The organism is Streptomyces sp. WI03-4A, from assembly GCF_033792105.1.
GTDB classification, from domain to species: domain Bacteria; phylum Actinomycetota; class Actinomycetes; order Streptomycetales; family Streptomycetaceae; genus Streptomyces; species Streptomyces collinus_A.
This window is the reverse complement of sequence record NZ_JARAUO010000039.1, coordinates 1-54,762: the sequence shown is the minus strand read 5'-3', so window position 1 is coordinate 54,762 and position 54,762 is coordinate 1. Positions and strand designations below refer to the sequence as shown.

At 71.5% G+C, this 54,762-nt stretch carries 55 protein-coding genes and 4 pseudogenes (1 of these 59 only partly in view); 27 read left to right on the top strand and 32 right to left on the bottom strand.

Features of this window, described 5'->3' with window-relative positions; genetic code table 11:
- Positions 1–318, bottom strand: the 5' portion of a protein-coding gene (locus PV343_RS30865; RefSeq protein ID WP_319150336.1) for a TetR/AcrR family transcriptional regulator. It extends 294 nt beyond the left edge of the window; 318 of the gene's 612 nt are visible here — the first part of the coding sequence; the start codon lies at positions 316–318; the stop codon falls past the left edge of the window.
- A 123-nt stretch (positions 319–441) separates the two neighbouring features.
- Between PV343_RS30865 and PV343_RS30860 the strand changes: the two genes are divergently transcribed.
- The 3 genes from PV343_RS30860 (at position 442) to PV343_RS30850 (ending at position 3,550) form a co-directional block, all read left to right on the top strand.
- Complete coding sequence (locus tag PV343_RS30860; RefSeq protein WP_319150335.1) at positions 442–1,350, top strand: carbon-nitrogen hydrolase family protein; 909 nt, start codon at positions 442–444, stop codon at positions 1,348–1,350.
- Positions 1,347–2,732 carry an APC family permease gene (locus PV343_RS30855; protein WP_319150334.1) on the top strand — a complete coding sequence of 462 codons (1,386 nt, stop codon included), beginning with the start codon at positions 1,347–1,349 and terminating at the stop codon, positions 2,730–2,732. The genes PV343_RS30860 and PV343_RS30855 overlap by 4 nt, the downstream gene beginning before the upstream one ends.
- A 473-nt stretch (positions 2,733–3,205) precedes the next feature.
- Entirely contained in the window at positions 3,206–3,550 is a 345-nt protein-coding gene (locus PV343_RS30850) for a hypothetical protein (RefSeq protein WP_319150333.1), read from the top strand.
- A 90-nt stretch (positions 3,551–3,640) separates the two neighbouring features.
- Here PV343_RS30850 and PV343_RS30845 read toward each other — a convergent pair whose 3' ends face one another.
- The 3 genes from PV343_RS30845 to PV343_RS30835 all read right to left on the bottom strand — a co-directional run bounded on the left by PV343_RS30845 (position 3,641) and on the right by PV343_RS30835 (position 6,701).
- Positions 3,641–4,528 carry an AraC family transcriptional regulator gene (locus tag PV343_RS30845; RefSeq protein ID WP_319150332.1) on the bottom strand — a complete coding sequence of 296 codons (888 nt, stop codon included), beginning with the start codon at positions 4,526–4,528 and terminating at the stop codon, positions 3,641–3,643.
- A gap of 162 nt (positions 4,529–4,690) precedes the next feature.
- The gene (locus PV343_RS30840) at positions 4,691–5,485 is read right to left on the bottom strand and encodes an alpha/beta hydrolase (RefSeq protein WP_319150331.1); all 795 of its coding nucleotides are present in this window, start codon (positions 5,483–5,485) and stop codon (positions 4,691–4,693) included.
- Between the two features lie 205 nt (positions 5,486–5,690).
- Positions 5,691–6,701, bottom strand: coding sequence for an NADP-dependent oxidoreductase (locus PV343_RS30835; RefSeq protein ID WP_319150330.1), 1,011 nt, complete (start codon positions 6,699–6,701; stop codon positions 5,691–5,693).
- 111 nt (positions 6,702–6,812) lie between these two features.
- On the opposite strand from PV343_RS30835, the gene PV343_RS30830 reads away from it, so the two are divergent.
- Positions 6,813–7,382, top strand: coding sequence for a TetR/AcrR family transcriptional regulator (locus tag PV343_RS30830; RefSeq protein ID WP_319150329.1), 570 nt, complete (start codon positions 6,813–6,815; stop codon positions 7,380–7,382).
- Positions 7,383–7,467: 85 nt separating this feature from the next.
- Here PV343_RS30830 and PV343_RS30825 read toward each other — a convergent pair whose 3' ends face one another.
- The gene (locus tag PV343_RS30825) at positions 7,468–7,752 is read right to left on the bottom strand and encodes a cupin domain-containing protein (RefSeq protein WP_319150328.1); all 285 of its coding nucleotides are present in this window, start codon (positions 7,750–7,752) and stop codon (positions 7,468–7,470) included.
- Between the two features lie 117 nt (positions 7,753–7,869).
- On the bottom strand, positions 7,870–8,769 hold the full coding sequence (locus PV343_RS30820; RefSeq protein ID WP_319150327.1) for an aminoglycoside phosphotransferase family protein: 900 nt from the start codon (positions 8,767–8,769) through the stop codon (positions 7,870–7,872).
- A 187-nt stretch (positions 8,770–8,956) separates the two neighbouring features.
- Here PV343_RS30820 and PV343_RS30815 point away from each other — a divergent pair, with 187 nt between their 5' ends.
- A complete protein-coding gene (locus PV343_RS30815; protein WP_319150326.1) occupies positions 8,957–10,936 on the top strand; it encodes a lamin tail domain-containing protein in 1,980 nt (659 codons plus the stop codon).
- 493 nt (positions 10,937–11,429) lie between these two features.
- Here PV343_RS30815 and PV343_RS30810 read toward each other — a convergent pair whose 3' ends face one another.
- The 3 genes from PV343_RS30810 to PV343_RS30800 form a co-directional block, all read right to left on the bottom strand.
- The gene (locus tag PV343_RS30810; RefSeq protein WP_415923529.1) at positions 11,430–13,961 is read right to left on the bottom strand and encodes a prolyl oligopeptidase family serine peptidase; all 2,532 of its coding nucleotides are present in this window, start codon (positions 13,959–13,961) and stop codon (positions 11,430–11,432) included.
- Entirely contained in the window at positions 13,937–15,718 is a 1,782-nt protein-coding gene (locus PV343_RS30805; RefSeq protein ID WP_319150324.1) for an N-acetylglutaminylglutamine amidotransferase, read from the bottom strand. Before PV343_RS30805 ends, PV343_RS30810 begins: the two co-directional genes overlap by 25 nt.
- A 182-nt stretch (positions 15,719–15,900) precedes the next feature.
- The gene (locus PV343_RS30800) at positions 15,901–17,094 is read right to left on the bottom strand and encodes a glutamate--cysteine ligase (protein WP_319150323.1); all 1,194 of its coding nucleotides are present in this window, start codon (positions 17,092–17,094) and stop codon (positions 15,901–15,903) included.
- Between the two features lie 292 nt (positions 17,095–17,386).
- Between PV343_RS30800 and PV343_RS30795 the strand changes: the two genes are divergently transcribed.
- Positions 17,387–17,734, top strand: coding sequence for a UBP-type zinc finger domain-containing protein (locus tag PV343_RS30795; protein ID WP_415923528.1), 348 nt, complete (start codon positions 17,387–17,389; stop codon positions 17,732–17,734).
- A gap of 333 nt (positions 17,735–18,067) precedes the next feature.
- On the opposite strand, the gene PV343_RS30790 is transcribed toward PV343_RS30795, so the two are convergent.
- Both PV343_RS30790 and PV343_RS30785 read right to left on the bottom strand, forming a co-directional pair.
- On the bottom strand, positions 18,068–18,709 hold the full coding sequence (locus tag PV343_RS30790) for a glyoxalase (RefSeq protein WP_319150322.1): 642 nt from the start codon (positions 18,707–18,709) through the stop codon (positions 18,068–18,070).
- Between the two features lie 145 nt (positions 18,710–18,854).
- A complete protein-coding gene (locus PV343_RS30785; protein ID WP_319150321.1) occupies positions 18,855–19,268 on the bottom strand; it encodes a DUF4345 domain-containing protein in 414 nt (137 codons plus the stop codon).
- A 96-nt stretch (positions 19,269–19,364) separates the two neighbouring features.
- Between PV343_RS30785 and PV343_RS30780 the strand changes: the two genes are divergently transcribed.
- On the top strand, positions 19,365–19,991 hold the full coding sequence (locus tag PV343_RS30780; protein ID WP_319150320.1) for a TetR/AcrR family transcriptional regulator: 627 nt from the start codon (positions 19,365–19,367) through the stop codon (positions 19,989–19,991).
- Positions 19,992–20,062: 71 nt separating this feature from the next.
- Positions 20,063–20,704 carry a carbonic anhydrase gene (locus tag PV343_RS30775; RefSeq protein WP_319150319.1) on the top strand — a complete coding sequence of 214 codons (642 nt, stop codon included), beginning with the start codon at positions 20,063–20,065 and terminating at the stop codon, positions 20,702–20,704.
- Positions 20,705–20,926: 222 nt separating this feature from the next.
- On the opposite strand, the gene PV343_RS30770 is transcribed toward PV343_RS30775, so the two are convergent.
- The gene (locus tag PV343_RS30770) at positions 20,927–21,421 is read right to left on the bottom strand and encodes an FBP domain-containing protein (protein WP_319150318.1); all 495 of its coding nucleotides are present in this window, start codon (positions 21,419–21,421) and stop codon (positions 20,927–20,929) included.
- 71 nt (positions 21,422–21,492) lie between these two features.
- Between PV343_RS30770 and PV343_RS30765 the strand changes: the two genes are divergently transcribed.
- Both PV343_RS30765 and PV343_RS30760 read left to right on the top strand, forming a co-directional pair.
- Positions 21,493–22,062: a TetR/AcrR family transcriptional regulator gene (locus PV343_RS30765; protein WP_319150366.1), complete on the top strand. Its 570-nt coding sequence runs from the start codon at positions 21,493–21,495 to the stop codon at positions 22,060–22,062.
- Positions 22,063–22,123: 61 nt separating this feature from the next.
- Positions 22,124–23,302, top strand: a complete 1,179-nt coding sequence (locus PV343_RS30760) for a GDSL-type esterase/lipase family protein (RefSeq protein ID WP_319150317.1) — start codon at positions 22,124–22,126, stop codon at positions 23,300–23,302.
- Positions 23,303–23,369: 67 nt separating this feature from the next.
- On the opposite strand, the gene PV343_RS30755 is transcribed toward PV343_RS30760, so the two are convergent.
- Positions 23,370–23,906, bottom strand: a complete 537-nt coding sequence (locus PV343_RS30755; RefSeq protein ID WP_319150316.1) for a GNAT family protein — start codon at positions 23,904–23,906, stop codon at positions 23,370–23,372.
- A gap of 246 nt (positions 23,907–24,152) precedes the next feature.
- On the opposite strand from PV343_RS30755, the gene PV343_RS30750 reads away from it, so the two are divergent.
- Positions 24,153–24,326, top strand: coding sequence for a CsbD family protein (locus PV343_RS30750; RefSeq protein WP_133924763.1), 174 nt, complete (start codon positions 24,153–24,155; stop codon positions 24,324–24,326).
- Positions 24,327–24,414: 88 nt separating this feature from the next.
- On the opposite strand, the gene PV343_RS30745 is transcribed toward PV343_RS30750, so the two are convergent.
- Positions 24,415–24,891 carry an ATP-binding protein gene (locus PV343_RS30745; protein ID WP_319150315.1) on the bottom strand — a complete coding sequence of 159 codons (477 nt, stop codon included), beginning with the start codon at positions 24,889–24,891 and terminating at the stop codon, positions 24,415–24,417.
- Between the two features lie 142 nt (positions 24,892–25,033).
- On the opposite strand from PV343_RS30745, the gene PV343_RS30740 reads away from it, so the two are divergent.
- Positions 25,034–25,396 carry an STAS domain-containing protein gene (locus PV343_RS30740; protein ID WP_319150314.1) on the top strand — a complete coding sequence of 121 codons (363 nt, stop codon included), beginning with the start codon at positions 25,034–25,036 and terminating at the stop codon, positions 25,394–25,396.
- Positions 25,397–25,489: 93 nt separating this feature from the next.
- On the opposite strand, the gene PV343_RS30735 is transcribed toward PV343_RS30740, so the two are convergent.
- Positions 25,490–26,335, bottom strand: coding sequence for an RNA polymerase sigma factor SigF (locus tag PV343_RS30735; protein ID WP_319150313.1), 846 nt, complete (start codon positions 26,333–26,335; stop codon positions 25,490–25,492).
- Positions 26,336–26,714: 379 nt separating this feature from the next.
- Here PV343_RS30735 and PV343_RS30730 point away from each other — a divergent pair, with 379 nt between their 5' ends.
- Complete coding sequence (locus PV343_RS30730) at positions 26,715–27,110, top strand: STAS domain-containing protein (protein ID WP_319150312.1); 396 nt, start codon at positions 26,715–26,717, stop codon at positions 27,108–27,110.
- Between the two features lie 13 nt (positions 27,111–27,123).
- Positions 27,124–29,346 carry a SpoIIE family protein phosphatase gene (locus PV343_RS30725; protein ID WP_319150311.1) on the top strand — a complete coding sequence of 741 codons (2,223 nt, stop codon included), beginning with the start codon at positions 27,124–27,126 and terminating at the stop codon, positions 29,344–29,346.
- Between the two features lie 55 nt (positions 29,347–29,401).
- On the opposite strand, the pseudogene PV343_RS30720 reads toward PV343_RS30725, so the two are convergent.
- Together PV343_RS30720 and PV343_RS30715 are read right to left on the bottom strand one after the other, a co-directional pair.
- A pseudogene (locus PV343_RS30720) lies at positions 29,402–29,542 on the bottom strand (GNAT family N-acetyltransferase); the annotation flags it as partial.
- A 105-nt stretch (positions 29,543–29,647) separates the two neighbouring features.
- Positions 29,648–30,211 (bottom strand): GNAT family N-acetyltransferase, encoded by a 564-nt coding sequence (locus PV343_RS30715; RefSeq protein WP_319150310.1) that lies wholly within the window; start codon positions 30,209–30,211, stop codon positions 29,648–29,650.
- Positions 30,212–30,295: 84 nt separating this feature from the next.
- Here PV343_RS30715 and PV343_RS30710 point away from each other — a divergent pair, with 84 nt between their 5' ends.
- Positions 30,296–30,895 carry a YdcF family protein gene (locus tag PV343_RS30710; protein ID WP_319150309.1) on the top strand — a complete coding sequence of 200 codons (600 nt, stop codon included), beginning with the start codon at positions 30,296–30,298 and terminating at the stop codon, positions 30,893–30,895.
- An 18-nt stretch (positions 30,896–30,913) separates the two neighbouring features.
- Here the strand turns inward: PV343_RS30710 and PV343_RS30705 are convergent, their stop codons facing one another.
- From PV343_RS30705 to PV343_RS30695, 3 genes and pseudogenes are all read right to left on the bottom strand, one after another.
- A complete protein-coding gene (locus PV343_RS30705; protein WP_319150308.1) occupies positions 30,914–31,456 on the bottom strand; it encodes a hypothetical protein in 543 nt (180 codons plus the stop codon).
- Positions 31,457–31,504: 48 nt separating this feature from the next.
- A pseudogene (locus tag PV343_RS30700) lies at positions 31,505–32,263 on the bottom strand (peptidase dimerization domain-containing protein); the annotation flags it as partial.
- The gene (locus PV343_RS30695; RefSeq protein WP_319150365.1) at positions 32,188–32,406 is read right to left on the bottom strand and encodes a trimeric intracellular cation channel family protein; all 219 of its coding nucleotides are present in this window, start codon (positions 32,404–32,406) and stop codon (positions 32,188–32,190) included. The gene PV343_RS30695 and the pseudogene PV343_RS30700, both read right to left, overlap by 76 nt.
- A 445-nt stretch (positions 32,407–32,851) precedes the next feature.
- Here PV343_RS30695 and PV343_RS30690 point away from each other — a divergent pair, with 445 nt between their 5' ends.
- Entirely contained in the window at positions 32,852–33,307 is a 456-nt protein-coding gene (locus PV343_RS30690) for a hypothetical protein (RefSeq protein ID WP_319150307.1), read from the top strand.
- Positions 33,308–33,529: 222 nt separating this feature from the next.
- Positions 33,530–33,847, top strand: coding sequence for a WhiB family transcriptional regulator (locus PV343_RS30685; protein WP_319150305.1), 318 nt, complete (start codon positions 33,530–33,532; stop codon positions 33,845–33,847).
- 31 nt (positions 33,848–33,878) lie between these two features.
- Here PV343_RS30685 and PV343_RS30680 read toward each other — a convergent pair whose 3' ends face one another.
- Positions 33,879–34,886, bottom strand: a complete 1,008-nt coding sequence (locus PV343_RS30680) for a YihY/virulence factor BrkB family protein (protein ID WP_319150304.1) — start codon at positions 34,884–34,886, stop codon at positions 33,879–33,881.
- 404 nt (positions 34,887–35,290) lie between these two features.
- Here PV343_RS30680 and PV343_RS30675 point away from each other — a divergent pair, with 404 nt between their 5' ends.
- From PV343_RS30675 to PV343_RS30660, 4 genes and pseudogenes are all read left to right on the top strand, one after another.
- Positions 35,291–35,836 (top strand): hypothetical protein, encoded by a 546-nt coding sequence (locus PV343_RS30675; RefSeq protein WP_319150303.1) that lies wholly within the window; start codon positions 35,291–35,293, stop codon positions 35,834–35,836.
- 26 nt (positions 35,837–35,862) lie between these two features.
- Positions 35,863–36,418, top strand: a pseudogene (locus tag PV343_RS30670) (transposase).
- Positions 36,419–36,696: 278 nt separating this feature from the next.
- Complete coding sequence (locus PV343_RS30665; RefSeq protein ID WP_133924777.1) at positions 36,697–37,071, top strand: hypothetical protein; 375 nt, start codon at positions 36,697–36,699, stop codon at positions 37,069–37,071.
- Positions 37,072–37,261: 190 nt separating this feature from the next.
- The gene (locus PV343_RS30660) at positions 37,262–37,648 is read left to right on the top strand and encodes an ArsR/SmtB family transcription factor (protein WP_319150302.1); all 387 of its coding nucleotides are present in this window, start codon (positions 37,262–37,264) and stop codon (positions 37,646–37,648) included.
- A gap of 336 nt (positions 37,649–37,984) precedes the next feature.
- On the opposite strand, the gene PV343_RS30655 is transcribed toward PV343_RS30660, so the two are convergent.
- The 4 genes from PV343_RS30655 to PV343_RS30640 form a co-directional block, all read right to left on the bottom strand.
- Positions 37,985–38,419 (bottom strand): VOC family protein, encoded by a 435-nt coding sequence (locus PV343_RS30655; RefSeq protein ID WP_319150301.1) that lies wholly within the window; start codon positions 38,417–38,419, stop codon positions 37,985–37,987.
- Between the two features lie 138 nt (positions 38,420–38,557).
- The gene (locus PV343_RS30650) at positions 38,558–38,836 is read right to left on the bottom strand and encodes a DUF5133 domain-containing protein (protein ID WP_319150300.1); all 279 of its coding nucleotides are present in this window, start codon (positions 38,834–38,836) and stop codon (positions 38,558–38,560) included.
- 34 nt (positions 38,837–38,870) lie between these two features.
- On the bottom strand, positions 38,871–39,725 hold the full coding sequence (locus PV343_RS30645; RefSeq protein WP_319150299.1) for a SigB/SigF/SigG family RNA polymerase sigma factor: 855 nt from the start codon (positions 39,723–39,725) through the stop codon (positions 38,871–38,873).
- A 281-nt stretch (positions 39,726–40,006) separates the two neighbouring features.
- Positions 40,007–40,981, bottom strand: a complete 975-nt coding sequence (locus PV343_RS30640; RefSeq protein ID WP_319150364.1) for a hypothetical protein — start codon at positions 40,979–40,981, stop codon at positions 40,007–40,009.
- A 494-nt stretch (positions 40,982–41,475) separates the two neighbouring features.
- On the opposite strand from PV343_RS30640, the gene PV343_RS30635 reads away from it, so the two are divergent.
- Positions 41,476–42,675: a cysteine desulfurase-like protein gene (locus tag PV343_RS30635; protein WP_319150298.1), complete on the top strand. Its 1,200-nt coding sequence runs from the start codon at positions 41,476–41,478 to the stop codon at positions 42,673–42,675.
- 72 nt (positions 42,676–42,747) lie between these two features.
- Here PV343_RS30635 and PV343_RS30630 read toward each other — a convergent pair whose 3' ends face one another.
- From PV343_RS30630 to PV343_RS30620, 3 genes and pseudogenes are all read right to left on the bottom strand, one after another.
- Positions 42,748–43,998, bottom strand: coding sequence for a cytochrome P450 (locus PV343_RS30630; protein WP_319150297.1), 1,251 nt, complete (start codon positions 43,996–43,998; stop codon positions 42,748–42,750).
- A 91-nt stretch (positions 43,999–44,089) separates the two neighbouring features.
- Complete coding sequence (locus PV343_RS30625; RefSeq protein WP_319150296.1) at positions 44,090–44,836, bottom strand: endonuclease/exonuclease/phosphatase family protein; 747 nt, start codon at positions 44,834–44,836, stop codon at positions 44,090–44,092.
- 88 nt (positions 44,837–44,924) lie between these two features.
- Positions 44,925–45,167 (bottom strand): annotated as a pseudogene (locus PV343_RS30620) (phosphogluconate dehydrogenase C-terminal domain-containing protein); the annotation flags it as partial.
- A gap of 167 nt (positions 45,168–45,334) precedes the next feature.
- On the opposite strand from PV343_RS30620, the gene PV343_RS30615 reads away from it, so the two are divergent.
- Both PV343_RS30615 and PV343_RS30610 read left to right on the top strand, forming a co-directional pair.
- Complete coding sequence (locus PV343_RS30615) at positions 45,335–47,392, top strand: tetratricopeptide repeat protein (RefSeq protein ID WP_319150295.1); 2,058 nt, start codon at positions 45,335–45,337, stop codon at positions 47,390–47,392.
- Position 47,393: 1 nt separating this feature from the next.
- A complete protein-coding gene (locus PV343_RS30610; protein ID WP_319150294.1) occupies positions 47,394–47,795 on the top strand; it encodes a substrate-binding domain-containing protein in 402 nt (133 codons plus the stop codon).
- Between the two features lie 20 nt (positions 47,796–47,815).
- Here PV343_RS30610 and PV343_RS30605 read toward each other — a convergent pair whose 3' ends face one another.
- Complete coding sequence (locus tag PV343_RS30605) at positions 47,816–48,115, bottom strand: hypothetical protein (RefSeq protein WP_319150293.1); 300 nt, start codon at positions 48,113–48,115, stop codon at positions 47,816–47,818.
- Between the two features lie 353 nt (positions 48,116–48,468).
- Between PV343_RS30605 and PV343_RS30600 the strand changes: the two genes are divergently transcribed.
- Complete coding sequence (locus tag PV343_RS30600; protein ID WP_319150292.1) at positions 48,469–49,650, top strand: CapA family protein; 1,182 nt, start codon at positions 48,469–48,471, stop codon at positions 49,648–49,650.
- A 16-nt stretch (positions 49,651–49,666) separates the two neighbouring features.
- On the opposite strand, the gene PV343_RS30595 is transcribed toward PV343_RS30600, so the two are convergent.
- Positions 49,667–50,458, bottom strand: a complete 792-nt coding sequence (locus tag PV343_RS30595) for a DUF4239 domain-containing protein (RefSeq protein ID WP_319150291.1) — start codon at positions 50,456–50,458, stop codon at positions 49,667–49,669.
- 211 nt (positions 50,459–50,669) lie between these two features.
- Between PV343_RS30595 and PV343_RS30590 the strand changes: the two genes are divergently transcribed.
- On the top strand, positions 50,670–52,673 hold the full coding sequence (locus tag PV343_RS30590) for a hypothetical protein (RefSeq protein WP_319150290.1): 2,004 nt from the start codon (positions 50,670–50,672) through the stop codon (positions 52,671–52,673).
- 25 nt (positions 52,674–52,698) lie between these two features.
- Here the strand turns inward: PV343_RS30590 and PV343_RS30585 are convergent, their stop codons facing one another.
- Positions 52,699–53,037: an STAS domain-containing protein gene (locus PV343_RS30585; protein ID WP_319150289.1), complete on the bottom strand. Its 339-nt coding sequence runs from the start codon at positions 53,035–53,037 to the stop codon at positions 52,699–52,701.
- A 368-nt stretch (positions 53,038–53,405) separates the two neighbouring features.
- Positions 53,406–54,185: a VOC family protein gene (locus tag PV343_RS30580; RefSeq protein ID WP_319150288.1), complete on the bottom strand. Its 780-nt coding sequence runs from the start codon at positions 54,183–54,185 to the stop codon at positions 53,406–53,408.
- A gap of 177 nt (positions 54,186–54,362) precedes the next feature.
- Here PV343_RS30580 and PV343_RS30575 point away from each other — a divergent pair, with 177 nt between their 5' ends.
- Entirely contained in the window at positions 54,363–54,650 is a 288-nt protein-coding gene (locus tag PV343_RS30575) for a hypothetical protein (RefSeq protein WP_319150287.1), read from the top strand.
- Positions 54,651–54,762 lie beyond the last annotated feature (112 nt).

Here is a 54,762-nt window from a genome sequence, read left to right as displayed (position 1 = left end):
CAGCCGGGTGCTCTCCTCGCCTTCTCCGGGCCAGGGCACGCCGGAGCGGATACAGGCACGCAGCCGTGACACCGGGCCGTCCGCCGCGGCGATGGCTTCCTCACGGCTGACGAAGTACGTCGCGGCGCTGCGCTCGAACACGGCGGCGAACAGTTCCTGGATGTCGGCGTAGTAGTAGAGCACCGACGCGGGGGTGACGCCGGCGGCCCTGGCGACGTCCCGCAGCTTGGTGGCCGTGGCCCCGAGCTCCACCACGGTCCTGGCGGTCGCGTCGATGAGCTGGGCGCGGCGTTCCGCCTGGTTCCTGGGTCGAGCCATGGTCGACATGCTCGCACACCGTCGAACGCCGCCCGTATCTCACCTGTGGCAATCCATTGACCTCACCCCGTTCGTTAACTAAATTTCGTTTAACTAATTCCCCCGAGTCAGACCTGGTGACCCATGTCCCGTCCCCTCCCCTTGGTCCTGGCCCAGGCCGCCCAGCGTGCCGCCGACGATATGGACGGCCTGGCCGCCGACGTGCGAAGGCGCACGGCGGGCCTGCCCTCCGCCCCGTTGGTCGTATATCCCGAGCTGCATCTCGGCGGCCCCGTGGGCGATGCCGCGCTCACCCCCGCCGAGCTTGCCGAAGCCCTTGCCGAACCCCTGGACGGCCCGCGCGACCGCGCCCTCGCTCAGCTCGCCGGTGACCTCGGTGTCTGGCTCGCCCCGGGCAGCGTCTACGAGCGCGGCGCCGACGGACGCGTCTACAACACGGCCCCCGTCTACTCCCCGCGGGGCGAACGGGTCGCGGCCTACCGCAAGATCTTCCCGTGGCGGCCCTACGAGACCGTCGTCCCCGGCGCCGAGTTCACCGTCTTCGACCTCGACGGCGTCGGCCGGGTGGGGCTGTCGATCTGCTACGACGCGTGGTTCCCCGAGACCACCCGCCACCTGGCCTGGATGGGCGCCGAGCTGGTGCTGAACTTCGTCCTGACCTCCGGCAGCGACCGGGCCCAGGAGACCGTGCTGGCCCGCGCCAACGCCATCGTCAACCAGGTGTTCGTCGCCAGCGTCAACTGCGCCGCGCCCGCCGGCACCGGCCGCAGCCTGCTCGTGGACCCGCAGGGGACCGTGCGCTCGGAGGCGGCGGCCGACAGCGACACCACCCTCAGCGACGTGATCGACCTGGACGAGGTCACCAACGTCCGCCGCCTCGGCACCGCCGCGCTCAACCGGCCCTGGCAGCAGTTCCGCCCCGACGACCAGCCGCTCGCCCTGCCGCTCTACCAGGGCCGGATCGACCCCGCCACCTGGGCCGGCGCGCCCACCGAGACCCGTCGTACCTTCGGGGAAGTGAGAAACCCGTGACCGACCAGCCCACCCGCATGCGTGGAGACCTCGGACTCCTGTCCGTGGTCGCCTTCGGCGTCGCCTACATGGCCCCCGCCGTCGTCACCTCGATCTTCGGCGTCATCGCCGCCACCAGCAAGGGCGCCGCGCCCACCGCCTACGTGATCGCCACCGGCGCCATGCTGCTGACCGGCCTCAGCTACGCCAAGATGGCCAAGGTCCACCCCAGCTCCGGCTCCGTGTACACCTACGCCCGCAAGGAACTCGACTCCCGGGTCGGCTTCCTGGCCGGATGGGCCCTGCTGCTCGACTACCTCTTCCTTCCGATGGTCGCCTGGCTGCTCCAGGCCATCTACCTGCACGCCCAGTTCCCGGCCGTGCCGGAGTGGGCCTGGCTGGTCATCAACGTGGCCCTCGCCACCGTCATCAACGTCGTCGGACTCAAGGTCGCCGACCGGATCAACCGGGTGCTGCTGCTCGGCGTCACCGCCGTCCTGGTCGTCCTGGCGGTGCTCTGCGTCCACTACGGCCTCGGGCACGGCGGCACCTCCTCGGCCGGTCACGCCTTCTGGAGCCACGCCACCAGCTTCTCCGCCGTCACCGCTGCCGCCGCCGTCGCCGCCTACGCCTTCCTCGGCTTCGACGCGGTGAGCACCCTCAGCGAAGAGGTGCGCGACCCTCGGCGCACCATCCCGCGCAGCATCATCCTGACCGTGCTGACCGGCGGCGGCATCTTCATCGTGATCTCCTTCCTGATGCAGTGGGCGCACCCGGGCGGCTCCTTCCCCGACCAGGACTCCGCCGGATACCTGCTGTCCACCACCGTCGGCGGGAAGACCTTCGCGGACGTCGCCAACATCGTCGGCATGCTCGGCGGTTTCGCCTCCTGCGTCGCCATCCAGGCCAGCACCAGCCGCCTGATGTTCGTCATGGGCCGCGACGGCGCCCTGCCCCGGCAGGTCTTCGGGCGCCTGCACCGCAAGCTGCTCACCCCGGTCGTCAACGTGCTGATCATCGGCGCCGTCGGCCTGCTGGCCATGAACCTCTCGCTCGCCGACGCCACTTCCTTCATCAACTTCGGCGCGTTCCTCGGCTTCACGCTCGTCAACCTCTGTGTGATCGCCTACGCCGTGCGGCAGTGGCGCTCCGGGACCCGCCACTCGCCCGTGCGGTACCTCCTCCTGCCCGCCGTCGGCGCGGTGGTCGACGTCTACCTGATCACCCAGCTCGGCGGCACGGCCGTCAGGCTCGGTCTCGGCTGGCTGGTCGTCGGCATCGTCTGGCTCGCGGTGATCACCAAGGGCTTCCGCCGCGCGGCCCCCGAGATGCGCCTCGGCTCCGACGAGACCTCCGGCCCCACGGAGCCCGAGGCGTCCGGTCCCCTCCTGCCGACGGGATGACCCCGCCCGTGGGTGCGCACGGCCCCCGGCGGCACGCCTGGCGGAGCTTGCGATGTGCCGTCCGCCGCGTCCGATGCGGGAGCGACGGACGGCACACCCACGCACCTCTGCTACGACCCGCGGTCCCGCTACCACCTGCCGTACCGCGGGGGCGAACGCTTGTGCGGTCATCCGAAGAGGAGCTCGACGTCCTTGTCCAAGCAGCACTTGGTGACGGTGACCAGTCGGCGGGAGTCGTCGACGCGTCGCTGGTGAACGGGGTCGCCGGCGTCGTGTTGGAACTGACCGGTGATCGCCTCCGGCCTGGGCGGTATGGCCGCACATTGAGCAGGCGTGAGGGAGCCGTCGGCCCGGGCCGGCCACTGCCGGAACATGTGAGCTGAGCACCGGGCAAGCGAGTGCGGGGGCGCATGACGGCAACTGAGATGATCTGCCGCACGGCAGCGGCACGTCACAAGCGGAGGGGACGTCTGATGCACGAGGGAAAGACGCCGGCGCAGCGGGCTCTGGAGGGGTCCTGGGTCACCGTTGACCGCGTCGGCTTCACCGTCACGGGGTTGTCGATCGAGCACCATCCCGATCGCACGGTGACGCTGGCGTACGGCCTCAGGGTGGAACGTCCGGGCCATCCGGACGAGCGGTGGGCGGTTGCTCTGCCCTGGGACGACAAGTCCTTTATGGACGTGCTCAGTTCGCCCGCTCCGGACGAGGTGCGATTGCGGGAGCTCGTTCACATCGTGCGCGCCCTGGTGGAGGAGTGGTGGGACACCAAGGCCGGCAGCAGGCGGTCGGCGTGGATGGGCCGGCGGATCACCTGAGCCGGCGTCGTCGGTGCCGGTGACCCGGTGGCGCCGGTGACGGCGTCGGTGCCGGTGATGGTCCCCCCTCCGAGCGGCCCCTTGATACGGCTACGCCGACTCGCGGGTGCGTGTGCGGGTCACCGGGATCCACAGCTGCGCGTCGGACTCCGCCGGGGCGTCCCGCGACGGGCGGGTGCGCAGGATCTCCGGTCCCGGGCGGTACTCGTACGGGTTGGACGGGATCCACTGGGCGGCCACGTCGCCCCACAACCGCTGCAGCGCCCGCGGGAACGGGCCGGAGTTCTCGAAGACGGCCCAGGTGCCCGCCGGGCATTCCAGCACGTCGAGGTCCCCGGGCAGTTCGGTGGCTGCGCCGGCCAGAACTGCGTGGTAGTAGTCGAGTTCACTGCCTTCGTCGAAGCCGTCCGTAAGGCGCACGGTGGCCGACACCACGCCCTGCGGGTCCTGGTCGGCGAGGCCGGCGATCCGCAGCATCGTCTCCGGCGAGATGCTCCGGATGTGCTCGGCGATGTGCGGGTTGACGCCCTGGTGGATCAGCGGGACGCGGGCCTTCTTCCCGACGACCCGGAATGCTTCCTTCTCCACGATGCGGTACCGCATGGTGCTGCTCCCTTCGACGGTGAGGCGGAAGGACAACCGGGGCTGGGAGTTCAGAGCCGCGCCGGTACGCCTGGCCTCGCCGGGACCGACGCCGTGCACGGCGCGGAACGCCCGGGCGAAGGCCTCCCCCGAGGTGTAGCCGTAGCGGATCGCGATCTCCAGCAGGGTCGGCTCCCCGGCCAGTACCTCGGCCCCCGCGACGGTGAGCCGCCGACGCCGGACGTACTCCGACAGCGGCATCCCCGCCAGGGACGAGAACAGCCGTCGGAAGTGGTATTCCGACGTGGCCGTGATCCGGGCCAGCGCGGACACCTCGATGTGCTGGTCGAGATGGTCCTCGATGTGTTCCATCGCCTGGTTCAGCCGATCCAGCAACCCCGGCCTCCTTCCTTTCCGATCACCCACGCTAGGAACGACCGGGCCTGCCGCACCCGATATCCTGTGCCCGTTCCGGTCGGGTACGGCAGGCCCCCCTGGCCCGTGCCGCTTCGTCTCGACGGCGCCTGGTCCGGCGGCCCGACGCCGCGAACGGGCAGGTCAGGCCCGCGAGGTGACCGGCCGGCGGAGGTGCCGGGTGAAGAAGCGGGCCGCGCTGTCGGCCTCGAAGCGGGGCAGCTCCTTGTGCCGGCCCGAGTTCACGTGCAACGACTTCTCCTTCGAGGCGAAGGCGTCGAACAGCGCGAGCCCCTCCTCGCGCGAGATGTGCTCGTCGTCCCACTGCATGTCGTACTCGATCGGAACGGTGATCCGCTTCGCCTTCTCGGCCAGGGCGTGCGGCCAGTGCTGGCCGAAGACGGCGGCCGTGACTCTGGGTTCGGTCGCCACGAACGGTACGCCGATCGCGGTGCCCATGTTGATGCCCCAGAAGCCGACCGGCCCTTCGGTGCCGATCTCGGGGAGTTCCTGGAGTGCGTCCAGGGTCGCCCGGTACTCGGGTACGGCGAGCTCTGCCAGGTGGTCGTTGTAGCGCACGACGATCGGGCCTTCCGGTTCGCCCTCCGCCCGCGCCCGGAACAACTCGGCGATCTCCGCCTCGTCGTGCGCCGTGCGCGGCCGGTCGCCGTGACCGGGCGCGTCGATGACGGCGGCGTGGAAGCCGCAGCCGGTCACGAGGAGGCGCGCGCGGCCGGACATCGCCGGGTGCTTCTTGTGGAGACCGCCGCCGTGCGCCATCAGCACCAGGGGCGCGGGCTCGACCGTGTCGGAGATCGGCGACCAGAGGACACCTGGGACGTCGCCCAAGGTGAAGTCGCGTTCGAGCATGCCGTTCGTCGACGACTCGGCGGTGAACCGCAGGGAGTGCGGAGAGTGCATGGACTGCGAGGAGTGCATGGGTGTAGCCCTTCGGGAGTGCCTCGTTGGCGGGGCGCTCCCGGCGACACCTACATCAGTCACCGGCCGTGACGGCAAGGGGGAGCACCCACAGCGATACCACGTTCATGGGTCTCACCTCCTCGACTGGCGTCACGGTCGACCGAAAGCTAGCAGCCTGGTGATCAGCCCCTCAACTCGTTTTCGCCACCCGATACGGCGGTGCCTAGGCGACCGTCAGCACGATCTTGCCCTGGATGTGGCCACGTGCGGCGCGCTCGTGTGCCGCACGGGCGTCCGCGAGGGCGAAGGTGCTGTCGATCGCGACGCGGAGCGTGCCCGCGTCGAGCAGGCTCCCCAGCTCGGCGAGCTGCGCGCCGTTGGAGCGGACCTGGGCGCTCGAGACCGTGACGCCCAGTTTCGCGATCTCCTTCTCGTCGAACTCTCCGGGGAGCACCGGGAACTGGCACCCGCCGGGCTTGAGGGTGCGCAGGAAGCGCCTGCTGGTGGGGCCACCGACGGTGTCGAGCACGAGGTCGACACCGTGTACGAGTTCCTCGGGACGGTCCTTGGTGTAGTCGATGAACCGGTCGGCGCCGAGCTCACGCAGGAAGGATTCGTGTGCGCCGGACGCCACCGCGATGACGTGCGCGCCCTTCCACTTCGCCAGTTGCAGCGCGAAGTGCCCCACACCGCCCGCGGCCCCGTTGACGAGCACCGTCGTGTCGGCGTCGAGAGCCGTCGGGCGGTGCCGGAAGTCCTGGAAGGGCGAGGGATGTTCGTGTCCGGCCTCGATCAGGAACTGCCATGCGGTGAGCCCGGCCATGGGTGTGGCGGCGGCGTGCACATGGTCGACGCCGGCGGGCTTGCGCGCGAGGTGCGACGCGGGCGCGGCCACGTACTCGGCGTACGCACTGCCGCGGAAGCTGGGGAAACGCAGCAGGCCGAAGACTTCGTCCCCGACCGAGAGGCCGGCCACGTCCGCGGCGACGGCCTCGACGACCCCCGACACGTCCGTACCCGGGATCACCGGCAGCCGGACCGACGATTCCGTCTCCCCCGGCATGGTGGTCAGCCCGCCGCGCAGGTACCAGTCCGGAGGATTGACGCCGACCGCGTGCACGCGGACGAGCACCTCGCCCGGGCCCGGCTCGGGAATCGGCGCCACCTCGTAGCGCAGGACCTCCGGGCCGCCGTGCTCATGGAGCCGGACCGCCCTCATCGTGTGTGTGGACATCGTTCTCTCCTGCTCGCGCCGCGGGATACGCTGATTCGGATCAGCGATCCATATAAATGGACCACTGATCCGAATATATGGACCACTGATCCGGATAGTCAAGAGGGACCGATGCGGGCCGACGCCAGGAAGAACCGCGACCACCTGCTCGCCGTAGCGGGCGCCGCCATCACCGAGCAGGGCGTCGACGTGTCGATGCGCGACATCGCGCGCAGGGCCGACGTCGGGCTCGCGACGCTGCTGCGGCACTTCCCGACCCGCGAGGCGCTGCTGGAGGCCCTGCTCCACAGCAGCTTCGGGGAACTGACGGAAAAGGCGCGCGAGTTCGAGACGTCCGGCTCGCCCGAGGACGCGCTCGTCTCGTGGCTGCGCGACTGCGTCGGATGGACCACCGAGTACCGGGGTGTGACGGTGCTGATGGCGGCCGCCATCGACGACACCGAATCGGCGCTCCACGCCTCGTGCGTGACCCTGCGCGCGGCGGGTGCGCGGCTCCTCACCCGTGCCCAGGCCGCGGGCGTGGCGCGGAGTGATGTCGACGGCGCCGATCTGTTCGCCCTGATCGCCATGCTCGCCTGGCTCGGCGACCAGCCCTCGCTCGCGCCCCGCGCCGATCACCTCTTCGACGTCGTCGCGGACGCGATTCTGGTGCGCGGGGCCGTCGGTCACACGGAGGGGTGACACCGCCCGGAGGGCCGTGGGCGGGCATGCCGAGGGCGGCGTCGATACGGGCGAGGCTCTCGGCGAGCAGCCCCACGCCCCTGTGCTACTTGAGCTCGATCTCGACGAAGGCCAGGGCCGAGGTGCCGGCGTTGACGACTTCGTGCTCACCGCCGGCCGGCCGGGCGTAGGACTCGCCGGCCCTCAGCTCCGAGGGGGTGACCGTGCCGTCGGGGCCGATCACGTCGGTGCGTCCGTCGACGACGGGAACGACCACGTAGTCGTACGCGTGCACGTGACGGCCGGTACTCTGCCCGGGCTCGAAGTCCCAGCGGGTCACGCGCACCCGTTCGTCCTCGTGCTGCACGCTCGCGCGAGCCGTCGTGGTCATGATCACTCTCCTTGCTCTCGGTCAGGCGCGGGTACTACGCGTACTGCGAGCAGGCAGCACCACAGGAGGGCAGGCTAGGCGGTGTTCCGCACATTCTCGGATCATGGATCCGGTGTGTCATCGCTCCCGCAGCACGGTGCGGATCACGTGCCGGGCGTTGCGCGCCATCGCCGGGTTCGTTTCGCGGTAGTAGGGCAGGGCGACCAGCGCCTGGGAGAGCGTTCGTCCTCGGCCGCGCGTCCAGGTCGCGTCGTCCACGTTCAGAGCGGCGCGGAAGACTTCCCTGGCCTTGGCCGGCAGCAGGTTCCACGCCGGGAACAGGTCGCAGGCCGGATCGCCCGTTCCGAGGCACCCGAAGTCGATGACCGAGGTCAGCCTGCCCCCGTCCACCAGGAGGTTGCCCGGCATCAGGTCGGCGTGCAGCCACACCGGCGGTCCGTCGTGGCCGGGGGCCAGCAGTGCTTCCTCCCACACGGCTGCGACTGCGTCACAGTCGACGCCCTCCTGGGGGATCCGGCGCAGTTCCTCGATCGCCGCCCGGGTCTCCGCGTCGAGCGAGGCGAGTGGACCTCCGCGGTGGGCCCGCGGGGCGCCGGTCAGGGTGATGCTCCGCATAGCCGCGACGAAGGCGGCCAGATCCTCGGCGAGCAGCACCGGCTCGCTCAGGAGTCCCACCTCGGGATTCGCCCCCGCCAGCCACCGGTACACCGACCACGGCCACGGATATCCGTGCGCCGGCCCACCCTCGCCGAGAAGCTCGGGAACGGCCGTGGGCAGACGAGGCGCGAGCCTGGGCAACCACGTCCGCTCCCTCATCACGTCGTCGGCCCCACCCCGCACGAGCGGCAGGCGTACGACCATGTCGTCGCCCAGCCGGTACATGGCGTTCACGGTGCCGCCGGACGCCAACCGCTCGACGGTCAGGTGCGCCCATCGCGGGAACTGCCCGGCGACCAGCCGCCGTACGAGGCCGGCGTCGATGGGGTGCATACCTGGGTGCATCTGCCCTGTGCTCATGGCCAGTCATCCGACCGCCGGACACCGTCCAGCGTCAATCGCTTTTGCGACGGGCACCGGTCGCCCGCGACTGCGGAAACTCCGCCGCTCCGCTGCGCCTCTGCGAGCCTGTCGTTCCGGCGCCCAGCAGGTGCCATTCAGCCGCCGTACACGCTGAATCCTCTTTCTGTCAGCAGAGTTCCGCCTCGTGCCTACCTCACACTCGCGTGCCGGCGTCGCCTCCGTATGCGCCGCTGCTCTGACGTTCTCGGGACTGCTGGTCACGGGGGTGGTCGCGGCGCAGCCCGCGGCCGCCGCCGACCCGGCCGGCTACCAGAACGTCCGTATCAACGAAGTCACCTCGTCGGGCAACGACACGGTGGAGCTGTACAACCCCGGCTCTACCGCGGTCAGCATCAGCGGCTGGAAGATGTCCGACGACAGCTTCTCGCAGCAGTCGTTCAGCCCGTCGTCCACCACGATCGCGGCGGGCGGCTTCGTCACCTTCAACTCGCCCAAGGGGTTGGGTGATTCGGACAAGGTGGTGATCTACACGTCCGGCGGCACGGTGGTCGACCGTGTCGATTGGGCCACCGACAACGCGAAGCCGGCGATGGCGCGTTGCGGTGGCGACGGTACCGGCGCGTGGGTGACCACCACCACCGCGGCCACCTTCGGTGCCGCGAACGCGGGCGGCTGCCCGTCGACGATCCCGGCGGCGAGCAAGGTGCGAGTCAACGAGGTCACCTCCGCCGGCGCGGACACCGTGGAGCTGTACAACGGCGGCACCAGCGCGGTCAGCGTCGGGGCGTGGAAGTACGTCGACAACGACACCACCCACTCGGCGGCCACGGTCTCGTCCTCCTCGCCGAGCGCGACCAGCATCCCGGCCGGCGGCCGCGTCACCTTCAACTCCACCCTCGGCCTGGGCGACAACGACTCGCTGCTCCTCCTCGACGGCAACGGCGACACGGTCGACTCGGTGACCTGGGCGTCCACCGGCGCCACGCCGTCGGACGAGCGTTGCGCCGACGGCACCGGCTGGTTCCAGGCCTCCGCGACCGCGACGCTCGGCAGCGCCAACTCCTGCTCCGGCAGCGGCGGTGGCGGTGGCGGTGGCGGCCAGACGGGACAGCTGCTCGGTGGCGGCGGCTCGCTCACCAGCGGCTGCGCGCCCGAGGCGCCCAGCGGTACGGGTTCCACCCCCTCGGGCACCCAGGCATGGCCCGGCGGCCTCGACGTCACCATCGTTGACAACGTCTGCGCGTTCACGACGTCCACCGGCCCCGAGGGCCGCGATGTGAGCGGTCTGGCGTTCGACCCGACGAACCCGTCGGTGCTGTGGGCGGCCAAGAACAAGAACTGGCTGTTCAAGCTGGTCAAGAGCAACGGCAAGTGGATCCCGGACGCGTCGTGGAGCGCGACCGGCAAGCAGATCCGCTTCGCGAGCGGCTCCGGCGAGCCGGACTCCGAGGGCCTGACCGTCGGCGCCAACGGCCACGTCTACGTGACCTCCGAGCGCGACAACACCAACAGCACGGTGCCCAAGGACACGATCATGGAGTTCGACCCGGCCGCGACCGGCTCGACCCTCACGCCGGTTCACCAGTGGGACATGACCTCGCAGTTCCCGCAGCTGAACACCGGCAGCAAGGACGACGCCAACCTCGGCTTCGAGGGCGTCGGCTACGTCCCGGACAGCTGGCTGACCGCCAACAACTGGGTGGACCCGCGCACCGGTGCCGCCTACAACCCGGCGAACTACCCTCTGCACGGCTCGGGCCTGTTCTTCGCCGGCCTGGAGTGGGACGGCTCGCTGCACGTCTACGGCCTCAACTCCGACGGCACGTTCACCACGTTCACCACCATCGCGACCGGCAAAGCCTCCGTGATGGACGTGATGTTCGACGCAGGCACCCAGCGCCTCGTCGCGACCTGCGACAACACCTGCGGCGAGACGCACACCTTCATGAAGGTCGACGCGAGCGGCGCGATCGTCCCGGACGTGACCTACACCAACCCGGCGGTCATGCCCGTCGACAACCTGGAGGGCTTCGCGATCGCGCCGACCTCGACCTGCGTCAACGGCTCGCGCGAAGCGGTCTGGTCCGACGACGGCATCCACGGCTTCGGCTCGGGGACTTCCTCCAACGGGCACGCCCTGTACAGCGGCGCCTTCCCCTGCTGAACACCGCCGGCGGAAGTGAGGTCCCCTGAGGGACAGACTGCGAAGAAGCTCCCGGCGAGCGGGGTGGCGAGCAAGCCACCCGGGCCTGCCGGGAGCTTCAGCGGTCTTGTCCGGCTCCGGTGAGGACGTGGCCTGGGCTCCGGGCTGAATGGTGCGGGGGTGGAGCGGGGGCGCTGCCGTGGTCGCGGCCTGCTGGGCCAGGAGGCCGGTGACCAGGGTGAGCGGGGGCCAGGACAGGCGGCCGTGCCGGGCGACGGCGTAGGCGCGCATGGTCACCGGCCACGCGTGCGTACCAGCCGCTGCACACCGGACTGCTCCCGGCTCGGACGCGCGACTACACCGACACCAGGGCCGCGCGCGGGGCCACGTACTTCTACACGCTGGAGGCGGTGCGCGCCGACGGCAGCGTCGCGGGCACGTACGGGTGGAGCTGCGTCTTCCAGGACCGCCTGTAGGGCGACGGAGCCCCGTCCGAGCCGGGTCGGCCGGCCAGTCAGCCGGTCAGGTGCCGTTCCAGCCAGTCGGCGGCGGCGCGGCGGAAGAGCCGGCGGTTGTCGGCCCGCAGGAAGTCGTGGCCCTCGTCGCGCAACGTGAGGAGTTCGGCGTTCAGGCCGCGTTCGCGTGCCGCTCGTACGAACTGCTCGGACTCCCCCGGCGGCACGTTGGTGTCGTGTTCCCCGTGCACGGCGAGCAGCGGCGCCCGCAGCGCGTCGATGCGGCTCATGGGTGAGAGCCGGCGCAGGAGTTCACGGTCGCGTTCGGGGTGGCCGTACTTGTGGGCCGCCGACTGGGCGATCCAGGGTTCGGTGCCCTGGAAGAACGTCGCGAAGTCCGACATGCCGCACACCGCGACGCCGGTGCGGAACAGCTCCGGGTGCCGGACCAGGGAGGCGAAGGTGAGGTAGCCGCCGTAGGAGCGGCCCATGACCGCGAGCCTGGAGGGGTCGGCCGATCCGCTCAGCACCGCGTGGGCGGCGCAGTCCGCCACGTCGTCGATCGCGGCGAAACGCCCCTCGCCCAGGTCCGAGTCGACGAACGACCTGCCGTATCCGGACGATCCGCGTACGTCCGGGGCGAAGACGTCCACTCCCCGGCCCAGGATCTCGTGGTAGAGCGGTTCGAGGACGGGGCGCTCCTGGTCCTCGGGGCCGCCGTGCAGGTGGATGACGCAGGGCGCGGGCTCCCCGGGGTTGCGGCCCGGTGCGCGGTAGTACCAGCCGTTCAGCGGCACCCCGTCCCGCGCCGTGAGGCGGCGGTGGACGGGGCGTACCGGCGGGCGGCCCGGCGGGACGGCGTCCTCGTCCGCCGACGACCAGGGGGTGCGCACCGTGGTGACTCCCTCGGGGAGCCACCAGATCCCGGGGCGGCGCTGGGATCCCGAGAGTGCCAGGAGCAGTCGTCCCGGTCCGGCATCGGCGATACGGGTGACCACTTCGTGCGGCAACTCCAGTAGTAGGCGCGACCGTTCGGACGGGGTTTCCGTCGTTCCCGCCGTGGCCCGCGACGCACCGGGCGAAGGCCCCGAAGCCCCCGCAGCGCCCGAAGCCCCCGTGGCGCCCGTCGGGGCGACGTCGAAGATCTCGACCTCGCTGGTGCCCCGGACGTTCCAGGCGAGGACGGCGGCGCTGCCGTCGTGGGCGCAGCGCAGCAGTTCGAGGTCGCTGTCGTCCCGTGCCGCGCCGACGGACCAGCCGCACGGCTGTCCGTCCGGGTCGAGTTCGGCGGCGAGGAGCACCGCGAACTCGCGGTAGGCGTCGCTTCGCAGCCAGAGGGTGTCCGCGCCGGGCGAGAACGCGCCGATCCACGGGTCGCCGTCGGCCACCGGCGTCACGCAGGTCGTCACACGGTCGGTGATGCGCAGGACGACGGCCTCGCGCCGCCCGCGGGGGCCCCGGCGCAGCAGTGCCAGTGTGCCGTCGCGGCTGAGGTCGCACACGCGCAGCGTCGCCGCGTCCTGCTCGGTGGCGAGCAGGGCGGGGGCGGTCACGCCGTCGGGGTCGACGAGGTAGGCCGACAGTCCGTCGCCGAAGCCGGCCGTCGGGGCGGCGTGCCGGACGCCGAGAGCGTCGGTCGTCAGCGTCTCGACGGTCGTGTGGGGTGACGCGATGCCGGGTTCGCGGTCCGTGGGGGCCGAGGGCAGCGCGAGTCCGTGGTCGGCGTGCGGCGCCGTGTCGAGGCGTACGGCGTCGAAGAGTACGGCGTCGCCCATGGGGCCGTGGCCGTGCTCGGACAGACGGTCGGCGGCCCGGCCGAGGCCGGCGCCGGCGAGGGCGGGCTCCGCCGTGGCGTCGGGGGCCGGCTCGGTGGGGACCGCGACGGTGACGGCGACCGCCGATCCGTCGTGTGCCCAGCAGCCCAGGTGGGCGGAGCTGCCCGGCTCGGCGCCGGCCATGATGTGCCGGTCGCTGCCGTCGGGGCGTACGCACAGCACCCGTTTCTGTTCGCCGCCCCCGGGGGCGGTGGTGTAGGCGATCCAGCGGCCGTCGGGCGACCAGGACACCTCCCGCACGGGGTCGGGTCCGTCGTCGAGCAGCCGCGGCGCGTCACCGTCGACGGGGCCCACCCAGAGCTGGGGTACGCCGCCCCGGTCGCAGATGAAGGCGACCTGTGCGCCGGCCGGGTCGGCCGAGGGGTACCAGCAGCCGTGGGCGATGAGCCGCGTCGTCGCGTCGCGCGGCCCGGATGCGTCCGGGAGCGGGACGCGGGCCGGCGCGGCGAAGGCGGGGCCGCGGCCGTCGGGGGCCGGCGGCGCCGCACTGCCGTTGGCGCTCGGGCGGCCGCCCGCGTTCGACGGCGCCGAGCCGGAGGTCCGCCTCGGGTCGGCGGTCAGGTGATGCCCGGCGGCAGCAGGTCCGGCGAGAGCGTTCCCCTCAGGGACGCTCCGGGAAGGGGCGTTCCCCTCAGCGGCGCCGCGCGCAGGGACGCTCCCCGCAGGGCCGGTCCCGGCAGAGGTCCCGCCCCTGCCGAGTGCGCCCTCCGTGACGGCTTCCGGTGCTCCGGTCAGATTCCGTGCGTCTGCAGCCATATCTCCAGCAAAGCCAGTTGCCACAGCGCGTTCGCTCCGCGCCTGGTGCGGTGTCGGTCGGGTGCCGCCAGCAGTTCGGCGACGTACGTGTCCTGGAAGAGGCCGCGCCGCCTGGCCTCGGGGGCGTCGAGCGCCTCCCGCACCCGCTCCAGGACGGGTCCGGCCATGTGGGTGATCGCCGGGACCGGGAAGTAGCCCTTCGGTCGGTCGACCACGTCGTGGGGCAGCAGTTTGCGGCCGGCCTCCTTCAGGACGCCTTTGCCGCCGTCGGCCAGCTTCAGCTCCGGCGGGCAGGCGGCGGCCAGCTCCACCAGTTCGTGGTCGAGGAACGGCACGCGGGCCTCCAGGCCCCAGTCCATCGTCATGTTGTCGACCCTCTTGACCGGGTCGTCCACCAGCATGACGTGGGTGTCGAGCCGCAGGGCCGCGTCGAGCGCGGTCTCGGCTCCCGGCACCGCCATGTGCGCGCGGACGAAACGGCCGGAGACGTCGTCCTGGGGCAGCATGTGCGGTTGCAGGATCGCGGCGAGGTCGGCGTGGGACCGGTCGAAGTACGTCTCCATGTACGTCTCCGGCTCGTCCTCGCGGGCCGCGTCGGCCAGTCGCGGGTACCAGTGGTAGCCGGCGAACACCTCGTCCGCGCCCTGGCCGCTCTGGACGACCTTGACGTTCCTGGCCACCTCTTCGGAGAGCAGGTGGAAGGCGACCGCGTCGTGGCTCATCATCGGCTCGCTCATCGCCGCGATCGTCGCGTCCAGGGCGGTCGACACGCGGTGCGAGGGGATGACCAGTTGGTGGTGGTCGGTGGCGAACTCCCGCGCGATCAGGTCGGAGTACCGGAACTCGTCTCCGTCCGTGCCGCCCTCCGACTCGAAGCCCACGCTGTACGTCGCGAGGTCGCGCTGTCCTTCGTCGGCCAGCAGGGCGACGATCAGGCTGGAGTCCAGACCTCCGGAGAGCAGGACGCCGACCGGCACGTCCGCGACCATCCGGCGGCGTACGGCGGTGCGCAGCGCGTCCAGCACCGCGTCCCGCCACTCGGTGGCGCTCATGCCCGCGTGCTCGGGACGGCGGGTGTACGACGGCTGCCAGTAGCAGTGCTCCCGGTACGTACCGTCCGGCTCGACGATCCGCACGGTGGCCGGGGGCAGCTTCCGCACCCCGGTCAGGACGGTGCGGGGCGCGGCCACGGTCGCGTGCCAGCTGAAGTACTGGTGCAGGGCGGCGGGGTCGAGCGAGGTGTCGACGTCACCGGCGGCGAGCAGCGCGGGCAGCGAGGAGGCGAAGCGCAGCCGTTCGGGGGTCTGTGCGAGGTAGAGGGGCTTGATGCCCAGCCGGTCGCGTACGAGGACCAGCCGGCCGGTGCGGTGTTCGACGAGGGCGAAGGCGAACATGCCGCGGAACCGGTCGACGCAGTCGGTGCCCCACTGCTGGTACGCCTTGAGGACGACCTCGGTGTCGGACGTGGAGCGGAACCGGTGGCCCAGGGCCTTGAGTTCGGCGCGCAGCTCCTCGTAGTTGTAGATGCAGCCGTTGAAGACGCCGGTGAGGTGCAGCTGGGGGTCGGTCATCGGCTGGTCCCCGCGTTCGGAGAGGTCGATGATCTTCAGCCGGCGGTGTCCCAGGGCCACGGCGTCCCGCGACCAGATGCCGTGTCCGTCGGGGCCGCGGGCGGCGAGACGGTCACTCATGCGTTCGACGGCCGCCACGTCGGGCCGCGAGCCGTCGAAGCGCATCTCTCCGCTCAGGCCGCACACCCGGAACCACCTCCCCACTGCGCGTACGGGGCGCGCGGGGCGTACAGCGATGCGCTGTACGCCGGCGCGCCCTTCGTCATGTGGCAGGGACTGGTCGACACGGTGCTGTCTCTCCTCAGGGGCAGGAGTGGGTACGGCGTGGCGGGTCGGTCGATGGAAGGTCTCAACGGTTCGTGTTCACCTCAAAGGCCGGCGGCCCATACCGGGCGCACAGGGTGGGTGGGCGCGGCGAACCGCTCCGGGGGCGTGATGCGCCCGGGGTCGGCGGTGACGGGCCGGGGGCGCGGGTGGTCGTCGCCCCGGGTCTCCGCGATCGTCATGTCGGTGCAGGCCAGCAGGCCCTCCCCCGCGGCCGTGCGGCGCATGCGGTGGGCGGCGCTGCCGGTCGCGAGCGCCCGTTCGGCGAGGTCGCGGACCGTGTGCCGGTCTCCGGCGGCCTCGAGCGCCGGTGCCACCCGTCGCAGCAGGCTGTGGACGACTTCGGCCGCGGGCGCCTCGTGCCGCGTGCCGGGGTCGATCAGGTTTCCTTCCAGGCCCGATCGCGCGGCCCGCCAGGCAGCGGCGCGCAGCCACTCGTGCCGGCCGGCGCAGGCCGGGACGCCGCCCGCCGCGATCCGCTCGCGGGCTTCGGTCACCAGCGCACGGAAGAGGCCGGCGATGAGCACGACCGTCTCCGCGCGCGGGCAGGCGTCGCAGATGCGCAGTTCGAGGGTCGGCTGGTGGGCGGAGGGCCGGATGTCGTAATAGATCATTCCCGCGTCGCTGATGACACCGGAGTCCACGAGGCACCGCACGGCCGCGTCGTACTCGGCGGCGTCGGCGAAGCAGCCGGGCGGGCCCGCGGTGGGCCAGCGCTGCCACAGCATGGTCCGCCAGCTGGCGTATCCGGTGTCGGCGCCCTCCCAGAACGGCGAGCTGGCGGACAGCGCCAGCAGCACGTGCAGCCACGGCGACACCTCGCACATGACGCGTACGGCGAGGTCGCGGTCGGGGACGTCGACGTGGACGTGTGTTCCGCAGATCAGCTGCTCGTCGGCGATCATGCGGTACTCGTCGACCATGTGCCGGTAACGGTCGCCCGCGGTGGGGCGTATGTCCGCGGTGCGCGCCAGCGGGACCGTGCCGGCGGCCACCACGGCCAGACCGTGCGCGCTCGCGGCGGTGTCGAGCCGGCCCCTGGTGACGATGACGTCGCTGTACAGACCGTCCAGGGACGAGTGCACACCGCTGTTCGACTCGACGGTCGACTGCTGCAGCTCGGTGGTGAACGTCTGCTCGGGAAGTCCTTCCAGCACCGCCGCGGCACGGGGCACGAGCAGGCCCGTCCCCACCTCGACGACGTGGAACTCTTCCTCCACTCCGATACGAACGGTCATGACACTCCAGAGAGGGCGGGCGGACATTCGACTGCCTCGCCCGGGACCAGTTCCACCCCGCCGGTACGCCGACGCCCGGGCTGTGTACCTCTGGGTTCCCAGATGACTCATTACCAACCATAGGCCGCTCCCCCGAGACCCGCGCTTCACAGATGAGCGGCGGCAGCGTGCCGCATCCGAAGGGCCGGGAACGTACGAAGGACGGTGGACGGCAGTCGGGAAGCCGGCCCGCCGGTGGAGACTCGCCAGTGGGGACGCGCCGATGGAGACCCGCCAAGGGAGAGGTGACGCCATGACGAGGTGGGAGGAGCGACCGGACGGAGGCCGGCCGGAGGGTCGTAACTGCGCCCACGCCGGTACGGCTCCCTTCCCGGAACCCGCACCGCTGAGCGACGCGTGCCTCGGCTGCGCCGTCCGGGGCCGCCAGGGGACGACGGGCGGCCTGCGGCTCTGTCTGACCTGCGGCCACGTCGGATGCAGCGACAGTTCGCCGGGCGCCCACGCGACCGCTCACCACGAGGCGACCGGGCACCCCCTCGTACGCTCCGCGGAACCCGGCGAGTCGTGGGCCTGGTGCTACGTGGACGAGGTGTTCCTGCGGCCGCGGGGCGGCGCGTCGCCGGGGTGTTCGCCCGGATGAGTGGTCCGCCGTCGCGCACCGGGGGGCTCAGCGATCGGCCGGCCGGCCACGGCGTGACCGCCGCCATGCTGTTGGCGTGGCCGCCGGTCCCGAGGTGGGGCCGCACGGTGGCAGGCCGCCGGTCCCGCCCACGCCGGTGAGCCCGTGCAGTCGGTCGAGAGCCGCGGCCATGTCGGCTGCCGCCGCGGGCGCGAGCGGCCGGCGCACGATGTACGACTTGGGCGCGAAGGCGACTCCGGCCCCCGGAGGCCGCCGCCCCCGGCCGGTACGCCGACGCCCACGCACCTGGCCGACGTGCGCCCCGCGCCCCTGAGCCGCTGGTGACGGCTGCGCTCAGGCCGTCGTCGCGGCCGCCCGGGCGCTGACACCGGCCTCCCATACGAACCCGTCCAGGTCCGTGCAGGGGCCGGCGGCGCCGGACAGGACGAGCCGGTGGGATCCGGTGCCCTCGGGGGACACGCCCGCGTCCTTGGCCAGGGCGCGGCGCTTGTACAGCGCGAGCTTGACCTCGCCCGGGCCGGCGGCGAACTCGACGTACTTGCCGCCGAAGCTCTTCCCCACGCTCAGGCCCCGCTCGGCGTAGAACTGCTTGGTGGCCTTCACGTCCTCGACGCCGAGCAGGAGCACGAGCTCGTCGAAGGCGCGGGTGACCGGGCCACTGTCCTTCTTCGCCGAGGTCGCGATCTTCACGATCGTGCCGTCCGGGGCCTGGACGACACCGCCGTAGCCCCACAGCGACTTCGAGGCCGCCTTGAGGGTGGTGGCACCGGCGTCGACGGCGGCGGCGACGAGGGCGTCGACGTCGCCCGGCTGGGACACCACCAGCGACAGCGTGAACCCCCGGAAGCCGGACGTGGCGGTCGAGGAGGCCCGCAGACGCAGGTGCGGGGAGTCGGGGCCGAGGACGGCGGAGTAGAAGCGGGTGGCGGCCGCGAGGTCGGCCACTTCCAGGGTGACGGCGTCGATGGAGTTCATGCCTACGACGGTAGGAGCAGCGGGGCGACCGGCGCTTCTCGAAAACTGACCGGTTCGGGCGGCCGCCCCGACCGGCCGGTACGGCGGTCGGTTCGGCCGGTCTCGCCGGACATCTTCGCCGTCGGCTGGTTGACGTGATCCTCGTTCACCGGCCGGCGGCCGCGGCTTCCGGGCGGCCGCTCAGGGCCCGCTCCTCCGCGTCGGCCAGCCAGAAGAAGACCGGCGGCAAGGTCAGCTCGATCACCGCCAGCGCGATCTGGAACCACTGCGGCCGGCCGTGCACGGCGAGTGAGAGCAGTCGGCCCACGCCGCCCAGCAGGAAGACGGCCGCCAGCCACCGCACGGCCCGAGCCGGGACGGGACGCTGCCGGGCGGCCCAGACCCAGGCCAGCCCGTAGCCGACAAAGGAGGCGCCCATGAACCGGCCCCAACTGTCGACCGTCGCACCGGCGGAGCCGGCTCCCGGGATCGCCGCGTTGCCGAGTGCCACGTGGAACAGGCCGATCGCCACACAGGACCAGCCCATGAGCAGTGTCAGTACGCGCAGGGTCCTGGCCATGCTTCCCCCAGAGTCGCGGTGCCGAACGAAGACCAGTTGACATGTGTCTACTACAGTGGAGCGCCTTAGTAGACGCATGTCAACTAGACTCCATGCGTGCCATCTCGCCAGCGACTCACCCCCGACGCCCGCCGCGCCCAGCTCCTCGCCGTCGGCGCGCGGCTCTTCGCCGCGCACCCGTACGCCGACGTCCTGATGGAGCACGTCGCCGAAGAGGCGGGCGTCTCCCGGGCGCTGCTCTACCGCCACTTCCCCAGCAAGCACGCCCTCTTCGCGGCCGTCTACCAGCAGGCGGCGGACCAGCTGCTCGCCGAGACACGGCTCGACCCAGCCGACTCCCTGGTGGACCAGTTGATCCAGGGCATGGACGTCCACCTCGACTACTTCGTGGCGAACCGCAACGCCGTCCTGGCCGCGAACCGTGTCCTCGCGGGCGACCCGGTGATCCAGACGATCATGACGAACGAGCTGGACGCCCTCCGCGCGCGACTGCTGACCGTGCTGCCACTCGCCGACGAGACGGCCCGCGAAGCCGTGTCGGGCGTCCTCAAGAGCTGGCTGGTCTTCGTCCAGGTCCTCGTCGTGGACTGGCTCAGTGAAAAGACCTGCACCCGCACCCAGTTGCGCGATGTCTGCGTGGGCGCGGTTCTCGGCGCCCTGCGTCCCCTGCTGGCCGACGACCCCGCCCCGGACTGGCCGCGGCACGGGCCCGCGCAGCGGTGACGCGCACATGCCGCCCCGCGTGGCAGGGGGGCGCTCTCGCGGCGCGCGGCGACAGGACGTAGTCTGCGGCCATGATCGACGCCCCTATTTCGACACCTCAGGCCGCGCTCGACACGCTGCTGGCCGGCAACCAGCGATTCGTCGCCGGTGCGACGGAGCACCCGAACCAGGACGCGGCCCGCCGCGCCGAGACCGCTCCGTCCCAGAGCCCCTTCGCGGTGCTGTTCGGATGTTCCGACTCCCGCCTGGCCGCCGAGATCATCTTCGACCGGGGGCTGGGCGACCTGTTCGTCGTCCGCACCGCCGGGCACGTCGCGGGACCGGAGGTGCTCGGCAGCATCGAGTACGGCGTCAGCGTGCTCGACTGCCCCCTGGTCGTGGTGCTCGGCCACGACGCCTGCGGCGCGGTCGCGGCGACCCGCGCCGCCGTCCAGGACGGCACCGCCGCCGGCGGTTACGTGCGCGACGTGGTCGAGAAGGTGACCCCCAGCGTGCTGGCCTCCCGCGCCGCCGGCCACACCGAGGACAGCGAGTTCATCGACGAGCACATAAGGCGCACCGTCGACCTGCTGCTGGAGCGCTCGCGCGCCCTCGCCGACGCGGTCGAAGCCGGCCGGGTCGCGGTCGCCGGTATGTCCTACCGGCTCGCCGACGGCACCGCCCACCTGGTCACCGTCCGCGGCCTCGCCCTCCCCGCGGACGCGGCGAGCTGACCCCCGACGGTTCGACCAACGGCGCTCAGGCCGGGGCTCCCGGCTCGGGCCTGGGTGCCGGCGCGGCGCTGTGGCCGCCGAGTGCCCGCCTTCCTCGCTCCGCGTACGTACCTTCGGCGCCCGGCGCGGTGGAGCGAGCGGTTCGCTGAGCCGTGCGAGCCGTGCGAGCCGTGCGAGCCGTGCGAGCCGTGCGAGCCGTGCGACATGTAACCGGTGCGCGCTTCAGGCCGCGGTGACCCGGGCGATGAACGCCGCGAGGTTCGCGACGGTCCGCTGGACCTTCTCCTCCAGGGTGAGCGACTCGGGCAGGCGCGCGCCGACGCCCGCGTCCTTCCTGCCCCGCACGTACAGCGGGCAGGCCAGGTCGCCGCACATGTAGACACCCACGGAGTTCCCCTGCTGCCCGGCCCGGCCCGCCTTCGCGGCGACCATGAGGGTCACGCCACCGGTGTGGGTGGTCAGGCAGAGCGAGCACATACTGCGCCGCGTCTGCCACGAGGACGCCCCGGAGGTACGCAGCGTGAGCGCGACGGGACGGCCGTCCAGTTCGGTCGCGAGGTAGGCGCGGTCGGGGGCCTGGGGGTCCCGCCAGCCGAGGAAGTCCAGGGCGTCCCAAGGTTGTTCGGCCAGGTCACGCGGGACGGACAGACGCTTCGCCTCGCCCTTGGTGCAGTTCACGAAGGCGGCGCGGATCTCCCGCTCGGTCAAGGGTCTCATGAGTCGCAGGCTAATTTGCCTAAAGGCTTTAGGCAAATGGCTTATAGTTATCGCCGAACAGGAGGATGACTATGGTGAGAGTGGGCCTGACCCCTGAGCGCCTGACCCTGGCGGGGGCCGAGCTGGCCGACGAGGTGGGCTTCGACCAGGTGACCGTCTCGGCGCTCGCCCGGCGCTTCGACGTCAAGGTCGCGAGTCTGTACTCGCACCTGAAGAACTCGCAGGAGCTGAAGACGAGGATCGCCCTGTTCGCTCTGGAGGAACTCGCCGACCGCGTCGCCGACGCCCTGGCCGGGCGGGCCGGCAAGGACGCCCTGGCCGCCTTCGCGGACGCCTACCGCGACTACGCCCGCGAGCATCCCGGCCGGTACGACGCGGCACGGCTGCGGCTCGACCCCGAGACGGCGGCCGCCAGCGCCGGCGTACGGCACGCGCAGATGACCCGGGCGATCCTGCGCGGCTACCACCTGAGCGAGCCGGACCAGACGCACGCGGTGCGGATGCTCGGCAGCGTCTTCCACGGCTACGTCAGCCTGGAGCTGGCCGGGGGCTTCGAGCACAGCGCCCCCGACGCGCAGGAGTCGTGGGCCTGGGTGGTGGACTCCCTGGACGCGCTCCTGCACAGCAAGGGCACGTCCTGACGCCGGCCCCATCGATCACCTTGCGCCTGTCCCCCTGCCGAAGAACAGACTGAGGCTTGCCATGAGCACCGCACAGGACTGGATCACCACCCCCGTCACCACGGCCATCCTGCGCGGCCACCTCGACGCCGAGACCACCGCGCACGGCCTGCTGCCGCACCGGCTGCCCGCACGGGCGCGCCGGCAGATCCCCGACAGCCAGCTCGCCATGGCGGAGGCCCAGCCGTCCGGGGTACGGCTGGTCTTCCGCACCCGGGCCACCGTCATCGAGCTGGACACGCTGCCGACCAAGCGCGCCTACCGGGGGTTCCCGGGTCCGGCGGACGGCACGTACGACCTCGTGGTCGACGGCCGTCTCACCGCACAGGCCACGGTGGCGGGCGGCAACGTACTCACGGTCACCGACATGTTCACCCAGTCCTTCGAGCTGACCGAGGGGCCCGCCGGCACGGCCCGGTTCGCCGGTCTCCCCGCCGGTGACAAGGACGTGGAGATCTGGCTCCCGCACACGGAGATCACCGAGCTGATCGCCCTGCGCACCGACGCGCCCGTCGAGGCGGCCCCGGTGGGCGGGCGCAGGGTGTGGCTGCACCACGGCAGTTCCATCAGCCACGGCTCCAACGCCACGCATCCGACCGGAATCTGGCCCGCCCTGGCTGCCGCCCGCGGTGAAGTGGAGCTGGTGAACCTGGGGTTCGGCGGGAGCGCGCTGCTGGACCCGTTCACCGCCCGGGCGATGCGCGACACACCCGCGGACCTGATCAGCGTGAAGATCGGCATCAACATCGTCAACGCCGACGCCATGCGGCTGCGCGCTTTCACGCCCGCGGTCCACGGCTTCCTCGACACCATCCGCGAGGGCCACCCCACCACGCCACTGCTGGTCGTGTCGCCGCTGCTGTGCCCCGTCCAGGAGGACACACCCGGCCCGCTCGCACCCGACTTCGACGGCGGGACCCTGCGGTTCAAGGCGACGGGCGACCCGGCCGAACGCGGCACGGGACGCCTGACCCTCAACGTCATCCGCGCCGAACTCGCCCGGATCGTCGGGCAGCGGGCGGCCGACGATGCAGCCCTGCACCATCTCGACGGCCGTGAGCTGTACGGCGAGAAGGACTACGCGGAGTTCCCACTGCCCGACGAGGTCCACCCCGATCCGGCAGGACACCGTCGCATCGCGGAGAACTTCGGACGTCTCGCGTTCGGCGCCGGCGGCCCCTTCGCGAACGGGGTCGACTGACCACTCGAACGCTGGAGTTGCGGGCCGAGCGGCCGAGCGATGGCAGGCTGCTGCCGGGCGTGCACGGTCAGCTCGGGCCGGCGCCGGACAGGTCCGCGCCGAGCAGGGAGAAGATCACCTGATCGTGCCACTGTCCCCCGCGCCACTGGGCGGAGCGCAGCACGCCCTCCCTGACGAAGCCCGCCTTCTCCAGCGCACGTTGCTCTGCGCGGTTGGCGCAGTCCGTCCAGGCCTGGATCCGTTCGGCCCGGGTGTGGTCGAAGAGGTACTCGGACACCAGTCGTTGGGCCCGCGTACCGGTACCACGCCCGAGCGCGGCCGGCACCAGGCCGATCGCCAGAGTCCAGCAGGTCGAGGTGGCGGGCCGCCCCCAAGTACTGGCGAACCATTCGACCCGGCCCACTGTCCGGCCCGCCTCGGCGACCGAGAGCACACCGCCGTCGGGACCGAGCAGGCCGGTCTCCGCGAACCGCCGCCGCAGAGCGGCCGGTGAACCGAAGCCGAACCACTGGTACGGGCCGGTCCCCTCGGGCCCACTGAACTCGCGCTCGTACAGGTCGAGATCGTCGGCGGTCACCGGGCGCAGCGTGATCTCATCAGACATGGAACGGCTCCTGGTCCTCTCGACCGCAGCTCGACCTCGTACGGCCGGCGTCGGCAACGGCGTCCGACTCTCCCATACCTGGGCCTGACCTTGATCGCCCAGACCGGTCTCCGTACGCTCGCTCGATGGGACACGACAGCCCGTAGGGCCGGCCGAAAGGCCGGGCCTTTGTTTGTGAGGGGAGAGGCGGGGCACGAGGGGCGTTACCGAGACAGCGATTTCAGACGGTTCGAGGAGGCCCCTTTCATGACTGCCGACGAGAAGGCCAAGGCGAAGACCGAGCAGGCCAAGGGCAAGACCAAGGAAGCCGTGGGCAACGCCGTCGGCAACGACCGGATGGCGGCCGAAGGGCAGGCGGAGAAGAGCAAGGGCGACGCCCGCGAGGCCAAGGAAAAGACGAAGGACGCTTTCAAGCACTGACAGCACTGACATCCTCTTTCTTTTCCCGCTGCACCGGAATGGGCCTTCCCGCAAGGAGGGCCCATTCCGCTGTCGGGCGGGACCGTTGTCAGGCGGGACCGAGGAGGATACGAGCGATGACGCGCTTGCCGACCGTGTCCCGCAGGACCGCGAGATCGGCTGCCACGGCCTTCACTATCTCCAGACCGTGCCGGCCCACCCGCTGGGGATCCGCGTCGCTCGCCGTCGGCAGGACCGGGGCGCTGTCCCAGACCTCCACCTCGAGCGCCTCGCCGCCCAGGCGCAGGCTCAGCAGGATGGGACCAGGGGCGTACTTGCAGGCGTTCGTGACCAGTTCGCTGACCACCAGCTCGGTCAGCCCTACCACACGGGCCGACACCCGCGGTCGGTCTCCGTGCCCGTGCCGAGCGAGGAAGGCGGTGGTCTGGTGCCGCGCCTCGGCGATGCACGAGCCGTCTCCGGACAGGGCGATGGTCGCCTCCGTCGCCTCGGCGTCCGGTCCCCCGCAACAGCTACCGTCCGGCTCGTTGATCCGCCCTGCCACTTCGACCTTGTCCCTCCGCATGCCGTCTGCCCGGCCGGGTACCACGCCCGCCGTGCGTACACGTGTGACAGGGCCATCCGGGTGCATAACCAGTACCATGCCCCAGCCGGTCCTCGCCGAGGAAGCACTGGCTTGACCCTGTGTATTGGCTGGTCAGGAGAGCGTGGACGACAACCGAGAGCCATCGGTGGGCGACAGACTGTCGATCACGCTGGCCGAAACAGACGGCGTCACCGTGGTGGCGGCGCACGGCGAGGTGGACCGCGACAGCGCGCCTCAGCTCCTCGAGGCCCTGACCGCCAGGGATTCTTCGGCGTGCCGCACGGTGCTGAACCTCAGTGGCATCACCTTCATGGACTCCAGCGGCATCAACGTCCTCATCGTCGCCCACCGCTCGGCCGAGAGCTCCGGAGGCTGGCTTCGCCTGGCCGCTCCCAGCCCCTCCCTCGCACGCCTCATCGAGATCGTCGGCCTCGATGAGGTCATCCCCTGCCGGCCCACCGTCCAGGACGCCCTCCGCGACTGACCGTTCGATCGGATGCCATCGGGTACGCAGACGTGCCTGATGCCCGTCACCGGTGCGACGGGCGTCAGGTCGGACCTGGACGGTCGGCGGATGTCAGCCGGCGGTGAGCAGTCCCTCACGCAGGCGGGTCAGGCACCGGGACAACAGCCTGGAGACGTGCATCTGGGAGACGCCCAGGTGTTCGCCGATCTGCGCCTGGGTGAGCTCCTCCACGAACCGCATGTGGATGATCTGCCGGTCCCGCTCGTCCAGGGCGGCGATCAGCGGGGCCAGCGCGTGGAAGTCCTCGACCAGTTCCAGGGCATGGTCCTCGGCGCCGATGAAGTCCTGCAGGACGGCCTCGCCGTCCTCGCCGCCTCCGATGGTGGCGTCCAGAGAGGTGGAGTTGTATCCGTTGGCGGCCAGCCGGGCCTCGCGGACCTCTTCCTCGGGCAGGCTCATCAGCTCCGACAGCTCCTTGACCGTCGGATCGCGGTCCAGGCGGCTGCGCAGCTCCTCCGTCGCGTGGGCGAGCTGGACCCGGGCTTCCTGCAGCCGGCGGGGCACGTGCACGGCCCAGGTGGTGTCACGGAAGAAACGCTTGATCTCGCCCACTATGTAGGGGACGGCGAAGGAGGTGAACTCCACTTCGCGGGACAGCTCGAACCGGTCGATCGCCTTGATCAGACCGATCATGCCGACCTGGACGATGTCCTCCATCTCCTCCGGACCGCGGCTGCGGAACCGGCCGGCCGCGTAGCGGACCAGGGACATGTTCATCTCGATCAGCGTGTTCCGCGCGTACTGGTACTCGGGCGTGCCCTCCTCCAGCACCGTGAGCTGCTGAAAGAACAGCCGCGACAGCTCACGGGCGTCCTTGGGGGCCACCTTGGAGGGGTCGGCCACCTCCGGCAGCTCAGGAATCCGCGTGTCCGTTGCCAACGTGCTCATGAGCGCCATGACGGTACCCTCCCCATTCGAATGCGTGCCTCGTCGGCCGCAAGGCGGCCGACGAGGCTGCGGTTACCCCGTCTCCTCGCATGCATGCACGCCCCCCCACGAAAATGTGCGATTCGCGGTCCGCGCGCCCATGACGCCCCTCGTGCTCGGCATCGGTCGACGCTGGAGCGGGGTGTGTTGTGACTCGTTTCATAGCCGCCGCGCCCCCGGGCCCGATCCACGGTGAATGATGATCGATGGGTGACACATCGACCACTGGGGCGGATTGCCTCCGCGGTGCTCCCGTGCCACCCTGACCCGGGCCAGTGGACAGGTGGATGACCACCACGATCGGCCTCGGACACGCCATCCGGGTCTTGGCGAGTCGGAGGGGTTGAAGGTGTTCTCGGTACGGATCGGGTCGGCGGCGCAGACGTGCGTGCTCACGCTGCACGGCGAGCTCGACTACGACAGTGCCGTTCAGCTTCAGGAGGCCGCCGATCACGTGCTCGCCGACCCCGGTCTGTCGGTGCTCGTCGTGGACTGCACGGCGTTGGAGTTCTGCGATTCCTCGGGTATCGGCTGCCTGGTGCGGGTGTACCAAGGGCTTTCCGCGCGGGGCGGAGTGCTGCGGCTCGCCGCGGTCCCGGTGTCCGTCGCGCGGGTGTTCGCGCTGACGGGACTGGACGTGGCGATTCCCGTCCATTCCAGCCTGCGCGAGGCCATCGGCGCCGGCGGCAGCCTGCCGACGCCAGGCGGCGAGGACGGTCCGTCCCCGCTGCGTTCCGTGAGCTAGAGGTGACAGGGCGATGACGTACGTGACGGACCAGCAGCCCGACCCTGCCACCACAGCGGAGGCCGACGTTCCTCTTGCGGTGAGCGCTGAGCATGATCTACGCGCATTGTTCGGGGAGTCGACGGCGGTGTTCGCCTCCCTGGGCGGCCCGGCGCACATGGTGGAGGCGGCCAACCCCGCCTTCTTCGCCGCGATCGGCGGCGAGGCCCGGGCGCGCACCGGGGTGCCGCTGGGCCAGTTGGCGCCGGAACTCTCCGACCAGGGCTTCCTCGCCCTGCTCGACCGCGTCTACCGCACCGGTGAGCGGCATGTCGGCCGCGGCGCCCGCGTCGTTCTGGGCAACGGACCCGACGCGCGGGAGGCGTTCTTCGACTTCACCTACGAACCGCGGCTGGACACGGGTGGCAACGTCGTCGGCGTGCGGGTCATCGGTGTGGAGATCACCCAGATCGTCCACGCCCAGCGGCTGACGGCCGAGCACCGGGCGCTACTGGAGCAGATCGCCTTCCAGGCCCCCCTGAAGCAGGTGCTGGAAGGCATGGCCCGTGTCATCGAGGAGCTGGCGCCCGAGGAGGTCCTCGTCTCGGTGCTGCTCGCCGACGCCGACGGCCGCCACCTGCGGCACGGTGCCGCGCCCAGCCTGCCCGACTTCTACAACCAGGCCATCGACGGCATCCCGACCGGCGAGGGGGTCGGCTCCTGCGGCACCGCCGCGCACCGCCGCGCACCCGTCGTGGTCACCGACATCGCCACCCACCCGTTCTGGGACGACTTCCGTGACCTGGCCGGCCGTGCACGGGTGGCGGCCTGCTGGTCCACCCCGATCCTCGCCCGCGACGGCTCCCTGCTCGGCACCTTCGCGATGTACCACCGCACCGCTCGCACGCCCCAGGACGCCGATGTCGCGCTGGCCCGGGTGTTCGCCAAGACCGCCGCACTGGCCATCGAGCGCCACCAGGCCGAGGAGGCCCGCAAGGCGGCCGAGGCCAAGGAGAAGGCCGCCCGCGACGACCTGGCCTTCCTGCTGGAGGCCAGCACCTCGCTCAACGCCGGTCTGGACCACGCCGAGACACTCCGGCGGCTCGCCGACCTGTGCGCGCCCAAGCTGGCCCCGCTGTGCGCGGTGGACATCGTGGAGTCCGGTCGCGTCCGCCGTATCGCCACCGTGGCACCCACCGAGGAGGCGGAACGCCTCCTCGCCTCCCACATCCCGGTCTACGACGCCGACGACGACGCCGTCGCCCGCGTACTTGCCTCCCGGCTGAGCGAGGTCGCCCGCCGCACCCCCACGGGGCCCGGCCCCTGGGGCGATCTCCAGGTGACCGGCTATCTGTGCGTCCCGCTGCTGGACCGCGGCCGGATCTTCGGCACGCTGACCCTGCTCACCACCGGCGAGGACACCTTCGACGGGCACACCGTCGCCCTGGCCGAGGAACTCGCACGGCGTGCCGCCTCCGCCGCGCAGAACGCCCGCCAGTACACCCAGCGCGTCACCCTCGCCCGCGACCTCCAGGCCGGCCTCCTCCTGCCCGAGGTCCCCGCCCTGCCCGGCGCGCGGGTCGCCACGTACTACCATCCGGCGGGCGAAGGGCTCGACATCGGGGGCGACTTCTACGACGTCTTCCCCCTCGGCGACGACACCTGGGCGTTCATGCTGGGCGACGTCTGCGGGCGCGGCGCCACCGCCGCCACCACCACCGCCCTCGTCCGTCACACCGCCCGCGCCGTGGCCCCGCTCCTGCCGGGACCCGAGTCCGTCGTCCAGGCGATCAACAAGGCGCTCCTCGACCGGCCGCACAGCCACGGAACCGGCTTCGTCACCCTCGTCTACGGCCATCTCACCCCCCACCCCGACGGCGGTCTCGACATATCCTTCGTCCGCGCCGGCCACACCCTCCCGCTTCATCTCAGCGACGGCCCGAGCGCCCGTGCCGTGGACAGCGAAGGCGCGCTCCTCGGCATCACGCCGAGCCCTGACCTGGGAACCCGCTGCCTCCGCCTGCGTCCGGCGGAGAGCCTCGTGCTGTACACCGACGGTCTGACCGAGGCCCGCGACCCGGAGGGTGAGCAGTTCGGCGAAGAACGCCTGGCCGACGCGCTGGGCACGCGGCTCCACACCGGGCCCGAAGAGATCATCGACACCCTCACCGAGGCCGTGCACGCCTTCACCGGTACGACAGTCATCGAGGACGACCAGGCCGCCCTCGTCATCACCGCGCGAGATTCCGACCGGTGACGTAGCGAAGGGAATTTCGCGACTTCAAGCTTCTCCGGCTCCGTCGGACGACCGGTCAGTCGCCCAGGATCCGCTCCCACAGCAGGCCGTCCCGCCAGCTCCCGTCGAGGAAGACCGAGGAGTGTGCGACACCGTACGGGCTGAACCCGTTGCGGCGCAGCACGCGTTGCGACGGCAGGTTCTCCACGTTCGTGGACCGGCGATCGGGGCGGCGTCGATGGGTTCGATCAGGCGGACACTGGTGCTGGGGTACATGAGCTGACCCCGGGACGGCGATGGAGAGCGGTCGTTCGCGCCGTGGCTACCGCTGTTCCCACTGGTCCTTGGTGATCTCGTACCGTACGCCTCCGTGCTCGGAGCCCTCGATCATCTCCATGTCGGGGGGCGTGGGGATGGTTTCCGCGAGCGTCATGCCGAGCTTTTCCATGATGTTGCGCGAACCGGCGTTCACGGTCATCGTCTCGGCCCAGACCATGCGGACACCGAGCTCCGTGAACGCCTTGCCCAGCAAGGCCCGCGAGCCCTCGGTGGCGTAGCCACGGCCCCAGGCCGCCTGGCGCAGCCGGTAGCCGAGCTCCACCTCGTCCAGCGGGCCCTCCGGCTCGGGGCGCAGGATGAACCAGCCGATGAACGCGCCGCCGTCCTTCTCGTGTGCGGCGAACAGTCCGAGGTCGCCGCCCCACTTCTCGTACCCCGCGAGGATGTTCGGCAGGTAGCGCTCCCGGACGATCTCCGGCTCCGTCGGTGTGCCACCGCTCAGGTAGCGCATCACCGCCGGGTCGCTGTCCAGCTCGATCAGGATGTCCGCGTCGTCGGCGGTGAAGCGCCGCAGGATCAGGCGCTCGGTCTCCAGGTAGGTGTCCACGAGGTGATCATGCCTGAAGCGGGCCGGGCAGCCCAGCGGATTTGCCTTCGCCGCCCCGTCGCCGCGCTGCCCTAGAGTCGACGCATGCGACGGCGAACGGGACTGGCGATGGCGGGTGTTGCCGCCCTGGCCTGGGGTGAGTGGCTGAACTGGCGCTGGTCTCGGACCCTCGTAGGGGACCATGAGGGCACGTCCGAGGCCGTGGTCGTGCTGGGGTACCGCAATCCGCAACCGACGGCGAACGTCATCAACCGCTGGCGGGTCCGTGCCGGGGTCCGCTCCGTGACCGCCGGCAGGGCGCACGGCACTCGCGTGATCTTCAGCGGCGGTGCGGCCGGCGGCCGCGTCGCGGAGGCCGAGGTGATGGCCGCCTACGCGAAGTCGGTGCTCGGGTTCGAGGGCACCGTGCTTCTCGAGGACCGGAGCGCGACGACCTGGGAGAACATCACGAACGTGATCCCCCTGCTCGAGGACGCCGACCGCATCAAGATCGCCTCTCAGCCGGCCCACGCGCTCAAGGCCCGCGCGTACCTGCGGCGGCAGCGCCCCGATCTCGCCGGGAGGCTCGTGCGCGCGGATGACTACCGCCCGGGCGAGTGGCTGGTCGGCAAGCCGCTGCTGGCCCTGTACGGGCTCTGGTCGCTGCGCGGTCTCAAGCCCGGGGAACGGAAGGTCACGCGCTGACCGCCGCCGGGCGATCACTCAACCGCCCGGCGCTTCCCCCGGGTTGCTTCCCTGTTCCTCGAGGAACTTGCTCACTTCGTGGGCGAGCGAGTTCTTGCGTTTGCCGGACTTCTTCGACGGCGTCGTGGCGGACTCGGGCACGTCGACGCCGCCGACCCACACATGGGCGGTGGACGGTTCGTCGTCGATCCTCATGTGCACCTGGATACCGAGGACGTCGAGGTGCCGGGCGGGAGCGGCGGCGTAGAAGGTCGCCGTGGCCCGGCGCAGCGGGTAGAGCTTGAAGCCCTTGATCTCCCTGCTGTGGTAGTCGATGAGGGCCGGGTCTCCGTCGGTGCCGTACCGCACGTCGAGGTGGCGTCGCTCCAGTTCGATCCAGAACCACTCCTCGGCCCGGTTCTCGACCGTGACGCGAAAGCTGAAGTAGGTGAGCTTCCTTGCCTGGTTGTCTCGCCCCTCGGGCGGGACGTCGTCCCTCTTGAGGGAGTGGACGCGGACCCGTATCCCCTCGTGGTCGTCGCCGTACTCGCGCCAGTCGCCGATGACGTTAGGTCGATGCATCCCCACCCCTGGTGTCCCTCGCCGACTCGGTCCGCCGTCGCGTCAAGGTTACCGAGTGCCCTGACGTGGGGCGGTCGTGTTCCCGAGGTGGGTGAGGGCGGCGGTGACCAGGGCCTGGACGCCGGTGTCCAGGGTCGGTTGCGGGACCGGAGCGAAGTGGGGGCTGTGGTTGACCGGGATGTCCTGGGCCACGGTGCCGCGTCGCCGGGCGGCCTCGTAGGCGGCCGGGTCGGCGCAGCCCAGGGCCCAGTAGGTGTACGGGGTGCCGAAGGAGTCCGGAAGCCGGCTGAAGTCCTCGCTGGCGCTCTGCAGTTCGGCGGCGACCGCGCGCTCCGCGAACCTCTCGGAGAAGGCGGCGGAGACCTCGCGGGTCACCGCGTCGTCGTTGACGGTCGGCGGAAAGCGGGTGCCCTCCTCGATCCGCGGCGCGCGCGTGGCCCCGGAGGCGTCGCACTCGGCGCGCACGATGCGCCGTACGGCGGCGAGGACGGCCCTGCGGGTGCCTTCGTCGTACGTGCGTACGTTCACCAGCAGTTCGGCCGGCTCCGGGATCACGTTGCCGCTGGAGCCCGCCTGGACGGAACCCACGGTGACCACGACCGGCTGGGTGGCGGCCAGCTCGCGCGAGACGATCGTCTGCAGCCGTACGACGATCATCGAGGCGATCACCACGGGGTCGATGGCGGCTTGCGGTGCCGAGCCGTGCGCGCCCCGGCCGTACACCGTGATTTTCAGGTTGTCCGCCGCGGAGAGGAAGGAGCCGGCGCGCGTGCCGACCTGCCCGGCCGGATACGGAAGCACGTGCTGACCGTGAGATAGGTGTAGTCGGTCAGGGCCACGGGTGTGCCGTGCTGCAGCAGGGTGTCGCGGAGGATTCCGCCGCCCAGGCCGGAGACGACACCGATGACCAGGAAGCCGAAGAGGTCCAGGCGGCGGGTCCGGGCGAGCACCCCGCCGAGCGTGCCGTTGGCGAACACTCCGCTCAGATCCAGCGCCCGGGTCAGTTCGGTCAGGCTCTCGGGCGACAAGGACCGTGCCACGGACACAGCGTCTCCCTTCGGGCCGTCGCGCCTCCCCCATCGAAACAGCCGGAGCGGCGCCCCGCGCGCCGGGGCCCGGAGCGGATCCGGCCCCGCTCACACCGTGGTGGCGATGACTCTCTGTGACACCATACCGCCATATCAGCGACAAAAGGTAAGAAACCGGTAAGCCAAGTGAGGGACCGGAAACGCCGCTCACCTGCGGTTTCGCGAAAAGCGATAGACGCTTCAACGGTTCGCGTACCGCGTTCGACATGCCACCCCGACCCGCTCGGGCCAGCCTGAGTTCGCGAGCCGCCGCCGAACGGGCGACTCGCCCCCAGGGGGGAACTCCGACGAACACGGGAGACCCGCAATGAGCCCCACCCGAGACCACCGCGCCGCTCGCGCGATCGCCGCCGGCGCCCTGTCCGCCGCCGTGCTGTCGTCCGGTACGGCCGGAGCCGTCGCCGCGACCGGGACGCCGACCCCCAAGCCCTCCATGACCCGCACGGGCATGCCGAGCGTGAAGCCGTCGCGGACGCCGACCGCCATGGGCTCGATCACCGTTTCGGCCAACCACAAGGCCGTCAAGGTGGGCAACACCGTCGTGTTCACCGGCCGGGTCAAGGGCATCAAGGCCGGTTCGACACTGGTACTCCAGCACATGCGCAACGGCAAGTGGACGACGCTGAAGACCACGGCGGCCGTCAACAAGAACGGCACCTACACGATCAAACGGACGTTCACCAACAAGGGCACCGAGAAGGTGCGGGTGGCGACCAAGTCCGGCACGTTCCACTCCTCGCCGGTCACCGTGAACGTCAGCTGACCCCGAGCCGACCCGGGACGAACCCGGCGCAGCGGCGTCCGGAACGGCGGCGGGGCCGGGCAGGACGATCCTGCCCGGCCCCGCCGTTCATCGCGTCGCTCCGGGATCTGTTGAAAAGGGTGCATTCCGGCCTACGATGGGCCGAACCTCTGCCGGACCCGCGACGCGAACACGCGTCGCGGGTTCGCCCGATCCGCCCGCGCGTGGGCCCAGAGGTGCACCATGACCAGCAGTTCCTTCAGCGGACATCCGACGAACTCCACCTGGCGCGACCGGGCGGCGTGCGCCGGGGAGGACCCCGAGATCTTCTTTCCTCTCGTGGACCTTCCCGCTCCCGGCACCGAGGCGTCGCTGGCCCGAGCCGTCTGCCGCCGCTGTCCCGTGATCATCGCGTGCCGCACATGGGCGCTCGATCACGGTGAGGACGACGGCATATGGGGTGCCACCACAGCCGCCCAGCGCCGTGCCATCCGCCGGGCGACCAAGGGCCCCGCCCCGGCCGTGGGCCCGCGGCGAGGTGAGGGGCCGGAGCCTGAGTGAGGGACCCTGCGTGAGGGGCCTCGGCCCCGGGTCAGGGTGGCCCTTTGTCGCCGACGGCGGGCGGGGGCGGTTTGCCGAAGCGGACGGAGATCTTCTCGAAGCCCTTGAAGGACTCGGCGGTCGCGTAGGAGCGGTAGGCGCGCAGGTCACCCGTGGCGAGGTGGACGTGGTCGGTGAACGGTGTGAGCAGACTGCGGGGCCACAGCCGCAGGCAGCGCACCGCGACGATCTCGGCCGCGGCCAGGTAGACCAGGGCGGCGAGGTAGATCCAGGCGAGCAGACCGAGCACGATGCCGAACATGCCGTAGGTCGCCGTGGCGCCTCGCAGGACGTGCCCGACGTAGTAGGAGCCGCCCCACGACAGCACCTGCCAGGCGCACGCGGCTCCCAGCGCCGGGCCGTACATCAGGCGAGGTGGGAGCTTGCGCCGGGTCATGATCCGGTAGCTGAGCATCAGCAGCGCCGCGTTGACCGCCACCGCCACGACGCCGATAGCCACCCGGATCCCGACGGCCAGCCGCTCTCCGGCGACACCGGCGACGGACCCGGCGGAGGACAGCGCCGACGTCAGGACGACGCCGGCCGCGAGCAGCAGCAGGAAGTAGAGGCCCCTGACCCGTGAGCGCAGGGGGTCGGGACGTGCGTGTCTCGGCACGGCGAAGATCTTGTTCAGGGCGTGCTGGACCGCCTGGGCGATCCCCAGGGCGCCGTAGGCGCTGCCGATGACACCCACCGCGACCGCGGCACCACTGCCGTGGAACGAGTGGATGTTCTGTCCGAGCTGATCGCCGATCACGGGGAACTCGCCGAGCGCGGAGTGCAGCACGGAGTGCTGGAGCTGCGGATTGCCGTGCAGGGAACTACTGAGGAGCGCCACGAGGAGCAGCAGCAGCGGGAAGAGGGAGACGAAGCCGTAGTACGTCAGCAGGGCGGCGAGGTAGGTGGCCTGGTCGTCGAAGAACTTGTACGTCACCGCGACCGGCATGCCGGCCCACCGGTGCCGTCGCTGATATCGGTCCAGCCGGGCCAGCACGTCCATGTGCCCTCCCACCACTCGCGCGGCTCTCCGTGCCCTCGTGAGACGCCGCAGCATCCCTGTGCCCCGGCCCGCGCGATCCCACACGGCCCGGGTGGCCGGCCGGTGGCGACGGGGCTCGACCCCGCGTACCGCAGGGCGCGAACCCGATCGACAGTGCGGGTCTGACCGTGTACGACGTCGTCGATCCCCTTCTCGCTGTCACAAGCGCAGACCCTGAGGGCTGTCCCGCAATGATCAAGAAGCCCCCGCTCGCGGACAGATGAGCCGTGGGAGGAGACCCGTGCGCCGCACGGAGCCGGCATGAGGTTCGCTCCCTGAGCCCGGGAAAACCGCTGGACCCGCTGACGGGGGCGCGTCATAGGGTTCGGGGCGCGGAGACGCGGTCGGCGAAAAGGGAACGGTGGATGGCGGGACTGTACGAGATCTGGCAGCGGGCGGAGGTGTCGCGCCGGCTCGACGTGTTGTCGGGCTTCGTCGCGATGTGCGTGGCGGGGGACGACGACGCGCGAGGCCGTCTCGCCCAGCTGGTCGCCGGCGCTGACGCGGCCCTCTCCGCCTCGCCCCCGGATTTGAGGGTCGCCTCGGAGCACCTGGACGAACTCGTCTGGTGGGCTGACACGGAGTGGGCCGAGCACCCCTATCGTCCCGTGGAAGCTCGGCCGGACGAGGCCGACCGGCAGACGCGTGACTATGCCAAGGATCTCCGGCACGCCGCACTCCCGGTCCCCATCCGGGACGAGATGGGCCGCGTCGAACTCGGTCTCGAAGTGCGGTTCCTGGCCTTGTGCCGCCAACCGGGGTTGGACTGCGGGACGCGGCAGGACATCTTCTACGTCGCAGGGCGGGCCGCGATGGCCCTCGACCTCGGGCACCTGGAGGCGGCAGAGCGCGAGATCCAGCGCATGGAACAGGTGGGTTCCGTGGAGCAACGGGAAAGCCGCTGCGGCTGAGTCGCGGCTTTCCGAGGTCCGCAGGTGTGGAACGATCTCTTCACGCGGCTGGTGTGATCACGGCGTCGGAACGGCATCCGATAGACCCGTTCAGCGGGCTGCAACCGCGCGACTTCCACAGGCTGATCGCTGTATTGCGCCGAGAAGGTGCTGAGCTGACTCGCCGGGGGGGCGACCCTGGTCACTGCCGCTGGAAGACCGGGTGCTGCTGCTCACCGCGTACTGGCGCACCAACCTGACACTGCGCCGGCTTGCCCCGCCGTTCGGCATCTTGAGTTGTCCGGCGCGAGGGCCTCCGTCGGCCATGCCACCGTGATCGCGGACGGCGGCTACCGGGGCACCGGCCTGGTCATCCCACACCGCCGCGAACCGGGTCAGGCCGAACTCCCAGCCTGGAAAGAGGAACACAACACTTCCCATCGCAAGGTCCGAGCCCGCGTCGAGCACGTCTTCGCCCGTATGAAGAGCTGGAAGATCCTCCGCGACCGCCGGCTGAAAGGCGATGGCGTCCACCACGCCATGCGGGGCATCGCACGCCTACACAACCTGGCAAAGATCATTTACGGGACAAGACTCAGGTAGGCCGAACTGCCGCCGGACGTGGTGCGCGCGGTGATACGGATCGCCCCTGTGCGGGTCTTCGGCACACTCACGAAGTGTCGCCTGCCCCGGGCGTTGTTCCCCCACGAACGTCCTGGCAATTCTGATCGCCCGATCATCACATTAGAATGCTCGCCGATCATCTTGGATCATTCCTGAGCAGACCTCTCCCGCGGCGGGTCGGCGCGCATACGGTGCGATCACGGGCGGGCACCGGAAATCGGAGCCGGCCGCAGCCAGTAACCAAGGGGAGGGCGCCGATGGCGACCGTGGAAGTGGCGTTGAAGGAAATGGTGACGGGGATCGAGGGGGCGCTGGGGGCGGCCGTCGTCGACTACACCAGCGGCATGGCCCTGGGCACCCTGGGCGGGAGCAAGGACCTCGACCTGACGGTAGCCGCGGCCGGGAACACGGACGTGATCCGCGCCAAGGTGCGCACCATGGAGCTCCTCGGCCTCAAGAGCCAGATCGAGGACATCCTGATCACGCTGGACAGTCAGTACCACCTCATCCGGCTGGTGACCGGCCGGGACGGCAACGGCCTGTTCCTGTACCTCGTGATCGACAAGGCCCGCTCGAACCTGGCCATGGCACGCCACCAGCTCAAACGGGTCGAAGAGCAACTCGAGGTCTAGACCCGCCGGAAAACGGGCTGACGCATGCTCACCAATTGAAGACTTCTTCAAGCCATCACTTGGAGAGGACGACAATTCATGAACGGGAGCCGCCCGGACCGAGAAAAATGAATAGGCAGGACTCATGGCGCGGCTGTGTCCCGGGCACCGCCGCGCCGTGAGAGGCCACTAGACAGGCAGGAAGAACGCCATGCAGGTTCCGCTCTATCAAGCCAAAGCCGAGTTCTTCCGTATGCTGGGGCATCCCACGCGCATCAGGGTCCTGGAACTGCTGCAGCACGGCCCGGTCCCGGTGAGGGACCTGCTCGCCGACATCGAGATCGAGCCCTCCAGCCTCTCGCAGCAACTGGCGGTCCTGCGCCGCGCCGGCATCGTCGTGTCCACCCGGGAGGGCTCCACCGTCACGTACGCGCTCGCCGGTGGCGATGTCGCCGAACTCCTGCGCGCGGCCCGCCGCATCCTCACCGAGCTGCTGGCCGGGCGGAACCAGCTGCTGGCCGAACTACAGCAGACCGACACCTCTCCCCCACCGGCGACAGCCGCGAACAGACCCTCGGTCGAGACCGGCGTCCGCTGATCCGCCCGGGCCCGTGGGAGCGAGGTTCCGGTCGGACGCGTCCAAGCGGGTTGTTCGTGCGGCGCGGACGAGCCGAAAACCGGGTCGCCGCCGTTGTCCACGGCAGCCGAGACACCCGCGAGAAAGGCCCGACCGATGCGCCGCAACACCGTTCTGCTCTCCCTGTGCGCCCTCATCACCGCCGCCGCGACGGGCTTCCTCGCCACCACCGCGCTGCGCAGCCACCAGGACCTGCACTGACGACGCCTCCACCGCCGCATGGCGGCCGTGGAACAAAGGCGTCCGGGCCCGCCTCAGACGGGCCCGGACGCGGGTGCGGGACACTGTGCCGGACGCTCAGTCGAGACAGAACTCGTTGCCCTCGACGTCCTGCATCGTGATGCAGGACTCGTTCTCCTCGTCGGCCTCCTGCACCAGCACACAGGTCGCGCCGAGCGCGATCAGCCGGTCGCACTCGGCCTGGAGCGTGGCGAGGCGCTCCGCGCCCACGAGGCCGGTGCCGGCCCGTACGTCGAGGTGCACCCGGTTCTTGGCGACCTTCCCTTCCGGGACGCGCTGGAAGTACAGCCGCGGGCCCACTCCCGAGGGATCACTGCACGCGAACCAGGCACCCTGCTGCTCAGGCGGCAGCGAGCGCTCGTACGCGTCCCACGAGTCGAACCCCTCCGGCGGCGCCGGCACGACGTACCCCAGCACCTCGCACCAGAAGCGGGCGACGCGCTCCGGTTCGGCGCAGTCGAAGGTGACTTGGAACTTCCTGATCGATGACATCGGCGCACCATAGCAGCGGGTTCCGGTGTGGATCTCCCCAATAAACCAGGGGCGTCGGGAAGCGGATGGAGCCACCGCAGGCTTCGACCCGGACCGGTCTCGTCCGTGGGGCCCGGACGGTTCAGGTGCGTCGGCCGCTCAGCCCACCGAGGTCTCGGGCATCCGCGCCTCGGCGGCCGGGCCTCTGTTCTCCATCGGCGTGAGCGGTTCGGGCCAGATCTCCTCCGTGCCGAGGTAGGCGCTCGCCACCTCGAGCGCCTGGGTGACCTCGCGCGTACCGGTCGACACACACAGGGTGTACGCCAGGTCCTGCAGGGCCGGGCTGGGGGCGGTCTCGCCGGAAAGGGTCTCCTCGGCGAGGAGGGTCTCGTACTCCCTGACGAGCCGGCGCAGGGTGGCCGGAAGCGGCATCAGCATGCTGGAACGCTCCTTGAAGTGAGGACGGACGTGGTCATGCCGGGCGGCGGCCGCTGCCGGGCCGCTCGGCGAGGGCTTCGTCGCGTACGCGTGCGCAACTGCGGCTGATGAGCCGGGAGACGTGCATCTGGGAGATGCCGAACCGGTCGGCTATGCGGCTCTGCGTCATGCCCTCGAAGAAGCGCAGGTAGAGGATGGCCCGCTCGCGTTCTGGCAGCCGGCGCAGGCCTTCCTTGGCGGCCTCGCGGTCGACCACGACGTCGTACGCGGCGTCCGCCGCGCCCAGGGTGTCGGCGAGGCTGTATCCCTCGTCCTCCGCGGACAGTTCGGCGTCCAGGGACAGGGTGCTGAAGCTCTCCAGGGCCTCCATGCCCGCCCTGACCTCTTCCTCCGTGAGACCAGTGTGGGTGGCGATGTCCTCGACGGTGGGTTCGGGGGTGCCCGGGTTCTGGGTGAGTTCACGACGGGCCACGCGTACGCGGTTGCGCAGTTCCTGCACCCGGCGGGGCACCCGCAGGGCCCACATGCGGTCGCGGAAGTGCCGCTTGACCTCGCCGGTGATGGTGGGCACGGCGTAACTCTCGAAGGCTCCGCGGGAGGGGTCGAAGCGGTCGACGGCCTTGACCAGTCCCAGCGCGGCGACCTGCCGCAGGTCCTCGATGGACTCGCCACGGTCGCGGAAGCGCGAGGCGATCCGGTGGGCCATCGGAAGCCAGGCGGCGACGAGTTCGTCCCGAACGGCGTCCCGCTCGGGTCCGTCCCGGAGTTCCGCGAGCCGGGAGAAGAGGACGGCGGTGTCGGGAGCGTCGTGGTTTCGCCGCGCGGCCGGTTCGGCGGCGGATGCGGACTCGAGAGTACCGGGACGGCATTTCGACGTGTCGGTGAGCATGCGGATGTGCTCCTGAGCGATCTCACGGCTGACCCCGTGGGCGGTGCCGGGCGGGGTCGGTTCCGAACGGTGAATGTCAGGGTTTGCCGCACGGGGAGGAGCCGAGGCCGCCGGAGGGAACCAGCAGCCGGCCCAACCCGCTGGGCACGCGCCTCCGGTCCGAAGCACGAAATCCCGTTTGCCCTGCCGTATCAGCTGCAAACCGGGCATTCACGTTCCGCATCGGCACCGATGCTGCGGCGTCCCTCGCACGCCTCGCCAGGCGTCCGTGGCACCTGCGGTCACGAGGCGCGCCGCAGCGGCGCGATGGCGGCGGGGCCGACCGCGTCGGCCCCGAACTTCGCGCGGATACGGTCCATGGTCTCCTCGGCGACGAGCCGGGACTCGCGGGCGCTGTCCAGGCTGATCTGCTGGGCCACCTCGTCGGAGGCCACGAGGTCCTCGCCCTTCAGGACGATGGCGGTCAGCCGGGCTCGCTGGAGCCCGGCGGCGTCCATCAACCGGTAGGCCAGAACACGCAGATCGTCGTCGTGGGCCGACGGCTCGGTCAGGCGGCGGGTCCTGTCCCAACGGGTGCCGCCCGCGAACTTCAGTGTCAGGGTCAGGGCTTGGGCCGCCTGACCGCGGCGGCGCAGCAGGTGCCCGAGCTGGACGACCAGGTCCAGCAGCGCCGCCCGGACGGTGGCACCGTCGAGGGTGTGCTGGGGGAAGCGGTGGCGTACGCGGGCGGAGGCGGGCAGCGCCCGGGGTACGACAGGGCGGGGGTCGATGCCGCGGGCACGGTCCGCGGCGAGCCTGCCTGCCTTCCTGCCCAGCAGGCGCTGGACGGTGGCCGGGGAGACGGCGGCGAGCAGACCGACGTTGTGGATGCCGTAGTCGCGCAGGACGGCCGCCTGCTGCGGGCCGATGCCGTGCAGGGCCTCCAGGGGCAGGGGCCCGAGCCATCCGGTGACCCGCTCGGACGGGACGACGAGGACGCCTCCGGGGCCGGGGACCCGCCCGGAGGCGGTCGCGGCGACCGTGATCGTGGGGCCGATGCCGACCCGGACGTCCACTCCGAGGCGTGAGATGGACCTGACGCGCAGCACCTCGCCCAGGTGGGCGGCGTCGGTGCCGTGGTAGCGCAGCGCGCCCCTGAGCTCCACCAGGGCGCAGGTGGGCGGCAGCGCCTGGACGGTCGGGGACATCCCGGCGAGGAGTTCGAGCACCCTGCGGTACCGCTCCTCCGGCAGCCGGTCCGGGCACCGCACGTGCATCACCGTCGGTTGTTCGACCTGCGTCTTTCCGTTCTCCACGGCGGTCACCTCCACCCCCGACCATATCGAACAGAAAATCGAACACGCGACGCGAACCGGGGCTGGCTCTGCGACGGGCCGTCCAGCCACTGGTGCGGTGGGACGGCGCCGCCGTGCCACGTCGGCCCTGATCAGGGCCAGCGTGCTGTGCAGGTCCTCGGTCTCCAAGGTCACCTCGGGAGAGATCCCCGGCTCTCCGACCCAGCGGCTCATGCCCCGGGGAGGTCGAGAGCCGACAGCAGGTGACTCATCGCGCTGGGATAGGCGCCGACGCGCAGTGCGGCGAATCGGGCTGCTTCACCATGCGTGAACTCTCGCATCGCAATCCATCGCTTTACATGTGCCACCTCCCACGTCAGAGTCGGAGCACTGGACGGCCGCCCTTCCCACCGGTGCCGTACGCCGACGAGGCCGGTCGTCCGCGTGAACGGCGTCCCTCCCGGAAAGCTGAGGCCATGGCCATCGACGTGAACGCTCTGCGAGCCCACTTCCCCTCCCTCGACTCGGGCCTCGCCTTCTTCGACGGCCCCGGTGGGACCCAGACCCCCCGCCCCGTCGCCGACGCCATCGCCGCCACCCTGACCGGCCCGCTCTCCAACCGGGGTGTCACCAGCCCGTCCGAACTCAACGCCGAGCGGGCCGTGGTGGCGTTCCGGTCCGCCTATGCCGACCTGCTCGGCATGCCCGCGGACGGCATCGTCCACGGCCGCAGCGCCACCCAGCTCACCTACGACTTCTCCCGTCACCTCGCCAAGGACTGGAAGCGCGGCGACGAGATCGTCCTCAGCCGGCTGGACCACGACTGCAACATCCGCCCCTGGGTGCAGGCCGCCGAGCGCGCCGGAGTGACCGTCCGCTGGATCGAGATCGACCCCGACACCGCGGACCTCGACCTCGGCTCCGTCGAGCGCGCCCTGTCGCCGCGCACGCGTCTGGTCGCCCTCACCGCGGCCTCGAACGTGCTCGGCACCGTGCCGCAGGTCCGGCGGATCGCCGACCTGGCGCACGAGGCCGGGGCCCTGGTGTACGTGGACGGCGTGCACTACGCCGCCCATCACCTCGTCGACGTGCCGACCCTGGGCGCGGACCTGTTCGTCTGCTCCCCCTACAAGTTCCTCGGGCCGCACTGCGGTGTGCTCACCGGCTCCCCCGAACTCCTCGGCGCCATCCGGCCCGACAAGCTCCTGCCGTCTTCCGACGCGGTGCCCGAGCGCTTCGAGTTCGGCACCCTGCCGTACGAGATCCTGGCGGGCGCCACCGCCGCCGTGGACTTCCTCGCCGCCCTCGATCCCGGCGCGGGGACCACCCGCCGGGAGCGGCTCGCGCAGTCGCTGGGCTCCCTGCACGAGCACGAGCGGACGCTGCGCACCAGGCTGGAGGAGGGTCTGCGCGGCTTCGGCCCCGCCGTCACCCTCCACTCCAAGGCGGTCGACCGCACCCCTACCCTCCTGATGTCCTTCGACGGCCGTGACGCCCGCGAGGCCCAGGCGCACCTGGCCGCCCGCGACGTGGTGGCGCCCGCGGGGTCGTTCTACGCGTACGAGCCCTTCACCGCGCTCAAGCTCGAAGACCCGGCGTTGCGGGCCGGGCTCGCGCCGTACACCACCGCCGAGGACGTGGACCGACTCCTGCACGGCCTGTCCACGTTCCTCTGACGCGCGTTCGCGACACGCGCGTCAGTGCTGTACAGGCCCGTCCGAACACGCCGGACGGACGGGTCGGACCGGTCAAACTGATCGCACCGGTCGGACCGGGAGCGCTTCGACGCTGTTCCCGATGAAACTGCGCTGGCGGGGCAGTTCGGCCTCGGGGACGGCGAGGTCGAGGTCCGGGTAGCGGGTGAAGAGGCGTTCCAGGGCGATCGTGGCTTCGAGGCGGGCGAGCGGGGCGCCTACGCAGTAGTGCGCGCCCTGGCCGAAGGAGAGGTGCCGGGCCGCGCCGGGCCGGGTGACGTCGAAGCGGTCGGCGTCCGGGCCGTGGAAGGCCGCGTCACGCCCGGCGGCGCTGTATCCGGCGAGGACCGGGGTGCCCTGCGGGATCACGGTGCCGTCGAGGTCCAGGTCGCGGGTGGGGTAGCGGAACGGGAACCAGCTGACCGGGCCGTCCCAGCGCAGCGTCTCGTCCACCACGTCCGACCAGGTGGCCTTGCCCTCCAGGACGAGCGCCAGCTGGTCACGGTGGGTGCACAGGGCGCGTACGGCGTTGCTGATCAGGTTGAGGGTGGTCTCGTGGCCGGCGACCAGCATCAGGCGCATCGTGCCGATGAGTTCGGCCTCGCTGAGCCGGTCGCCGCCGTCCTCGCGGGCGGCTATGAGGGCGCTGGTCAGGTCGTCGCCGGGGGTGGCCCGGCGGGCGGCCGCGATCATGCCGAGCAGCTCGACGAGTTCGCGTACGGCGGCCATGACCTCAGCCGGGGTGGTGCCGGTGGCGATGATCACCGTGTAGCTGAGCTCGTGCAGCCGGCCACGGTGTTCGGGGTCGACGCCGAGCAACTCGCAGATGACGCTCAGCGGGAGCGGGAGCGCGAAGTGGGTGCGCAGGTCCGCGATGCCGTCCGGGTCCTCGGCGGCGGCCCGGCCGAGGTCGTCGAGGAGGCCGGCGGTCAGCTCCTCGATCCGCGGCCTCAGTCGCTCCACCTGGCGGGCGGTGAAGGCGTTGCCGACGAGGGAGCGCAGCCGGCGGTGGTCGGCGCCGTCGGCGGTGTGCATGCCCTGGGCGTTGGCGAAGACCCGCAGCGGCCAATCCGCGGGAATCGTCCCGTCGTTCAGGGCAGGGCAGTGCCGGGAGTCCTTGGCCACGTCGGGGTGGGACAGGAACTCCTTGAGCGCGTCGTGCCCCAGGACGACAGCGGCGGGCACCCCGCCCGGCAGGGTGATGTCCGCGACGGGCCCCCGGGCCCGCAGCTCGGCGTTCAGGGCGTGCGGGCAGCCACCGGCGGCGTCGACAGCATGAGCGGAAGCGGGGGTACGGGAGGACAAGCCGGAACTCCTGACCGACGGAACGGATACCGGCCCAACAGTGCGGTGCCGGAGGCTCGTTGCACAAGTCCGCACCGCCGCCACCTCCGTATTACGCGGCGGGCACCCGCAGGGCCGCCAGTACCGGGAGGTGGTCCGTGGCCGTGCGGAGGTCTTGTTCCGCGATTCCGGGGAGTCCCATCGGGACCCCGCAGCCCAGTACCTCCACGCCGGGCGTCGCGAAGACCGCGTCGATGCGCTGCAGCGGATCGCCCAGCCGGGTGGTGTGCTCGCGCCCCCATGGTCTCGTCGCCCAGCCGTCCTGCAAGGTATCCGCGAGCAGGCCGAAGGTGCGGCCGTCGGGGCGGTCGTTGAGGTCGCCCGCGGCGACGGCGTACGGCACGTCCAGGGCGGCCAGCCGGTCGAGGAGCAGCCGGCCCTGCTCGTAGCGCTCGTCGTCCTGGATGCTCAAATGGCAGCTGAGCACCCCGAGCCGGACGCGGCCGAACCGCAGCACGGCGGTCGCGAAGCCGCGCTGGTGGAGGCCGGGGGTCCGGGGCAGCAGGACGTCCTCGGTGCGCTCCACGTGTGCGCGGAGCGAGGAGAGGATCATGGGGCCGGAAGCGGTGGCGCCGCCCGAGACGTACACCAGCTCAGAGGTTCGGGCGAGACGGGCGGCGGCCTTGCGCCAGCGGAAGAAGCGTGGCGCCTCCTGCACGCAGACGACGTCCGGACGGCAGGCCCGGATCACCCGGGCGAGCGCGTCGACGTCGTCGCGCATGGAGCGGACGTTGTAACTGAGCACGCGTACGACCACGGAGCCGTCCGGCTCCGTGGTCGAGTCAGGCAGATCCCGCACGTCACCCCTCCACGCGATGAGCAAGGGTCCCGTCTCCGACGGGCGGTGACGGCCCCACCCGGTTCGTGTTCCGTCGGGACGGATCCTACGTCCGGGTCGTCGCATCGGTGAGCAGGGCGCCGACCATGCAGGCGATGGTCTCGACGAGCGTCGGCTCCAGGACGGCGAGCTGCTTGACGGTGACCCAGTGGACGTCGACCACCGGCGCGTACACCACGCGGATGAGGGACTCGGCCAGCTCCCGCTTGGCGCTGTCGCCGCCCTCGTACGCGGCGACCACTTCCTGCCGCGTGGCGATCCCGCCGAAGATGTCCTGCCGCTCCTCCTCGGTGCGGACGCCCCCGCCCCGCGAGAGCAACAACTCCCGCCGAGTGCCTTACGGCGTGGCAGGTGCGGTGACGAGAATGGACGTCCACTTCACGCCCTGGGGGCAGCGTGTTGCCATATCGTCGTCGAGAAGCCGGTCCGAGCCGGGGCTGGCTGAAATACCTGACCGCGGTGGGGATCGGGGCCTGCGCGCTGGGCCTCGCCGCCACGTGGACGACCGGTCCCCTCGCCACCGGGATCGGTGCGGGCGTCACGGCCGTGTACAGCCTCGTGGCGGACCACCTGCGGCCGCAACGGGCCGGTTCGCAGGCCGCGGCCCTGCTGCGGACCACGTCGGGCCGCATTCCGAAGTTCCACCAGCTGGACCGTCCCGAACTGGCCGGGGTGCACCCCGCGGACGGGCAGCACGCTCAGCCTGCACCCCCTTACGTGGAACGTGACGCCGAGCCGCTGCTCCGGGAAGCGCTGGCACAGGGCGGCTTCGTGCTCATCGTGGGCGAGTCGACCGCCGGGAAGACGCGACTGGCGTACGAGGTGGCCCGGTCGCTGTTCCCCCGGCACGCCTTCGTACGCCCGTTGACCAGGACCGCGCTGTCCGCCGCCATCGACGTGGCCCGGCGTCGCAGGCGCGCCGTCCTGTGGCTGGACGACCTGGAGGACTTCCTGGGTGCCGACGGCGTGACCCCGTCCATGCTGGCCGGGCTGCTCCAGGGGCCGCCCGGGCGTGCGGTGGTGCTGGCGACGATGCGCTCGCAGGAGTACCGCCGCTACGACGCCCGGGAGGAGAGCAGGCTCACCGGGTCCGACCGGGACGCATGGCGGGTCCAGCGGGAGGTGCTGGACCGGGCGAGGCGGATCCGCCTCGCCCGGCACTGGTCGCAGGCGGAGCAGCGTCGTGCCGAGGCGCACCGCGCCGATCCTCGGATCCGGCTCGCCCTGCAGAGCTGCGACCGGTTCGGTGTCGCCGAAGTAGTCGCGGCGGGACCCGAGTTGCGAGCCGCCTGGGAGAACGCCTGGGCGCCCGGGACCAATCCGCGTGGCGCGGCCGTGGTGGCCGCCGCGGTCGACTGCCGCCGCTCGGGGCTGCGGCGCCCGGTGAGCAGACAGTGGCTGCAGGAACTGCATCCCCCGTATCTCGCCGAGCGCGGCGGGCCGGACCTGCAACCGGAGCCGTTCGAGCAGGCGATGCGGTGGGCCTGCGAGGCCGCCTATGCGACGAGCGGGCTGCTGGTCGGCAGTTACAGCCAGGGCTACCTGGCCTTCGACTACCTGCTCAACACTCCGGGGCTGCCGCCGGTGCCGGATCATCTGTGGGAGGCGTTGCTGAGCCGGGTCGGGCCCGCCGACGCATACGACATGGGGCTGGTCGCCCACCAGGCGAACCAGCTGTCGCGGGCGGTGATGGCGCTCGAACGGGCCGAGGCCGGTGGGGCGGCCGGCGCGGACTTCCTGCTGGCGATCTCGGTCGGCGACCGTGGGTGGCCGCGCCAGGCGGTGCGCAATCTGGAGGACGTCGTACGACGAAGGCGCGCCGCGCTCGGACCGCGCCATCCCGAGACCCTCGCGGCCCGGCATCAACTGGCCTTCTTCACCGGGGAGGCGGGCGACGCGCAGGCCGCCGCGGCGGCTTTCGGCGAACTGGTCGGCGACACGACGGCGGCCCTGGGGCCGGACCACACCGACACGCTGGCCGCGCGCCACCAGCAGGCGTACTTCGCCGGGGAGGCCGGCGACCCCACGACAGCGGTACGGGAGCTGCGGGCTCTCCTGGACGACCGATTACGGCTGGAGGGACCTGACCATCCCCAGGTCCTCGCCACCCGGCGCAGTCTCATCTGGTTCTCCAGCCTCCACGAGGATCTCACCGGGGCGCGACTGCGCCTGGGGCGCCTCCTGGAGGATGCGCGGGACCGCCTCGGGCCGGACGACCCGCACACCCTGGCCATCGTGAGCACCCAGGCCGCGCTCGCCGCCCGGGCGGGCCTGGCCGACGAGGCGGAGGCGGCGTTCGCGCGGCTGGTGACGGACCGCAGCCGGGTGCTCGGGGCAGACCACCCCCACGTCGTGCACACCCGCCTGCAGCGGTGCCAGGCACTGATGGCCCAGGGCCGCACCGTGCGGGCACATGAGTTGCTGACCTCGGTCCTCCGCGACGCGGAGCGGGTCCTCGAACCCGGGCACCGCCACGTTCGACTCGCGCGGCTCCTGCTGGGCGGAGCGCAGGAGTGAGATGACCCAAGGGAACGCCGAGGTCGGACAGGGCACCACGGCCGGGTTGCGGCGGTATTCGACACGGCCGGCGGCCCCACCCCGGGCGACGCACTGCTCGACCTCAGTCCGCGGCCCACGGCCCACGGCCGTCTTCGCCGTCAACGACACGGCCGCCATCGGCGTCATCGGAGCGCTGCGCGAACACGGGCTGCGGCCCGGCGACGACGTCGCCGTCATGGGGTCCAACGACATCCCCGTGGCGGCGGACATGCCCGTCCCCCTCAGCACGGTCCGCTCCCCCGTGTCCGAGATGGGCCGGCAGGCGATGTGCCTGCTCATAGACCGTCTGCAAGGACGACAGGTCCGTTCGAAGCGGCTGCGCCCCCGGCTGATCGCACGGGCTTCGACGCTGGGCGAGTAGCCGTACGCGGGGGGCGCTCGTCAGCTCCCGTGATGCGGGAACTGCGCCAGCTGATCCTTCACCCAGGGGTCGTAGATCGCGAGTCGTCGTGCGGCCGCGGGATCGAACCAGGCCACCTGGCCCGCCACCCAGGGATCGATATGGCTGTGCCCGGCGGGCGGTCGTGACGCGTGGTGATCGGCCGCTGCCGTCGCGGCGGAAGCGGGCGACGCCGGCAGTGGGGTGGCCGCGCTCGCGGGGCCACCCACAGCGAGCAGCACGCCCGCGGCGGCCACAGCGGAAGCACCCGTGACGGCGCACCGTCGTATCAGCTTGCTCACGGTCTGTCCTCCAGCATCCTCTAGCAGCAGATCCAAAGCGGAATCAGTGACTCCGGTCGGCTCGCCTACCCCGCCCTATGGGAGCCACACACCCAGTCGTCGACAGATGCTGCTGGCGTGGCAGGCGCTGTGGTGGCTCATCATGGGCGCGGCCTCGGGGCTTGGGCCGGTCGGCCTTTCGTGTATTCATTTCCGGCCGCCCGGCCGCCCCCGACCGGCCCACCGACCGGCTGACCCGCACCTCCACCACCGGACTACAGCCCCCGGTCGACCTTCCGCGGACGGGACGCCCCCGGAAACACGCCGCCTCCGTCTTGCGCAGAGGAGGAAGGCACACTTCGTAGCATGAGCCGATGATCACGTCCCATGAGCAGGGCGCCCGGCGGCACGGGCGGCGGAAGACGGTGCGCCGTCGTCACCGTCTCGCTCTCGGTCTGGCCGGGGTCGGCGTGGTCGTCGCGGGGTGCGCCGTGGGGGGCGGCTCCGGGAAGCCGGGCCTCACCGGCTCCGCCGCCACTCCCCCGCGGACAGCCACGGCCACGTCCCCCCGGAGGCCGGCGGCGGCGCCTCCCGCGCCGCGCCCCACGGGGAACGTACGGATCGCCGCCGTGGGCGACGTGGTGATGGGCACCTTGCCGTACGACCTGCCGCCGGACGACGGCGCCTCGTTCTTCGAGCCGGTCGCCGACCTGCTCACGGGCGATGTGGTCCTCGGGAACCTGGAGGGCACTCTCACCACAGACGGCACCAGCAAGTGCGACGACGACAGCCCGAACTGCTTCGCGTTCCACGCCCCGCCGTCCTACGGCCGCTGGTACAAGGAGGCCGGGTTCACGGTCATGAACCTGGCCAACAACCACATCGACGACTTCGGGGCGGAGGGCCGGCGCGAGACGATGGACGCACTGCGTTCCGTGAACCTGCCGTTCACCGGCCGCCTCGGCCAGATCACCGTCCAGCGGGTGCGGGGCGTCAGGGTCGCGGTGGTCGGGTTCGCCCCGGACCAGGGGTCCAGCGACCTCAAGGACATCCCCGCCGCCAGGCGGCTCGTCTCCCGCGCCGCGAAGAAGGCGGACATCGTCGTCGTCATGATGCACGCCGGTGCGGAGGGGTCGGACCACACCCACGTCGAACCGGGCACCGAGTACTTCCTCGGCGAGGACCGCGGCGACAGCTACCGCTTCAGCCACGCGGTGATCGACGCCGGTGCCGACCTCGTGGTGGGCAGCGGCCCGCACGTCATGCGGGGCATGGAGTTCTACAAGGGCCGACTGATCGCCTACAGCCTGGGCAACTTCGCCGGCTACAAGGTGTTCGGCCTCGGCGGCCTCCTGTCCACCAGCGGCCTGCTCGACGTCACCCTCCGCGCCGACGGGACCTACGAGTCCGGACGCCTGCACCCGACCCGGATCGTGCAGCCGGGTACGCCGGAGCCGGGCGGCGACGGGATCGATCTCGTCGCCGGCCTGTCGGAGGAGGACTTCGGCCCGCAGGCCGCCCGGATCTCGTCGGACGGGACCATCCAGCGCCCCTGACCGGGCGCCGGCCCGCTCACCGCACCCAGTACTGCGCCAGGGCCCCTTCCCGGTACGGCGCCGGGCTGACACTGAGTTCGCCGGCGAACGGGCGGTCCAGGACGAAGACCAGCAGCAGACTGAAGCCGACCAGGGCCGCGACCGAGGCGACGAAGAGGAGCTGGACCCGCAGCTTGCGCATGCCGTAGAGGAAGGTGAGCGGGACCAGCACGATGGCACCGCCGAAGGCCAGGACCTGGAGGAGCGGGGGCAGTCGCTGCCCCGCCATGGTGAGACGGGCGCGGCGCTGGGAGGCCACGTCGTTGAGGTGGCTGACGGCCTCCTCGTAGAAGACCTCCTCGCGCCCGCTCTTCGGGTCGTAGGTCTGGAGCACGTGGAAGGCGTCCCGCAGGTGGCTCTCCGTGGCGCCGTAGCTCGGGTGCCCGGCCCGCATGCGGGGCCACTGGTCCTCGACGACCGCGTGGACGTAGCCGCTGAGGCTTGAGTCGATCCGGGCTCGTACGGAAGCCGGGAACGCGGCGGCGTCACGGGCGATGAGTGCCGCGTCCGTGGCCTCGGAGGCCACGATGGTCTGGGTGTCCTCCATCTGCGTCCACAAGGTGACGATGACGAACGCGAGGATGATGCCGTAGATGGCACCGAACATCCCCAGCGTCACCCCGACCATGTCGTTGTGCTCGCCCCGGGCCACCGAGGGATAGCGGCGGCGCAGCAGCACGCTGCCGGCGACGGCCAGGAGGACGGTCCCGCCGACGGCCACCACGGCGAGGGCGAACGTGCTGAGATGGTTCAGCAGCCAGAGCGACATGAGCGCGGAGTCTAGGGGTGGCCGCGGACACCGGAAACGCCAGGTCGGGGCTCAGGAGCGGAACCCCGGGCGGGAGTTCACCCCAGCGAGTGACCCGCGAGGCGGGTCCTGGCGCGCCGGGGGTCGGCCGGCCCGCGTGTGACCAGAGCCGGGTTCACTCGTTTGCCGGAATGCCAGGTCCCCCTCCTAGGCCGCGGAAGGCACCCGCCCGATGGTCTCGTCCTTGCTCAGCCGCTTCCCCAGGGTCTCCGCCCGCGGCCTGCTCCACGCCGAGCAGCGGCTCACCGAACGGTACGCCGATCTCGTCCGGCTGGCGTATCTGGCGTTGCCCCCGTCCCTGGGCAGGCACCGGCGCGTCCTGCTCGCCCACGCACTGGTGCAGCGGAGCCTGCCCGCCGCGGCGGCGGGCATCCCGGCGCCGCGCGACAGCTCGGACGACGTCTCCCCCATGTCCCGCTCGCTGTACGTGCCGGTGCTGCGCGAGGTGCTGGCCGTGTCCCGGCGGCCGCCGGGTTGGCCGGGGCATGTGCCGCCGCCGCGGATGCTGCTGCCCCGGCTGCCCCTGGTGTGGGGACTGCGGCTCGTTCCCCGTGCCGGCGGGGCCGACGAACTCGCCCTGAGCCGGGCGCTGTCCGTGCTGTCCGTGACGGCCAGCGCCGCCTTCACCCTGCTGAGGGTGGAGCGGCTGACCGAGACGGAGGCGCGAGGGGTGCTGGAGGCGGCCGGCTTCGACCGCGTCGAGACCGAGTTGGACTGCGCGCTCCAGCTCGATGCGACGCTCGACAGCAGCGTCGCCTCGATCCTGGCGTCCCAGGAGTTCGACCCGTGCACCGTGCGGGCCCGTCCGAGCGACCTGCTGCGCCGCCGCCGTCGTGTGCGCCTGGCGGGAACCGCTTTGCTGGTGGCCCTGATCACCGTGGTGACGCTGATGGTCTGTGACGGTGTTCCGCTCGTGTCGCCGACCCCCGGGCCGGCACCGCATCGTGTGTCCCGGTCCGCCGCCCCTGACGTCGACGACGTGGTCCGGGTGGCCCCGCAGACGTGGGCCGCCACCTCACGGGTGGACTTCACCGCCTGGCCGGCCCGCGGGAGCCTGGTGCACGACCGGGAGCTGCTGCGCCGGGCGTCGGCCGCCTGGGCCGGCGTTGACGACGGCACCAGGACGCGGATCACCCGCACCAACGGCACCCCTGCGGGCGCGCTCCTCGACGCACCGCATCTGCTCTACGCGGGACGGGTCGGCGGGAGCACGGTCGTGCTGCTCCACGACGGTCAACGCCTCGCCCGGTACGGCGAATCGGCGGGCACGGGCGCCCGCTCCCTCGTCCTGGCCCGGGTGGACGACGCGGACGTGACCACGGCGGCCGCCGTCGCCCTGGACATGGACGCGAGGCGCGACGCGGTGCGCTACCTGCTCGCCCCCTGGGTGGCCGAGTCCTGGACACGCGACCTGATGCGTCCCGACGCCCCGGCCCGTCCACTCGCGGTGGACGGCGACGGACTGACCACGTCGGTCCCGGTGTTCGGCACGGGCACCGACTGCGGCAGCCGCACCGTGCTCCAACTGCGGTCGTCCCCGCGCGTCGCCGAGCACCACGCCTTCCTGCTGGCCGGACTCGGCGACCTGACCCCCGTGCATCTCACGTACACCCCGCTGCCGACGCGCACCGCACCGCCCCGGCAGCCGCGCGAGGCCACCGGTCCCGCCGCCCTGCTCGCATGGGCGCGGGTGGGCTGCGCCGTCGGCTCGCTGCGCGGCTCCGGTGTCAAGGCGGTCAACGCCTGGGACTTCGCGGAGCAGCACCTGCCGGACGGGGCCGGGCGGGCCGTGTGGACCTGTTCACGGGCCGACACCTGGCGCGGCCCCGGCGACGTGACCGTGACGCTGCGCAGGACCGCCGCGCCGGCGGGCGAGCAGGCCCGGCCGGTGGCGAGGCTGCGGACGACCGGCGCGTGCGGCCGGTTCGGGCAGCACGTCGTCGTCCACGCGAACTGGCTCTCTCCGAAGGGCTCGTGGTACGTGCTCGTGGCGGGGAGCCGCGCCGTGACCGGACTCGCCGTCACCGGTGACGTGACAGCCGACGCCGACGGCCCCACCCTCGCGGCGCGTGCTCCGCGAGGGGCCCACACCCAGGTGCGGGCCCGGTCGGCCGCGGGCATGCGCACCATCGACCTGTCGGCGGAGCGGTCGGGACAGCGAGGCGGCGAGGGGTAGCCGGCTCCGCGCACCCAGCCCGCCGTCACCGCGCGGCGTGGCACTCCGACGGCGGCTGAGCCGCCGAGCCGGGATGGGTATCGGCATCGGGAGCGGGAACGGCCGCCGTGCGGAACCGCGCGCCCATGCCGGCGAGTTCCAGAACGCGCCGCGGCTGGCTCTGCAGGCCGGACAGTTCCAGGAGGCCGCCCTGCACACCGGCGTGCTCGTTCAGGAGTTGCAGCAGCCCCAGACCGCTGGCGTCCAGGAACGAAACTCCCGCGAGGTCGAGGCAGAGGGTACGGTCGCGGATGATCACCGTGTCCGTCACCTGGGTGATCCGTGGGCAGGTGTCGAAGTCCAGCTCGCCCACCACGGTGACCACGACGCGCTCCGCGTAATCACTGATGTGTACGCCGAAAGACGGCATGACGAAACCACCGTTCGGGTGTACAGCCCATCACGGTCGGCTCCCACTGCCGGAAGTAGGCCGTCACGCGCGCGGCATACGGCGCCGCATCACAGCCGAGCGAGACCACCCGCACCTTCCGTCGGCCACCGCTTCCTGTCACCGCACGGTGGCGCGGGGTCTCCCACCAGGCCAGGCTGGTTCTCCTTCGAGCGTGGCACATCGGGGCAACCGGCACCAGAGCACTTGGACAAAGGGCAGGTGTCGTACACCTGTCCGGGTCAGCGATCCGCAACGCCCTGCCCAAGGCCTGGTGTCCGGCACACGAGGACAGCGGACGTGTTCTACCGCGAGGCGGGTGTGATCATGGCGAACGGGGCGCCCTGCGGGTCGGCGACCACCGTCATACGGCCGGCCATCATGTCGAACGGCGGGGCCAGGACCGTGCCGTTGCGCTTGACCAGGGCGTCCACGGTGGAGTCGACGTCGTCGACCGCGAAGTAGGTCAGCCAGTGCGGCGGAGTGCCGGGCGGGTCGTTGGCGAGCAGGGTGGCACCCCCGACCGCGCGTCCGCCGACCCGCAGTTCCCAGTAGGCGTCCGCGCCGTCCAGCGGCTGGATGTCGATGCCGAACACCTGGCCGTAGAAGGCGGTGGCGGCGAGAACGTCGGTGGTGTGCAGCTCGTTCCAGGTCAGCGCGCCCGGTTCGTTGACCACTCGCGCGCCGTGGAACTCCTTGGGCTGCCAGACCCCGAACACCGCGCCCTGCGGGTCGGCGGCGACCAGCATCCGGCCGAGCCCGCCGACGTCGATCACCGGGACGAGCAGGGTGCCGCCCGCGGCGACGATCGCGTCCTGGGTGGCCTGGGCGTCGGTGCTGGCCAGGTAGCTGGTCCAGACGGTGGGCGGTTCCGGCTCACCCTCGGGGGACATCGTCGGGCCGATGCCGGCCACCGGACGGCCGTGCAGCTCGCAGACCGCGTACCCGCCGAACTCGGCCGGACCCGGCTGCCCCTGCCAGCCGAGCAGGTCACGGTAGAAGTCCAGCGCGGCCTGCTGGTCCCTCGCCATCAGGTCGACCCAGCAAGGCGTGCCGGTCGCGTACGGAACAGCCACTTCTGGCATCTTCGCCCCTTTTCGTGCGGTGTGCCCGCCAGCCTTCCGTCAGGAGCGGCGATCCGCAGCCCGACACGCCGCCGCCCCCTGCGCGGACGGGGCGGTGGCCGACTCCGGCCACGGCGATGCGCTGTCGGCGCGGTTCGCGGGTAGTCGCGATCCGACCGATGAAAGGAGACCTGACCGATGGCCAACGAGACGAGCTCCGCCAGAATCACGGGGAAGGTCCAGGGCAGGGACATCGTCCTGGACGGCCGCCTGTCCGAGGACGAGATCCGGGACCGGGTGTGGTGGTGGCGGACCCCCCGTCCCGACTCCGGGGACCAGGAGGATCACGGGCACGAGTACGACGGCTCCCGGCGGGACGTGATCGCCACCCTGGGCGGCTACTACGAGGTTCCCGGCGATCCCGGCACGCCCGAGGGCGGGGAACTGCTGGAGATGCTGCACGCGGAGCTCAATCCGGACGACTGAAGAGCCCCGGGGTTGGCTCAGTACGCGGAGTTGACGTTGTCGATGGAGCCGTAGCGGTGGGCGGCGTAGTTGGCGGCGGCGGTGATGTTGGCGACCGGGTCGGTGGAGTTGT

What these genes read in the sequence shown, in the direction of transcription:
- PV343_RS30675 (WP_319150303.1), top strand. Translation starts at nt 35,291, where the DNA reads ATGGCGGGACTGTACGAGATCTGGCAGCGGGCGGAGGTGTCGCGCCGG.
- PV343_RS30640 (WP_319150364.1), bottom strand. Translation starts at nt 40,981, where the DNA reads ATGCACGTGCGGTGCCCGGACCGGCTGCCGGAGGAGCGGTACCGCAGG.
- PV343_RS30810 (WP_415923529.1), bottom strand. Translation starts at nt 13,961, where the DNA reads ATGGCTGCAGACGCACGGAATCTGACCGGAGCACCGGAAGCCGTCACG.
- PV343_RS30770 (WP_319150318.1), bottom strand. Translation starts at nt 21,421, where the DNA reads ATGAGACCCTTGACCGAGCGGGAGATCCGCGCCGCCTTCGTGAACTGC.
- PV343_RS30575 (WP_319150287.1), top strand. Translation starts at nt 54,363, where the DNA reads ATGGCCAACGAGACGAGCTCCGCCAGAATCACGGGGAAGGTCCAGGGC.
- PV343_RS30795 (WP_415923528.1), top strand. Translation starts at nt 17,387, where the DNA reads ATGACGAGGTGGGAGGAGCGACCGGACGGAGGCCGGCCGGAGGGTCGT.
- PV343_RS30705 (WP_319150308.1), bottom strand. Translation starts at nt 31,456, where the DNA reads ATGCATCGACCTAACGTCATCGGCGACTGGCGCGAGTACGGCGACGAC.
- PV343_RS30765 (WP_319150366.1), top strand. Translation starts at nt 21,493, where the DNA reads ATGGTGAGAGTGGGCCTGACCCCTGAGCGCCTGACCCTGGCGGGGGCC.
- PV343_RS30600 (WP_319150292.1), top strand. Translation starts at nt 48,469, where the DNA reads ATGATCACGTCCCATGAGCAGGGCGCCCGGCGGCACGGGCGGCGGAAG.
- PV343_RS30690 (WP_319150307.1), top strand. Translation starts at nt 32,852, where the DNA reads ATGAGCCCCACCCGAGACCACCGCGCCGCTCGCGCGATCGCCGCCGGC.
- PV343_RS30655 (WP_319150301.1), bottom strand. Translation starts at nt 38,419, where the DNA reads ATGTCATCGATCAGGAAGTTCCAAGTCACCTTCGACTGCGCCGAACCG.
- PV343_RS30710 (WP_319150309.1), top strand. Translation starts at nt 30,296, where the DNA reads ATGCGACGGCGAACGGGACTGGCGATGGCGGGTGTTGCCGCCCTGGCC.
- PV343_RS30755 (WP_319150316.1), bottom strand. Translation starts at nt 23,906, where the DNA reads ATGTCTGATGAGATCACGCTGCGCCCGGTGACCGCCGACGATCTCGAC.
- PV343_RS30645 (WP_319150299.1), bottom strand. Translation starts at nt 39,725, where the DNA reads ATGCTCACCGACACGTCGAAATGCCGTCCCGGTACTCTCGAGTCCGCA.
- PV343_RS30820 (WP_319150327.1), bottom strand. Translation starts at nt 8,769, where the DNA reads ATGAGCACAGGGCAGATGCACCCAGGTATGCACCCCATCGACGCCGGC.
- PV343_RS30665 (WP_133924777.1), top strand. Translation starts at nt 36,697, where the DNA reads ATGGCGACCGTGGAAGTGGCGTTGAAGGAAATGGTGACGGGGATCGAG.
- PV343_RS30800 (WP_319150323.1), bottom strand. Translation starts at nt 17,094, where the DNA reads ATGACCGTTCGTATCGGAGTGGAGGAAGAGTTCCACGTCGTCGAGGTG.
- PV343_RS30660 (WP_319150302.1), top strand. Translation starts at nt 37,262, where the DNA reads ATGCAGGTTCCGCTCTATCAAGCCAAAGCCGAGTTCTTCCGTATGCTG.
- PV343_RS30760 (WP_319150317.1), top strand. Translation starts at nt 22,124, where the DNA reads ATGAGCACCGCACAGGACTGGATCACCACCCCCGTCACCACGGCCATC.
- PV343_RS30650 (WP_319150300.1), bottom strand. Translation starts at nt 38,836, where the DNA reads ATGCTGATGCCGCTTCCGGCCACCCTGCGCCGGCTCGTCAGGGAGTAC.
- PV343_RS30595 (WP_319150291.1), bottom strand. Translation starts at nt 50,458, where the DNA reads ATGTCGCTCTGGCTGCTGAACCATCTCAGCACGTTCGCCCTCGCCGTG.
- PV343_RS30685 (WP_319150305.1), top strand. Translation starts at nt 33,530, where the DNA reads ATGACCAGCAGTTCCTTCAGCGGACATCCGACGAACTCCACCTGGCGC.
- PV343_RS30610 (WP_319150294.1), top strand. Translation starts at nt 47,394, where the DNA reads ATGACCCAAGGGAACGCCGAGGTCGGACAGGGCACCACGGCCGGGTTG.
- PV343_RS30580 (WP_319150288.1), bottom strand. Translation starts at nt 54,185, where the DNA reads ATGCCAGAAGTGGCTGTTCCGTACGCGACCGGCACGCCTTGCTGGGTC.
- PV343_RS30680 (WP_319150304.1), bottom strand. Translation starts at nt 34,886, where the DNA reads ATGGACGTGCTGGCCCGGCTGGACCGATATCAGCGACGGCACCGGTGG.
- PV343_RS30790 (WP_319150322.1), bottom strand. Translation starts at nt 18,709, where the DNA reads ATGAACTCCATCGACGCCGTCACCCTGGAAGTGGCCGACCTCGCGGCC.
- PV343_RS30590 (WP_319150290.1), top strand. Translation starts at nt 50,670, where the DNA reads ATGGTCTCGTCCTTGCTCAGCCGCTTCCCCAGGGTCTCCGCCCGCGGC.
- PV343_RS30775 (WP_319150319.1), top strand. Translation starts at nt 20,063, where the DNA reads ATGATCGACGCCCCTATTTCGACACCTCAGGCCGCGCTCGACACGCTG.
- PV343_RS30860 (WP_319150335.1), top strand. Translation starts at nt 442, where the DNA reads ATGTCCCGTCCCCTCCCCTTGGTCCTGGCCCAGGCCGCCCAGCGTGCC.
- PV343_RS30745 (WP_319150315.1), bottom strand. Translation starts at nt 24,891, where the DNA reads ATGCGGAGGGACAAGGTCGAAGTGGCAGGGCGGATCAACGAGCCGGAC.
- PV343_RS30785 (WP_319150321.1), bottom strand. Translation starts at nt 19,268, where the DNA reads ATGGCCAGGACCCTGCGCGTACTGACACTGCTCATGGGCTGGTCCTGT.
- PV343_RS30835 (WP_319150330.1), bottom strand. Translation starts at nt 6,701, where the DNA reads ATGTCCACACACACGATGAGGGCGGTCCGGCTCCATGAGCACGGCGGC.
- PV343_RS30830 (WP_319150329.1), top strand. Translation starts at nt 6,813, where the DNA reads ATGCGGGCCGACGCCAGGAAGAACCGCGACCACCTGCTCGCCGTAGCG.
- PV343_RS30750 (WP_133924763.1), top strand. Translation starts at nt 24,153, where the DNA reads ATGACTGCCGACGAGAAGGCCAAGGCGAAGACCGAGCAGGCCAAGGGC.
- PV343_RS30850 (WP_319150333.1), top strand. Translation starts at nt 3,206, where the DNA reads ATGCACGAGGGAAAGACGCCGGCGCAGCGGGCTCTGGAGGGGTCCTGG.
- PV343_RS30635 (WP_319150298.1), top strand. Translation starts at nt 41,476, where the DNA reads ATGGCCATCGACGTGAACGCTCTGCGAGCCCACTTCCCCTCCCTCGAC.
- PV343_RS30840 (WP_319150331.1), bottom strand. Translation starts at nt 5,485, where the DNA reads ATGCACTCCTCGCAGTCCATGCACTCTCCGCACTCCCTGCGGTTCACC.
- PV343_RS30735 (WP_319150313.1), bottom strand. Translation starts at nt 26,335, where the DNA reads ATGGCGCTCATGAGCACGTTGGCAACGGACACGCGGATTCCTGAGCTG.
- PV343_RS30725 (WP_319150311.1), top strand. Translation starts at nt 27,124, where the DNA reads ATGACGTACGTGACGGACCAGCAGCCCGACCCTGCCACCACAGCGGAG.
- PV343_RS30825 (WP_319150328.1), bottom strand. Translation starts at nt 7,752, where the DNA reads ATGACCACGACGGCTCGCGCGAGCGTGCAGCACGAGGACGAACGGGTG.